The organism is Caballeronia jiangsuensis (assembly GCF_046030135.1).
Taxonomy (GTDB): Bacteria; Pseudomonadota; Gammaproteobacteria; order Burkholderiales; family Burkholderiaceae; genus Caballeronia; species Caballeronia jiangsuensis.
In genome coordinates, this window is the sequence record NZ_JAQQDB010000014.1 from 56,312 (window position 1) to 111,759 (window position 55,448).

At 61.5% G+C, this 55,448-nt stretch carries 54 protein-coding genes (2 of these 54 running past the window's edge); 30 read left to right on the forward strand and 24 right to left on the reverse strand.

The window, feature by feature from the left end; translation table 11 throughout:
• The 7 genes from PQR08_RS16660 to PQR08_RS16690 form a co-directional block, all read left to right on the forward strand.
• Positions 1–1,050, forward strand: the 3' portion of a protein-coding gene (locus PQR08_RS16660) for a tartrate dehydrogenase (RefSeq protein ID WP_035500507.1). 36 nt of this gene lie to the left of the window's left edge; only the last 1,050 of its 1,086 coding nucleotides appear in the window; its start codon lies beyond the left edge, outside the window; it ends in the stop codon at positions 1,048–1,050.
• Between the two features lie 15 nt (positions 1,051–1,065).
• Positions 1,066–2,484 carry a pyruvate kinase gene (gene pyk, locus PQR08_RS16665; protein ID WP_250486628.1) on the forward strand — a complete coding sequence of 473 codons (1,419 nt, stop codon included), beginning with the start codon at positions 1,066–1,068 and terminating at the stop codon, positions 2,482–2,484.
• An 81-nt stretch (positions 2,485–2,565) separates the two neighbouring features.
• Positions 2,566–3,480 (forward strand): LysR substrate-binding domain-containing protein, encoded by a 915-nt coding sequence (locus tag PQR08_RS16670; protein WP_250486629.1) that lies wholly within the window; start codon positions 2,566–2,568, stop codon positions 3,478–3,480.
• A 188-nt stretch (positions 3,481–3,668) separates the two neighbouring features.
• Positions 3,669–4,964 carry a dicarboxylate/amino acid:cation symporter gene (locus tag PQR08_RS16675; RefSeq protein WP_250486630.1) on the forward strand — a complete coding sequence of 432 codons (1,296 nt, stop codon included), beginning with the start codon at positions 3,669–3,671 and terminating at the stop codon, positions 4,962–4,964.
• Positions 4,961–6,418: a cysteate racemase gene (gene cuyB / locus PQR08_RS16680; RefSeq protein WP_250486631.1), complete on the forward strand. Its 1,458-nt coding sequence runs from the start codon at positions 4,961–4,963 to the stop codon at positions 6,416–6,418. The genes PQR08_RS16675 and cuyB overlap by 4 nt, the downstream gene beginning before the upstream one ends.
• Before the next feature lie 96 nt (positions 6,419–6,514).
• Positions 6,515–7,933 carry an aspartate ammonia-lyase gene (gene aspA, locus PQR08_RS16685; RefSeq protein WP_250486632.1) on the forward strand — a complete coding sequence of 473 codons (1,419 nt, stop codon included), beginning with the start codon at positions 6,515–6,517 and terminating at the stop codon, positions 7,931–7,933.
• 71 nt (positions 7,934–8,004) lie between these two features.
• Positions 8,005–8,169: a hypothetical protein gene (locus PQR08_RS16690; RefSeq protein ID WP_250486633.1), complete on the forward strand. Its 165-nt coding sequence runs from the start codon at positions 8,005–8,007 to the stop codon at positions 8,167–8,169.
• A 44-nt stretch (positions 8,170–8,213) separates the two neighbouring features.
• Here PQR08_RS16690 and PQR08_RS16695 read toward each other — a convergent pair whose 3' ends face one another.
• Complete coding sequence (locus tag PQR08_RS16695) at positions 8,214–9,413, reverse strand: T6SS phospholipase effector Tle1-like catalytic domain-containing protein (protein WP_250486634.1); 1,200 nt, start codon at positions 9,411–9,413, stop codon at positions 8,214–8,216.
• Positions 9,414–9,569: 156 nt separating this feature from the next.
• Complete coding sequence (gene dkgB / locus PQR08_RS16700) at positions 9,570–10,376, reverse strand: 2,5-didehydrogluconate reductase DkgB (protein ID WP_250486635.1); 807 nt, start codon at positions 10,374–10,376, stop codon at positions 9,570–9,572.
• A 103-nt stretch (positions 10,377–10,479) separates the two neighbouring features.
• On the opposite strand from dkgB, the gene PQR08_RS16705 reads away from it, so the two are divergent.
• Positions 10,480–11,394, forward strand: a complete 915-nt coding sequence (locus PQR08_RS16705) for a LysR family transcriptional regulator (RefSeq protein WP_187606768.1) — start codon at positions 10,480–10,482, stop codon at positions 11,392–11,394.
• Positions 11,395–11,398: 4 nt separating this feature from the next.
• On the opposite strand, the gene PQR08_RS16710 is transcribed toward PQR08_RS16705, so the two are convergent.
• Complete coding sequence (locus PQR08_RS16710) at positions 11,399–11,980, reverse strand: PPC domain-containing DNA-binding protein (protein ID WP_238212213.1); 582 nt, start codon at positions 11,978–11,980, stop codon at positions 11,399–11,401.
• Between the two features lie 116 nt (positions 11,981–12,096).
• Positions 12,097–13,041: a LysR substrate-binding domain-containing protein gene (locus tag PQR08_RS16715; RefSeq protein WP_187606766.1), complete on the reverse strand. Its 945-nt coding sequence runs from the start codon at positions 13,039–13,041 to the stop codon at positions 12,097–12,099.
• Between the two features lie 178 nt (positions 13,042–13,219).
• Here PQR08_RS16715 and gbd point away from each other — a divergent pair, with 178 nt between their 5' ends.
• The 7 genes from gbd to PQR08_RS16750 are packed head-to-tail and all read left to right on the forward strand — an operon-like array spanning position 13,220 to position 21,240.
• The gene (gene gbd / locus PQR08_RS16720; RefSeq protein ID WP_250486636.1) at positions 13,220–14,359 is read left to right on the forward strand and encodes a 4-hydroxybutyrate dehydrogenase; all 1,140 of its coding nucleotides are present in this window, start codon (positions 13,220–13,222) and stop codon (positions 14,357–14,359) included.
• Between the two features lie 12 nt (positions 14,360–14,371).
• Complete coding sequence (locus PQR08_RS16725; RefSeq protein ID WP_250486637.1) at positions 14,372–15,151, forward strand: enoyl-CoA hydratase-related protein; 780 nt, start codon at positions 14,372–14,374, stop codon at positions 15,149–15,151.
• Positions 15,152–15,170: 19 nt separating this feature from the next.
• A complete protein-coding gene (locus PQR08_RS16730; RefSeq protein ID WP_250486638.1) occupies positions 15,171–16,352 on the forward strand; it encodes a CaiB/BaiF CoA transferase family protein in 1,182 nt (393 codons plus the stop codon).
• Between the two features lie 41 nt (positions 16,353–16,393).
• The gene (locus tag PQR08_RS16735) at positions 16,394–17,425 is read left to right on the forward strand and encodes a TRAP transporter substrate-binding protein (protein ID WP_187606762.1); all 1,032 of its coding nucleotides are present in this window, start codon (positions 16,394–16,396) and stop codon (positions 17,423–17,425) included.
• Between the two features lie 14 nt (positions 17,426–17,439).
• On the forward strand, positions 17,440–19,338 hold the full coding sequence (locus tag PQR08_RS16740) for a TRAP transporter large permease (protein WP_250486639.1): 1,899 nt from the start codon (positions 17,440–17,442) through the stop codon (positions 19,336–19,338).
• A 14-nt stretch (positions 19,339–19,352) separates the two neighbouring features.
• On the forward strand, positions 19,353–20,279 hold the full coding sequence (locus PQR08_RS16745; RefSeq protein ID WP_250486640.1) for an amidohydrolase family protein: 927 nt from the start codon (positions 19,353–19,355) through the stop codon (positions 20,277–20,279).
• Between the two features lie 10 nt (positions 20,280–20,289).
• Positions 20,290–21,240 (forward strand): amidohydrolase family protein, encoded by a 951-nt coding sequence (locus tag PQR08_RS16750; RefSeq protein WP_250486641.1) that lies wholly within the window; start codon positions 20,290–20,292, stop codon positions 21,238–21,240.
• An 18-nt stretch (positions 21,241–21,258) separates the two neighbouring features.
• On the opposite strand, the gene PQR08_RS16755 is transcribed toward PQR08_RS16750, so the two are convergent.
• Positions 21,259–22,173 carry a LysR family transcriptional regulator gene (locus PQR08_RS16755; RefSeq protein WP_238212204.1) on the reverse strand — a complete coding sequence of 305 codons (915 nt, stop codon included), beginning with the start codon at positions 22,171–22,173 and terminating at the stop codon, positions 21,259–21,261.
• A gap of 232 nt (positions 22,174–22,405) precedes the next feature.
• Here PQR08_RS16755 and PQR08_RS16760 point away from each other — a divergent pair, with 232 nt between their 5' ends.
• On the forward strand, positions 22,406–23,545 hold the full coding sequence (locus tag PQR08_RS16760; protein ID WP_250486642.1) for an alkene reductase: 1,140 nt from the start codon (positions 22,406–22,408) through the stop codon (positions 23,543–23,545).
• Positions 23,546–23,584: 39 nt separating this feature from the next.
• On the forward strand, positions 23,585–24,232 hold the full coding sequence (locus PQR08_RS16765) for a peroxiredoxin-like family protein (RefSeq protein WP_250486643.1): 648 nt from the start codon (positions 23,585–23,587) through the stop codon (positions 24,230–24,232).
• On the opposite strand, the gene PQR08_RS16770 is transcribed toward PQR08_RS16765, so the two are convergent.
• The 4 genes from PQR08_RS16770 to PQR08_RS16785 all read right to left on the reverse strand — a co-directional run bounded on the left by PQR08_RS16770 (position 24,229) and on the right by PQR08_RS16785 (position 28,556).
• Positions 24,229–25,161: a LysR family transcriptional regulator gene (locus PQR08_RS16770; protein WP_250486644.1), complete on the reverse strand. Its 933-nt coding sequence runs from the start codon at positions 25,159–25,161 to the stop codon at positions 24,229–24,231. The genes PQR08_RS16765 and PQR08_RS16770 overlap by 4 nt on opposite strands.
• Positions 25,162–25,314: 153 nt before the next feature.
• The gene (locus tag PQR08_RS16775; RefSeq protein ID WP_250486645.1) at positions 25,315–25,866 is read right to left on the reverse strand and encodes a TetR/AcrR family transcriptional regulator; all 552 of its coding nucleotides are present in this window, start codon (positions 25,864–25,866) and stop codon (positions 25,315–25,317) included.
• 81 nt (positions 25,867–25,947) lie between these two features.
• Positions 25,948–26,970, reverse strand: coding sequence for an HlyD family secretion protein (locus PQR08_RS16780; protein ID WP_250486646.1), 1,023 nt, complete (start codon positions 26,968–26,970; stop codon positions 25,948–25,950).
• 35 nt (positions 26,971–27,005) lie between these two features.
• Entirely contained in the window at positions 27,006–28,556 is a 1,551-nt protein-coding gene (locus PQR08_RS16785; RefSeq protein WP_250486647.1) for an MFS transporter, read from the reverse strand.
• Between the two features lie 73 nt (positions 28,557–28,629).
• Between PQR08_RS16785 and PQR08_RS16790 the strand changes: the two genes are divergently transcribed.
• Positions 28,630–28,890, forward strand: coding sequence for a hypothetical protein (locus PQR08_RS16790; protein WP_250486648.1), 261 nt, complete (start codon positions 28,630–28,632; stop codon positions 28,888–28,890).
• On the opposite strand, the gene PQR08_RS16795 is transcribed toward PQR08_RS16790, so the two are convergent.
• Together PQR08_RS16795 and PQR08_RS16800 are read right to left on the reverse strand one after the other, a co-directional pair.
• A complete protein-coding gene (locus tag PQR08_RS16795) occupies positions 28,887–30,464 on the reverse strand; it encodes an efflux transporter outer membrane subunit (RefSeq protein ID WP_250486649.1) in 1,578 nt (525 codons plus the stop codon). The two genes, PQR08_RS16790 and PQR08_RS16795, sit on opposite strands and share 4 nt — an antisense overlap.
• 128 nt (positions 30,465–30,592) lie before the next feature.
• Positions 30,593–30,835, reverse strand: a complete 243-nt coding sequence (locus tag PQR08_RS16800; RefSeq protein WP_250486650.1) for a DUF4148 domain-containing protein — start codon at positions 30,833–30,835, stop codon at positions 30,593–30,595.
• Positions 30,836–31,396: 561 nt separating this feature from the next.
• On the opposite strand from PQR08_RS16800, the gene PQR08_RS16805 reads away from it, so the two are divergent.
• Entirely contained in the window at positions 31,397–32,329 is a 933-nt protein-coding gene (locus tag PQR08_RS16805) for a LysR family transcriptional regulator (protein ID WP_250486651.1), read from the forward strand.
• A gap of 76 nt (positions 32,330–32,405) precedes the next feature.
• Here PQR08_RS16805 and PQR08_RS16810 read toward each other — a convergent pair whose 3' ends face one another.
• Both PQR08_RS16810 and PQR08_RS16815 read right to left on the reverse strand, forming a co-directional pair.
• Positions 32,406–33,512 (reverse strand): porin, encoded by a 1,107-nt coding sequence (locus tag PQR08_RS16810; protein ID WP_250486652.1) that lies wholly within the window; start codon positions 33,510–33,512, stop codon positions 32,406–32,408.
• A 186-nt stretch (positions 33,513–33,698) separates the two neighbouring features.
• Entirely contained in the window at positions 33,699–34,910 is a 1,212-nt protein-coding gene (locus PQR08_RS16815; protein WP_250486653.1) for an FAD-dependent oxidoreductase, read from the reverse strand.
• Between the two features lie 447 nt (positions 34,911–35,357).
• On the opposite strand from PQR08_RS16815, the gene wrbA reads away from it, so the two are divergent.
• The 3 genes from wrbA to PQR08_RS16830 all read left to right on the forward strand — a co-directional run bounded on the left by wrbA (position 35,358) and on the right by PQR08_RS16830 (position 37,774).
• On the forward strand, positions 35,358–35,984 hold the full coding sequence (wrbA, locus tag PQR08_RS16820; RefSeq protein WP_238292297.1) for an NAD(P)H:quinone oxidoreductase: 627 nt from the start codon (positions 35,358–35,360) through the stop codon (positions 35,982–35,984).
• Positions 35,985–36,252: 268 nt separating this feature from the next.
• Positions 36,253–36,744: a cupin domain-containing protein gene (locus PQR08_RS16825; protein ID WP_250486654.1), complete on the forward strand. Its 492-nt coding sequence runs from the start codon at positions 36,253–36,255 to the stop codon at positions 36,742–36,744.
• Positions 36,745–36,778: 34 nt separating this feature from the next.
• On the forward strand, positions 36,779–37,774 hold the full coding sequence (locus PQR08_RS16830; protein ID WP_250486719.1) for a hydroxyquinol 1,2-dioxygenase: 996 nt from the start codon (positions 36,779–36,781) through the stop codon (positions 37,772–37,774).
• Positions 37,775–37,876: 102 nt separating this feature from the next.
• Here PQR08_RS16830 and PQR08_RS16835 read toward each other — a convergent pair whose 3' ends face one another.
• Together PQR08_RS16835 and PQR08_RS16840 are read right to left on the reverse strand one after the other, a co-directional pair.
• On the reverse strand, positions 37,877–39,196 hold the full coding sequence (locus PQR08_RS16835) for a PQQ-dependent sugar dehydrogenase (protein WP_250486655.1): 1,320 nt from the start codon (positions 39,194–39,196) through the stop codon (positions 37,877–37,879).
• Complete coding sequence (locus PQR08_RS16840; RefSeq protein ID WP_408161836.1) at positions 39,189–39,689, reverse strand: DUF2231 domain-containing protein; 501 nt, start codon at positions 39,687–39,689, stop codon at positions 39,189–39,191. The genes PQR08_RS16835 and PQR08_RS16840 overlap by 8 nt, the downstream gene beginning before the upstream one ends.
• Positions 39,690–39,814: 125 nt before the next feature.
• Between PQR08_RS16840 and PQR08_RS16845 the strand changes: the two genes are divergently transcribed.
• Together PQR08_RS16845 and PQR08_RS16850 are read left to right on the forward strand one after the other, a co-directional pair.
• Positions 39,815–40,078 (forward strand): hypothetical protein, encoded by a 264-nt coding sequence (locus PQR08_RS16845; RefSeq protein WP_187606744.1) that lies wholly within the window; start codon positions 39,815–39,817, stop codon positions 40,076–40,078.
• A gap of 169 nt (positions 40,079–40,247) precedes the next feature.
• The gene (locus PQR08_RS16850) at positions 40,248–40,592 is read left to right on the forward strand and encodes a response regulator (protein ID WP_238212185.1); all 345 of its coding nucleotides are present in this window, start codon (positions 40,248–40,250) and stop codon (positions 40,590–40,592) included.
• A 24-nt stretch (positions 40,593–40,616) separates the two neighbouring features.
• On the opposite strand, the gene hpxZ is transcribed toward PQR08_RS16850, so the two are convergent.
• From hpxZ to PQR08_RS16875, 5 genes are read right to left on the reverse strand one after another with little or no spacing between them, the layout of a single operon-like run.
• Positions 40,617–40,997: an oxalurate catabolism protein HpxZ gene (hpxZ, locus tag PQR08_RS16855; RefSeq protein WP_250486657.1), complete on the reverse strand. Its 381-nt coding sequence runs from the start codon at positions 40,995–40,997 to the stop codon at positions 40,617–40,619.
• On the reverse strand, positions 40,994–42,418 hold the full coding sequence (locus tag PQR08_RS16860) for an AtzE family amidohydrolase (RefSeq protein WP_408161838.1): 1,425 nt from the start codon (positions 42,416–42,418) through the stop codon (positions 40,994–40,996). Before PQR08_RS16860 ends, hpxZ begins: the two co-directional genes overlap by 4 nt.
• Positions 42,415–42,594 carry an AtzG-like protein gene (locus PQR08_RS16865; protein ID WP_250486659.1) on the reverse strand — a complete coding sequence of 60 codons (180 nt, stop codon included), beginning with the start codon at positions 42,592–42,594 and terminating at the stop codon, positions 42,415–42,417. The genes PQR08_RS16860 and PQR08_RS16865 overlap by 4 nt, the downstream gene beginning before the upstream one ends.
• 11 nt (positions 42,595–42,605) lie before the next feature.
• Complete coding sequence (locus PQR08_RS16870) at positions 42,606–43,757, reverse strand: amidase (RefSeq protein WP_250486660.1); 1,152 nt, start codon at positions 43,755–43,757, stop codon at positions 42,606–42,608.
• Positions 43,754–44,560 carry a cysteine hydrolase family protein gene (locus tag PQR08_RS16875; RefSeq protein ID WP_250486661.1) on the reverse strand — a complete coding sequence of 269 codons (807 nt, stop codon included), beginning with the start codon at positions 44,558–44,560 and terminating at the stop codon, positions 43,754–43,756. Before PQR08_RS16875 ends, PQR08_RS16870 begins: the two co-directional genes overlap by 4 nt.
• Before the next feature lie 197 nt (positions 44,561–44,757).
• Here PQR08_RS16875 and PQR08_RS16880 point away from each other — a divergent pair, with 197 nt between their 5' ends.
• The 5 genes from PQR08_RS16880 (at position 44,758) to PQR08_RS16900 (ending at position 50,138) form a co-directional block, all read left to right on the forward strand.
• Positions 44,758–45,783, forward strand: coding sequence for a BMP family protein (locus PQR08_RS16880; RefSeq protein WP_187606738.1), 1,026 nt, complete (start codon positions 44,758–44,760; stop codon positions 45,781–45,783).
• Positions 45,780–47,351 (forward strand): ABC transporter ATP-binding protein, encoded by a 1,572-nt coding sequence (locus PQR08_RS16885; RefSeq protein ID WP_250486662.1) that lies wholly within the window; start codon positions 45,780–45,782, stop codon positions 47,349–47,351. Before PQR08_RS16880 ends, PQR08_RS16885 begins: the two co-directional genes overlap by 4 nt.
• Positions 47,348–48,466 carry an ABC transporter permease gene (locus PQR08_RS16890; protein ID WP_250486663.1) on the forward strand — a complete coding sequence of 373 codons (1,119 nt, stop codon included), beginning with the start codon at positions 47,348–47,350 and terminating at the stop codon, positions 48,464–48,466. Before PQR08_RS16885 ends, PQR08_RS16890 begins: the two co-directional genes overlap by 4 nt.
• Entirely contained in the window at positions 48,463–49,380 is a 918-nt protein-coding gene (locus PQR08_RS16895; protein ID WP_250486664.1) for an ABC transporter permease, read from the forward strand. Before PQR08_RS16890 ends, PQR08_RS16895 begins: the two co-directional genes overlap by 4 nt.
• A 65-nt stretch (positions 49,381–49,445) precedes the next feature.
• Positions 49,446–50,138 carry a TetR family transcriptional regulator gene (locus tag PQR08_RS16900; RefSeq protein WP_250486665.1) on the forward strand — a complete coding sequence of 231 codons (693 nt, stop codon included), beginning with the start codon at positions 49,446–49,448 and terminating at the stop codon, positions 50,136–50,138.
• 5 nt (positions 50,139–50,143) lie between these two features.
• Here the strand turns inward: PQR08_RS16900 and PQR08_RS16905 are convergent, their stop codons facing one another.
• The 4 genes from PQR08_RS16905 to PQR08_RS16920 are packed head-to-tail and all read right to left on the reverse strand — an operon-like array spanning position 50,144 to position 54,355.
• Positions 50,144–51,040 carry an ABC transporter permease gene (locus PQR08_RS16905; RefSeq protein ID WP_187606733.1) on the reverse strand — a complete coding sequence of 299 codons (897 nt, stop codon included), beginning with the start codon at positions 51,038–51,040 and terminating at the stop codon, positions 50,144–50,146.
• Between the two features lies 1 nt (position 51,041).
• Positions 51,042–51,956 carry an ABC transporter permease gene (locus PQR08_RS16910; RefSeq protein ID WP_408161842.1) on the reverse strand — a complete coding sequence of 305 codons (915 nt, stop codon included), beginning with the start codon at positions 51,954–51,956 and terminating at the stop codon, positions 51,042–51,044.
• A gap of 16 nt (positions 51,957–51,972) precedes the next feature.
• Positions 51,973–53,262, reverse strand: coding sequence for an ABC transporter substrate-binding protein (locus tag PQR08_RS16915; RefSeq protein WP_238292272.1), 1,290 nt, complete (start codon positions 53,260–53,262; stop codon positions 51,973–51,975).
• 37 nt (positions 53,263–53,299) lie between these two features.
• A complete protein-coding gene (locus tag PQR08_RS16920) occupies positions 53,300–54,355 on the reverse strand; it encodes an ABC transporter ATP-binding protein (RefSeq protein ID WP_250486666.1) in 1,056 nt (351 codons plus the stop codon).
• A 269-nt stretch (positions 54,356–54,624) separates the two neighbouring features.
• Here PQR08_RS16920 and PQR08_RS16925 point away from each other — a divergent pair, with 269 nt between their 5' ends.
• Positions 54,625–55,448 carry the 5' portion of a polysaccharide deacetylase family protein gene (locus tag PQR08_RS16925; RefSeq protein WP_250486667.1) on the forward strand. 94 nt of this gene lie beyond the right edge of the window, so 824 of the gene's 918 nt are visible here — the first part of the coding sequence; the start codon lies at positions 54,625–54,627; its stop codon lies beyond the right edge, outside the window.

The following is a 55,448-nucleotide window of genomic DNA, read 5'->3' on the forward strand; positions in this document are numbered from 1 at the left end:
GGCATCGGCAAGGAAGTCGTTCCCGCAGGACAGCAAGTGCTCGAAGCGCTGGCACGCAACACGCAAAATTTTGAATTCCAGTTCGAGAATTTCGACTGGGGCGCCGACTATTACCGTGAGCACGGCGTGATGATGCCCGCCGATGGCCTCGACGCGATCCGCGACAAGGACGCGATTCTGTTCGGCTCGGCGGGCGATCCGGACGTCCCCGATCACATCACGCTGTGGGGCCTGCGTCTCAAGATCTGCCAGGGATTCGACCAGTACGCCAACGTGCGCCCGACGCGCATCCTGCCGGGCATTGACGCGCCGCTCAAGCGCTGCAAGCCGGAAGACCTGAACTGGGTGATCGTGCGCGAGAATTCGGAAGGCGAGTATTCGGGCGTCGGCGGCCGCGTGCATCAGGGCCATCCGATCGAAGCCGCGACCGATGTATCGATCCTCACGCGCGCCGGTGTCGAACGCATTATGCGTTTTGCATTCAAACTCGCGCAGTCGCGTCCCCGTAAGCTGCTGACGGTCATCACGAAGAGCAACGCGCAGCGTCACGCGATGGTAATGTGGGACGAAATCGCGCTGGAAATCTCGAAGGAATTTCCGGATGTGAAGTGGGACAAGGAACTCGTCGATGCATCGACCGCGCGCATGGTCAACCGTCCCGAGACGCTGGATACGATCGTCGCGACCAATCTGCACGCCGACATTCTCAGCGACCTCGCCGCCGCGCTCGCGGGCAGCCTCGGCATCGCGCCGACGGGCAATATCGATCCGGAGCACCGTTATCCGTCGATGTTCGAACCGATCCACGGCTCCGCGTTCGACATCATGGGCAAGGGTCTGGCGAATCCGGTCGGCACGTTCTGGTCGGTCGTGATGCTGCTCGAACATCTCGGCGAATTCGACGCCGCGAAACGCGTCATGCAGGCGATCGAAGCCGTGACCTCCGACAAGTCGCTGCACACGGGCGATCTCGGCGGCAAGGCGACCACCGCGCAAGTGACCGCTGCCGTGTGCGCGCTGATCGGCACGAAAGCCGCCCACGCCGCCTGAAAGGAGCTGAAAAGCATGCGCCGCACTCGAAATGCAAAGATCGTCGCTACGCTGGGACCCGCGAGCACCAGTCGCGAAACCATCGAAGCGCTGTACAAGGCGGGCGCGGACGTGTTCCGGCTGAACTTCAGCCACGGCACGCACGAGGACCATCAACGGCGGCTCGAAATCATTCGCGCCATCGAGAAGGATGCGGGCCGGCCCATCGGCGTATTGCTCGATCTGCAGGGCCCGAAACTGCGGATCGGCACCTTTGCGAATGGCCCGGTCACGCTGGAGAAAGGCGCGTCTTTTCGGCTCGATCTCGACGCGGCGACGCCCGGCGATCTCACGCGCGTCGCGCTTCCTCACCCTGAAATCTTCGCGGCGCTCGAAGCCCGCACGAACCTCTTGCTCGACGATGGCCGCGTGCAATTGCGCGTCGAGCGCTGCGGGCCCGACTTCGCGGAAACGACGGTCATCGTCGGCGGGCCGCTTTCCGAGCGCAAGGGCGTCAATGTCCCCGATGTCGTGCTGCCGCTATCGGCGATGACGGAGAAGGATCGACGCGATCTCGAATTCGGCATGACGCTCGGCATCGACTGGCTCGCGCTGTCTTTCGTGCAGCGCGTCGAGGACATTCGCGACGTGCGAAAGATCGTCGGGGATCGCGTGGGCATCGTCGCGAAGCTGGAGAAGCCCGCCGCGATCGGCAGTCTGGATGCGATCGTCGATGAAGCCGATGCCGTGATGGTCGCGCGCGGCGATCTCGGCGTCGAGATGCCCGCGGAACAGGTGCCCGCCATTCAGAAGCGCATCGTGCGTGCGTGCCGCAAGGCCGGCAAGCCGGTGATCGTCGCCACGCAGATGCTCGAATCGATGGTAAGCGCGCCGGTGCCCACGCGCGCCGAAGCATCGGACGTCGCGACCGCCATCTACGACGGCGCGGACGCGGTGATGCTGTCGGCGGAGTCGGCGAGCGGCAAGTATCCCGTGGAAGCCGTGCGCACGATGGACCTCATCATCGCGCAGACCGAACGTGATCCGTACTACCGCGAAGTGATCGCCGCGTCGCACGCCGCGCCGCGCGCGAATACATCGGATGCGATCGGCTATGCGATGCGCCACGTGTCGGGCCTGCTCGATGCAGCCGCTACCGTCGCCTATACGTGCTCCGGTTACTCGGCGCTGCGCATGGCGCGCGAGCGGCCGGGCGCGCCGATCGTCGGCATGACGCCGCACATCGGCACGGCGCGCCGTCTCGCGCTCGTCTGGGGCGTGCATCCGGTCGTGTGCAAGGAAGTGGTCGACGTGCTCGAAGTGAGCGAGCTTGCATGCGAAACCGTGCGCGCGGAAGGCTTCGGCACGACAGGCGATACGGTCGTGATTTCAGCGGGCATGCCGTTCGGCACGCCGGGCACGACCAATCTGCTGCGCATCGCGCAGATCGAATGACCGGATGACGCAAGGCCGAGCGTAGAATCTCCGGCGCGTGGCGGCGAGCCCATTCGTCGCCTGACCGGAGACGGATGGCTCATGGAAATCAAGTGGATCGAGGATTTCATCGCGCTCGCCCGCTATCAAAGCTTTTCGCGCGCGGCGGAGTTTCGCAACGTCACGCAGTCCGGATTCAGCAGGCGCATCCAGTCGCTCGAACAATGGGTCGGTGCCGATCTCGTCGATCGCAGCGGCTTTCCGCCGACGCTCACACCCGCAGGGCAACTCTTTCGCGACGCGGCCGAAGACATTCTCGACAAGCTCTTCGATACGCGCGCGATCATCCGCACCGAGCAGCGCATCGCGGGCAAGAGTCTGCAGATCGCAGCGGGCCATACCATCGCGCTCAACTTCTTGCCCGCGTGGCTGCGAACGCTGGCGAAGCATGTGGGCGAAGTGCGCGCGCGGGTGATTCCGGCGAACGTCCACGATTCGATTCTCATGCTCGTCAACGGCAATTGCGAGCTGATGTTCGCCTATCATCATCCGCAGTTGCCGCTGCATCTCGATCCGCAGAAGTACGAGTACGTGACCGTCGGCGTCGATACATTCATGCCGGTCTGCAAGCCCAATCAAAGGCTCGCGCCCACGCACCGCCTGCCCGGCGCGAAAGATCGTCCGATGCCGTATATCGCGTACACGGACACGAGTTACTTCGGACGCTGCTTCGCGTTGTTGATGGCGCAATCGAAAGCATCGCCCGCTTTACGTCTGCATTACGAGTCCGACATGGCCGAAGTCGTGAAGAAGCTCGTTCTCGAAGGCGAGGGCGTCGCGTGGCTGCCGAAGAGTTCTATCGCCGCCGAACTGGATGCCGGCGAACTCGTGGCCGCCGGCCAGTCCGAATGGCAACTGGCGCTGGAGTTGCGCGTGTATCGCGACCTCGCCAATCGCAGCGAATTGCTCGACACGCTCTGGCGTCATCTTCGCGCGTCGTTCGGACCTGCCGAGTAGTCTTCTTCGACGCTATGCGAAAATTGCATAGCCATATGCAGCACTAGCATTCACGTTTTTTCTGCCTTCCCTAAGATTCCGTCCTGACACAAGAAAGCGCGGCGCTTCGATCTTCGATGCGCCTGCCATTCCCCGAGCGCACGCCGGTCGCGACCGACCGTTCGTGCGTCATCCCAGGACGGAGACACATGAAGAATCGACTCACCCTCTATATCCTCGCCGGCATGGTGCTCGGCGTGGCTGTCGGCTATGTCTGTCATCGCATGGCGGCGGATGCCGAGCAAGCGAAGGTCATCGCCGGCTACTTTTCCATCGTCACGGATATCTTCCTGCGGCTCGTGAAGATGATCATCGCGCCGCTCGTCTTCGCGACGCTCGTGTCGGGGCTCGCCGGTATGGAAGGCACGAGCGATGTGCGCAGAATCGGCTTGCGCTCGATCGCGTGGTTCGTGTGCGCATCGCTCTTTTCGCTCGCGCTCGGACTCGTGCTCGCCAACCTGTTTCAACCGGGCGCGGGCCTGCACATGACGCAGACGAGCGCCGACGTCGCCACCGGCCTCAACACCGCCGGCCTGAACTTCAAGGACTTCGTGACGCACGCGTTTCCCACGAGCCTGCTCGATGCGATGGCGCGCAACGACATCCTCCAGATTCTCGTCTTCTCCGTGATGTTCGGGATCGTGCTCAGCGTGATCAAGTCGGACCCGCGCGTAACGCCGCTGATCGCCGGCGTAGAAGGTCTCGTGCCCGCGATGCTGAAGCTGACCGACTACGTGATGCGCCTCGCGCCCATCGGCGTGTTCGGCGCGCTCGCATCCGCGATCACGGTGCACGGGCTCGATGTGCTCACCACGTACGGCAAGCTCGTCGCGAGCTTCTACGCCGGGCTCGGGCTCTTGTGGGCGGCGCTGATCCTCGCCGGATACGCGTTTCTCGGCAAGCCGATCTGGGCCTTGCTCAAGGCGATCCGCGAGCCCGCGATGCTGGCCTTTTCCACCGCGAGCAGCGAGGCCGCGTATCCGCGTTTGACGGAGAAGCTGGAGGAATTCGGCGTCGATAAAAAAGTGGTCGGTTTCACGTTGCCGCTCGGTTACGCGTTCAATCTCGACGGCTCGATGATGTATCAGGCCTTCGCGGCGATCTTCATCGCGCAGGCGTTCGGCATCGACATGCCGATCGGCACGCAGATCGTGATGTTGCTCGTGCTCATGCTGAGCAGCAAGGGCATGGCCGGCGTCGCGCGCGGCTCGGTGGTGGTCGTCGCCGCCGTGGCGCCGATGTTTCATCTGCCGCCGTCGGGCGTCGTGCTGGTGCTCGCGATCGACCAGATTCTCGACATGGGGCGCACGGCAACCAACGTGATCGGCAACAGCATCGCGACGGCGGCCATCGCGAAGTGGGAAGGCAAACGCGTCGCACGGCAGGAACGCCGCGCGGCGATGAGCACGCCTTCGTTCGGCCAACTCGAAGGCGATACGAAATGAATGGCAAGGACACGGCGCCCGCTCGCAAGTTCGGCGTGGTCGGCGGGCTCGGTCCGCTCGCGAGCGCGGACGTCTTTTTCAAGCTGATCAAATCGACGCCCGCCACGCGCGACGCCGAGCACTTCGACGCGATCTTCGAGCAGCAGCCGTTTCGCAGCGCGGACGCGGACAGCGAGACGCTGACGCAGCGCAAGCTCTATATCTTCGATCTGATCGCGAGCTTCGAAAAGCGCGGCGTCACGACGGTCGTGCTGCCGTGCTTTCTGAGCCACACCTTCATCGACGAGTTGAAGGCCAATTCGCCGCTGCAGATCGTCGACATGATCGAAGCCGTGCGCAGCCATGTGCGCAGAAAGTTTCCGGCGGTTCGGCGTGTCGGCGTGCTCGCGTCGGCTCATACGCGGCGCAAGCAGTTGTTCGAGAAATATTTCGCCGCGCCCGAGTTCGAAGTGATTCATCCGCGCGCGAGCGAAGGCGTCGATCTCGTCACCGAGGCCATCTACGGCACGGACGGCGTGAAGAGCGGCAACCTGCGCGGCCGCCCGGTCGAGTTGCTGCGCGAGGCCTGCGAAGATCTCATCGCGCAGGGCGTCAACGTCATCGTGCCGGGCCTCACGGAGATCGCGCTCGTCGCAAAGGAGCTGGGCGCATTGCGTGTTCCGCTCGTCGATTCGAATCTCGCTTACGCGCAGTATGTCGTGTCGGGCCAGTACCATTCGCCCGAGACGATCTTCAAGGTCGGCGTAGTGGGCGGCGTCGGACCGGCGGCCACCGTCGATTTCATTCACAAGATCGTGCGCGCGACACCCGCGACGCGCGATCAGGACCATATCAAGCTGCTCGTCGAGCAGAATCCGCAGATTCCGGACCGCACGGAGAATCTGATCGGCGATGGACCCGATCCGACCATCTCGCTCTATGCGACCTGCAAGAAGCTGGAGACGGGCGGGGCCGATCTCATCGCGATTCCGTGCAACACGGCGCATGCGTTCGTCGAGCGCATTCAGCCTTATCTCGGCATACCCATCGTGAACATGCTGACAACGACCGTGCGCCATTTGCGCGAGGCGTTTCCGTCGGTGCGTTCCGTGGGCGTGCTCGCAACCTCCGGCACGATCGCGAGCGGCGTCTACGAGAAGGCGCTCGAATCGCAAGGCTTGCGGCAGATCGTGCCGGAACCCGCATTGCAGGCGCGCGTGATGGAAGCGATCTACGGCAAGGAAGGCGTGAAAGCCGGCTTCACGACCGGGCGATGTCAAGAGGACATCGCCGCCGCGATCGACGGGCTGATTGCCGCTGGCGTCGAGGTCGTCATCCTCGGCTGCACGGAATTGCCGCTTCTGTTGCGCGAGGCGCACGTCATCGGCACGAACGGCGCGCGCGTGAGCATCGTCGATCCGACCGACGTGCTCGCGAAGGAATGCGTCGCCCATGCGATGAAGCCGCCGCAATAACCCGAACCGCATCACTCATCCACGCGACGAACCCGCACACGACGTGTGCCGGATGACTTCGTTCGCCCGTCATTTTCAGAACCTGAAGAGGATCACATGCTTGCACCTACCGAACGCATCGAACACGACCTTCTCGGCGATCTCGCCGTGCCCGCCACCGCGTACTACGGCGTGCATACGCTGCGCGCGCTGGAAAACTTTCCCATCACCGGCATTCCGATCTCCGCATATCCGAATCTCGTCAATGCACTGGCGAGCGTCAAGGAAGCGGCGGCGCTCGCGAACCACGGCCTCGGCCTCCTGAACGAAGTGAAGACGCAGGCCATCGTGCAGGCATGCAGGCAAGTGCGCTCGGGCACGGCGCACGAGCATTTCGTCGTCGATGTGATTCAGGGCGGCGCGGGCACGTCGACGAACATGAACGCGAACGAGGTCATCGCCAATCTCGCGCTCGAACATCTCGGGCATCAGCGCGGCGAATACGGCGTGCTGCATCCGAACGAAGACGTGAATCTCGGCCAGAGCACCAACGATGCCTATCCGACCGCGCTGAAGATCGCCACGTACACGGGCATCATGCAGTTGATCGACGCGATGGGCGTGCTGCGCGCGTCGTTCGAACGCAAGGCGCTGGAGTTCGGCAACGATCTGAAGATGGGCCGCACGCAACTCCAGGACGCCGTGCCGATGACGCTCGGTCAGGAATTCAGCACGTTCGCTGTGATGCTCGGCGAGGACGAAGAGCGGCTCAGGGAAGCGGCCCGGCTGATCTGCGAGATCAACCTCGGCGCGACGGCTATCGGCACGGGCATCAACACGCATCCGGAATACGCGCAGCTCGCTTGCAGGCATCTGAGCGAGGTGACCGGCATCGCGCTCACGACATCGCCGAATCTCGTCGAGGCAACTCAGGATGTCGGCGCGTTCGTGCAGCTTTCCGGCGTGCTGAAGCGCGTCGCGGTCAAGCTCTCGAAGACCTGCAACGATCTCCGGCTGCTCTCGAGCGGGCCGCGCGCGGGCCTCGGCGAAATCAACCTGCCGCCGGTGCAGGCCGGTTCGAGCATCATGCCGGGCAAGGTGAATCCGGTGATTCCGGAGGTCGTCAATCAGATCGCGTTCGAGGTCATCGGCAATGACGTGACCGTGACCTTCGCCGCCGAGGCAGGCCAGCTTCAGCTCAACGCGTTCGAACCGATCATCGCGCATAGCCTGTTCAAGAGCGTCGCTCATTTGCGCGCGGGGTGCCTCACGCTCGCGTCGAAATGTGTCGATGGCATCACCGCGAATCGCGAGCGCCTGCGCATGATCGTCGAAAGTTCGATCGGCATCGTCACGGCGCTCAATCCGTATATCGGCTATACGCACTCGACGGAAGTCGCGAAGGAAGCGCTCGCGTCCGGCAAGAGCGTCGCGCAGATCGTCATCGAAAAGGGTCTGTTGAGCCAGTTGCAGCTCGACGAAATCCTGCAACCGGCGATGCTGACGCAGCCGAGACACACGGCATCGGCGGTATGAAAGGCCGTGCCGCGAAGCGCCAGCCGGAGTAGACTATTTTTGCGGTGTGCTAGCCGCGAAAGGAGGTTGCGATGAGATTCGCCGAAATGTTCAAGCGCCCGAAACGCGGCGCCACGGCTGCTCATGCCGGTGACACGGAGCCTCACAACGAGGAACACGCGAAGTCGGTGCAGAAGCAGGCGCGCAAGCTGTGGGACACGATCGGACGCAATCGCCACAAGAGCGCGAAGTGGTAGCAGCAACACGGGCCCGGGAACGAAAGTCCCGGGCCCGAATCGTTTCAGGACATGATCCAGTTGGTGTGCGTGGTGAAGGCCGGGCCGAGAACGGTCGGCAAATACGGATTGGGAACGGGCACCGGCCTTCCGTCCACGGTCACGAGGCCGAGTCGCTGGGCCACTGAAACATGCGCGCCGATATCCTGCGGAAAGGCGAACGGCCCGCGCGGGCCGGACGGGCGCAGCGAGAAGGGCGGCTCCTTCCACGGCGAATGCGCCGCGCCGAGAAAATCCGGCTGCAAGGTCCACGGTTGCGCCTTGAGACGCACGCCGATCGACGGATCGGCAAGACGGTTCAGCATCCATTCGCAGGCGATATCCGAGAGGCCCGATTCATCGTTCGAATAGCCGCCTCCGACATCGGCATGCGCGCCGGCGAACAGCACCTGGGTGACGCCCGCGCGGGTGTCCCAGAGCGTCGGGGTGAAATCGCCGCGCTGCTCGTCGAGACTGATCGCGTGAACGCCGAATTTCACCTTCGGGCTGAGCGCGGTGTCGGCGAAACGGAACAGATCGACCGTCGAGTCCTCGCTGTCGAGATAGAGCGGAATGCCGAGCGCGCCGACTGTGTCCCATACGCCGATAGCGCGGATTTCATCAACGGCAATCGTGTCGCCGGGCTGCAACCTCGTGAACGCGAGCGATGGCTCGAAGTTGACGATCTTCTCCAGCAGGCCCTTCAAGCCGCCGCCGCTCGCGCCTGCCGTCGGCCTCGACTCGCGATACTTGCGCCACGCGAGAATGCCCATGCGATACGCGAGCGCCTTGTCGTTGCTTTCGTATTTGCTGGTGTCGAGCAGGCCGACGTTCGCGATCATTCCGCCGAGCGCGCGCGCCGTGTACGCGCCGCGGCTGAAGCCCATCAGAACGATGTGATCGCCGGGTTTGTAGTTGCGCGATATGAAGGTATAGCCGCGCACGATGCGCGCGATGATGCCGTCGCCGAATGCTCCGCCCACCAGCTTCCTGATGACGTTGCGCGAATCGCCCACGCCATGCAGATACTTGGCGACCTGTCCGTCAGGTCCGGGCTCCGCGATCTCCTGTTCGGAGGCGAGAAGCGTCGAGGCGGGGTCCGGCTCGCCGGATAACAGAAGGAATGCCTTCAGTACGTTGGTGGTGTCCGGAATGCCGTCGTTGTCGTGGTCGGTGTTCGGACCGTTCCACGTTCCGTCCGCGCAGAAAACGATGTTCTTGCCCATGATGCACCCCTTCCGTCGTGACGCCGCAAGTGCTCGCTCAGTATGTCTTAGTTTCTTGCGGGTCACTCGGCAAGGCGCGCGTCTTATGCGAACGACGCTTTGGCCGAAAGTGCCTATTCGTCGAGGGCGCTTCGTTGCATCGCATCAAACCGCGCTTCAGTCCCAAATCGGCGCGAGGCCTTCCGGACTGACTTCACGGCCATTGCGTTCGAGTTCCGCGATCTGCGCCATGTCTTCGGCGGTCAGCCTGAGTTGCTGCGAGAGCAGATTGCTCGCGAGGTTCTCGCGCTTGGTCGATGACGGAATCACCGCATAGCCGAGTTGCAGCGCCCATGCGAGCGTGACTTGCGCGGGCGTCGCGTGATGCCGCTTCGCGATCTCGCCGATGACCGGATCCTTCAGCACCTTGCCGTAGGCGAGCGTCATATACGACGTGACCTGAATGCCTTGCTCGCGCAGGAACGCGACGAGCTTGCGGTTCTGCAGATACGGGCTCAGTTCGATCTGATTGGTCGCGATGTTCTCGCGGCCGACGACATCGATCGCCTGCTTCGTCAGTTCGATGTTGAAGTTGGAGATGCCGATCTGCTTCGTGAGGCCTTGCCTCTTCGCATCGGCGAGCGCGCTCATGAATTCTTCGAGCGGCGTGCCGTGCTCCGGCGCGGGCCAATGAATCAGCGTGAGATCCACTTCATCGACGCGCAGCTTCGTCAGGCTCTCTTTGAGGCTCGGAACGAGCTTGCCGCGCGAGGTGTTCTCGGTCCAGATTTTCGTGGTCAGAAAGATGTCGGAGCGGGGCACGCCCGATGCGGCGATCGCTTCGCCGACTTCGGCTTCGTTGCCGTAGATCTGCGCGGTATCGATGGCGCAGTAGCCGAGTTCGAGGCCGTTGCGTACCGAATCCATGACGACCTGATCTTTCAGGCGGAACGTGCCGAGGCCGAAAGCGGGAATGCGATTCATGGAACGTGTTCTCCAATGGCTGAGTGGACGAACACAGTATGCCGGCTTTACTCTTGCGCAAAAACCGGGCTATAAAGGAAATACTCTTGAATTAACGTCAACTATGAAAATCACTCTCGACGAGCTTCAGACTTTTGCGACGGTAGTCGACACGGGCTCCATCACCAAGGCGGCGGAACAACTGGACCAGACGGTGTCGGGCGCGAGCCGCACGCTCGGACGGCTCGAAGAGAAGCTGCAGACGACGCTGTTGCGCAGGACCACGCGGCGCCTGGAGCTGACGGAGGAGGGCAAGAGCTTTCTGCAGAACGCTCGCGAGATCATCGGCGCGGTGGAAAGCGCGGAGGAACAGATCGCCGCCCGGCGCGAGCGGCCTTCCGGGCTGTTGCGCGTGGATGCCGCGACGCCGTTCATGCTGCACGTGATCGTGCCGCTCGTCGCGGGATATCGGGAGCGCTATCCGCATGTCGAGCTCGAATTGAACAGCAATGAAGGCGTGATCGATCTGCTGGAACGCCGCACGGATGTCGCCATTCGCATCGGCAGGCTGAAGGATTCGACGCTGCACAGCCGCCCGATCGGCAGCAGCCGAATTCGCGTGCTCGCGACGCCGCAGTATCTCGAGACACACGGACTTCCGAAGCGCGTCGACGAACTCGCGAATCACTCGCTGCTCGGCTTCACGCAGCCGGAATCGCTCAATGTCTGGCCCCTTGCGGGGCGAGACGACGAGCCGTACCGGATCAAGCCGAGCATCGCTTCGTCGAGCGGCGAGACGCTGCGGCATCTCGCGCTGGAAAGCGCGGGCATCGTGTGCTTGTCCGATTTCATGACGCTACGCGATCGGCGCGAAGGCACGCTCGTGCAGATTCTTGCGCGTCACACGCAGGAAGTGCGGCAACCGATCAACGCCGTCTACTATCGCAACACGGCGATCTCCGCGCGCATCGCATCGTTCGTCGACTATCTTGCCGAAGCCGTGAAGTCCACTGAATTCGCGCTGACGGGCCGCCGATAAGGCGTCAGCCGATGCCCAAAACATTCGCGCCGATGCACGGATCGACCGCGCGTTCGAGCCGCTTCTGGTGAACGATCAGCGTGATTTCCATCGAACCGGTGCCCACTTCGAGATTCAATAGATGGCCGCCGTAAGCGTTGAAGTTGCTGTCGCCCGCCATGCCGTGCATATGGATCGACGGCTTGCCTTCTTTCCATGCCACCGATCCGGTCAGGCTGCCCATCTCGACATTGCGGAAGGTCTTCGCATCGAAGTCCTTCTTCGCGGCGTTCCAGAAGCCGAACGTCGGATGGCCGAAGCCGATGCCCGTCAGACTGACCGCGGGGATGTTTTCCGCCAGCGCGAACGTCGTCAGTTGCTCGAAGACGTTATCGCCCATGCGCAGAACCATAAAGTAACCCGTGGGCGTTCTGATGTATCTGCGCTGCACATCGGGGCCGCCTGCAGCGATCACGCCCGCTTCGCACTCGGCAGGCGATTGCGTCTGCGCCGACACGCCGCCTGGGATGATGGATGTCGCCAGCGCGCCGGCCGATAGCGCCGCGATGTTCTTGAAGAAGTGCCTGCGCAGATAAGTCTCGTCCATGAAGCTGTCTCCGTTGATGTTATCGGCCGTTCTATTCGGCTGCGGCGGAGTGTAGACAAGACGTTCCCGATGGAATACTGAGAGTTGCGACTACGCTTATAACCCGCGCTCATGGCTCACGATAAATCCTCGGCCTGATCGTGCTGTGCGAGCAGTTCTTCCATCAGGACGCGCGCGCCCGCGGACACCGGCGCGCCGCGCCGTGTGACGAGTTCATAAGGTTCGCTCTTCGATGACAGTTTGAGCGGAAGCATGCCCGTCATGCCATGTCGCGTGAAGAACTCGGCGACATCGATCGACACGAGCGCGACGAACGTCGGATTGCTTTGCAACAGCGAGAGCGTGGCAAACGCCGACGTGGTCTCGACGAGATGCCGTGGAAAGCGTATCTCGGCTTCGCGGAACTCGCGTTCGAGCAGCATGCGCATCGGCATGTTGGCGCGATAGACGACCCATCGCACATCCGCGAGATCTTTAAGCCGCAGCTTGCGTGCGTTCTGAAACGGATGACTCAGGTTCGCGATGACCGCAAGCGTCTCCTCCTGCAGATTGACGCTGTCGTAGAGAAACGGCGTCTGGCTGATCGTGGTTCTGCACACGGCGAGATCGAGACGTCCTGCGTCGATCAGGCTCAGCAACGCGGCGCTCGTATCTTCCACGATTTCTATCGACATCTCCGGATGCTTGGTGACGAGCGAAGAAATCGCCTCGATCACGCGCGGCACCGCGCCCATGATGACGCCCACCGACACGCGTCCTCCATGACCTCGCATGATGCCGACGATTTCCTCCCGCAAATGCGCGACGTCGGTATGAATGAGCCGCGCATAGCGAATCACGCAATGCCCGATGTCGTTCGGTTCGAGCCCCCGGCTCGTCCGGTTGAAAAGCGCCGTGCCGAAGGTCGTTTCGATTTCGTGCAACGCCTTGCTTGCGCCCGGCTGCGTGAGCGAAACCTGTTTGGCCGCACTGAGAAGCGAACCATGATCCGCGAGCGCGATGAGCAAACGCAACTGCTTCAGGTGCAGCCGGGAAATGATCGAGTTGAGAGAAGGAGTCATCGCGCGAGTTGAGGAATAGTTATACCCGTATTCATTATTGTCAATTCCGGCCGTTTCGGCCGCTGCCTATACTGCCCCATCAAACCCGCATTGCGCAAAGGTCCGGGCCTAACGTTAACCCGCAGCGATCAGGGTTCCTGCTGTTCGGGTTTTCATGAATCTATAACTGTCGATCAACATGGCTCTCATCAATTACATCACGCAGATACAGTTCGAGTTCGGCGCCTTGCGTTTGCTGAAGAGCGAATGCGAAAGGGTTGGAATCAAGCGGCCGCTCGTCGTGACGGATCGCGGCATCAAGGCGGCGGGCATCGTCGACAAGGTGCTTTCGGCATTGGGTGCGGACTACGACGTGCCGGTCTATGACGGCACGCCGCCCAATCCGAACGAAGCGGCGGTGCGCGATGCGGTCGCCATATTCGTCGATGAACGATGCGATGGAATCATCGCGGTGGGCGGAGGATCGTCGATCGATCTCGCGAAGGGTGTCGCGGTATGCGCGACGCACGACGGCCCGTTGCAGAGCTTCGCCGTGATCGAAGGCGGCGCGACGCGCATCACGTCGGCGACCGCGCCCGTCATCGCGATTCCGACGACGGCGGGCACCGGCAGCGAGGTCGGACGCGGCGCGATCCTGATTCTCGACGACGGCAGAAAGGTCGGCGTGATATCGCCCTACGTGGTGCCGAAGTCCGCGATCTGCGACCCCGAACTCACGCTGAAACTGCCCGCGACGATGACGGCTGCAACCGGCATGGACGCGATCGCGCACTGCATAGAAACGTTCATGGCGCCCGCGTTCAACCCCGCGGCCGACGGCATCGCGCTCGACGGCCTGTGGCGCGCGTGGCGTCACATCGAGCGCGCGACGGCACATCCCGACGACAAGACCGCGCGCCTGAACATGATGAGCGCATCGATGCAGGGCGCGCTTGCGTTTCAGAAGGGCCTGGGATGCGTGCACAGCCTCAGTCATTCGCTCGGCGGCATCAATCCGCGTCTGCATCACGGAACGCTCAACGCGATCTTTCTGCCCGCCGTGATCGCGTTCAACGAGGATGCGCCGACGGTTCGGGAAGAAGGCAAGCTCGCGCGGCTCGCGCAGGCGATGGGCCTCGAAAATCCCGCGAACGTCGGGCCTTCCATCAGAGAGATGACCCAGCGTCTGGGCCTTCCCGCGACGCTATCCGGCGTGGGCGTCACGCACGACATGTTCCCCGGCATCGTGAAGGGCGCGTTGAAGGACCACAGTCATAAAACCAATCCGCGCGACGCATCCGAAAGCGATTATCACGCGATGCTCGAAGCGTCGTTCTGAACTGAGGAAGACATGGGAGACAAGATCACGGTCGAGCGAAATGGCGATATCGCAATCGTCACGCTCGATAACCCCGAGAAGATGAACGCGCTCACGCTCTCGATGTGGCGCGATCTCGGCGATGCAATGACGCAGCTATCGGACGATGACGGCATTCGATGCGTGATCCTGCGTGGCGCGGGAACGAAGGCATTCGCAGCGGGTGCGGATATCGGCGAGTTCGCGGCGCTTCGATCGAATCGCGAGCAGGCGCGCGCTTATGCGGAGGTCACGACCAATGCGATGGAAGCTATCACGCATTGCCGTCATCCCGTAGTCGCGATGATTCACGGCGTATGCGTCGGCGGTGGGCTCGAAATCGCGTCGCTCTGCGATATCCGCATTTGCGGCGAATCGAGCCGCTTCGGCGCGCCCGTCGGTCAATTCGGTCTCACGATGTCCTACGCCGAACTCGGCGCGCTGATTCGTCTCGCGGGCCGTCCGGTGGCGATGGAGATCGTGCTCGAAGGACGCATCTTCGATGCACGGGAAGCGCTTGCGAAGGGACTTACGTCGCGCGTCGTCGCCGACGATGCCGTCGAGGAAGAAACCATCGCCACCGCGCGGCGCATCGCACGCGGCGCGCCGCTCGTCGCGCGCTGGCACAAGGCGGCGTCGAACAGGCTGACGCCATCGCCCGCGCTCAGCGACGCCGATATCGAATCCGCCTTCGATTGCTTCGACACCGAAGACTTTCGCGTCGGCGCCGCTGCATTCAATGCAAAACAGAAGCCAGTCTTCAAGGGAAAGTGAAATGGGTCCGCTGAGTGGAATGAAAGTGGTTGAACTGGCGCATATCATGTCCGGCCCGGTGTGCGGCATGATGCTCGCCGACATGGGCGCGGATGTCGTCAAGGTGGAGAAAGTGCCCGATGGCGACGATTCCCGCCGCTTTTCACCGATCCTGCCGAGCGGCGAATCCGCGTCGTTCATGATCGTCAATCGCAACAAGCGCGGCATCGGCCTCAATCTGAAGAGCGAAGGCGGCCGCGAAGTATTGAAGCGATTGTTATCCGATGCGGACGTCGTCACCGAAAACTATCGCGCCGGAACGATGGAGAAATTCGGTCTCGGCTATGACACGCTCAAGGAACTCAATCCGGGACTGATCTATTGCGCGATCTCGGGCTTCGGCCGCACGGGTCCGTTCGGCGAGAAGGGCGGTTTCGATCTTATCGCGCAAGGCATGAGCGGCATGATGAGCATGACGGGCGAAGAGGGACGCGAGCCCGTCAAGGCCGGTTCGCCCGTGGCCGACATCAACTCGGGCATTCTCGCGGCGCTCGGCATCGCGGCGGCGTATGTGCAGAAGCTGCGCACCGGACGCGGCCAGATGGTCGACACGTCGCTCTTCGAAGCGGGGCTTCAGCAGATGTTCTGGCCCGCCGCGAGTTATCTCGCCGACGGCACGATTCTGCCGAAGATGGGTTCCGCGAACTCGACGAGCGCGCCGTATCAGGTCTTCAAGACGAGCGATGGCTGGATCAACATCGGCGCTGCCAACCAGAGCAATTACGAGCGCCTGCTCGACGTGCTCGATGCGCCCCAACTCGCAAGCGACCCGCGCTTCACGACGAACGCGCTGCGGCTTCAACATCGCGAGGCGCTGGTTGCGATCCTCAATGAACTGCTCGTGCGCCGAAGCACGGATGAATGGATGGCGCAGTTCGACCGCATCGGTCTGCCCGCTGGCCCGGTGCTCGATATCGCAGCGGCGCTCGCGCATCCGCAGACGATCGCGCGCGAGATGGTCGTCGAAACCGATCATCCGCTGGCCGGCAAGGTCCGAGGCCTCGGTCTTCCGATTCATTTTTCCGATGCGAAGCGCTCCGGAAATCGTCCCGCGCCGTTGCTCGGCGAGCACACGAGAGAAGTGTTGATGGAGTCGGGCTATTCGGCAACGGATGTCGATCGGCTGATCGAAGAGAAGGCCGTAGTAGCGCTGGCGCAGTAAAGACGCGATCAATCGCGCATGACAGAGTTCAGGAGACAAACATGAGTGGAATCATCACGCGTCGGGACTTCCTGACGACGGCGGGACTCGCCGTAGCCGCGACCGCGACGGGCCTGAGCCTGTCGAAGCGCGCATTCGCGCAAACCGCGCCCATCGTCCTCAAATACGCGAGCAGCCTGCCGGACAGTCATCCGCTCAACGCGCATATGCGCGAGGCCTCGGCGTCAATCAAGAAGGAGACGAATGGCCGCGTCGATCTTCAGGTCTTCGCGAACGCGCAAATGGGCGGCGACACCGACATGCTCTCGCAGGTCCGCGCGGGCGGCGTCGATTTCATTCCGTTGCCGGGTGCGATCCTGTCGACGCTCGTGCCGGTTGCATCGATCGAAAGCGTGCCCTTCGCGTTCAAGAACTACGACGCGGTCTGGGCCGCGATGGATGGCGATCTCGGCAAGCACGTGCGCGAGCAGGCCGCGAAAGCCGGCCTCATCGCGATGGACAAGGTCTGGAACAACGGCTTCAGGCAGATCACGAGTTCGACGCGTCCCATCATGACGCCGGCCGATCTCAAGGGCTTCAAGATTCGCGTGCTGGTCAGTCCGCTATGGACATCGATGTTCAAGACCTTCGGCGCGGCGCCCACCGGCATCAGCATCAACGAGACGTACTCCGCGTTGCAGACGAAAGTCGTCGAAGGTCAGGAGAATCCGCTCGTCGTGGTGCAGTCGGCGCGCTTCTACGAGGTGCAGAAGTACTGCTCGCTGACGGGTCATATCTGGAATGGCTTCTGGCTGCTCGCGAGCGGCAAGACCTGGCCGAAGCTGCCGAAAGATGTGCAGGACATCGTCGCGCGCAACATCAACGAAGCGGCGCTGAAGCAGCGTGAGGAAGTTATCCGCCTGAACCAGAGTCTCGAACCGATGCTCACGGCCAAAGGCGTCACGTTCAACAAGGTGGATCAGCAGGCATTCCGCGCCGACCTGCAGCAAAAGGGCTTCTACGCCGAATGGAAGAAGAAGTACGGCGATGCGGCATGGGGACTTCTAGAGAAGTATTCCGGGCAGCTTTCGTGAGCAAGGAGCGGATCATGAGCACTGACGTTTCTCTCGGGACCATGCCCGTTGCGGTTGCGAGCAAGCCTTCCGGCCCGGTTGCGAAAGCGGGACATGTCCTCGATACGTGCATCCGCTGGTCGACTGAACTCTGCGCGGCGGCGCTGGTGGTCGCCGAAGTGGTCCTGCTGTTCGCCAACGTGTTCTTTCGATACGTGCTTCACGATCCGCTGATCTGGGGCGATGAACTGGCGACGCTGCTGTTCATCTGGCTCGCGATGCTCGGCGCAGTGATCGCGTTGCGACGCCACGAGCACATGAGGCTCACGACGTTCATCGCGCATCTGAATCCGTCGAGGCGTGCTTTTGTCGACACGTTCGGGGCCGTGATCGTCATCGCGTTCATCATGGTGCTGTTGTCGCCGGCGTGGGAGTATGTGTCGGAAGAGTGGGCCATCACGAGCGCGGCGCTGGAAATCTCCAATGGTTATCGCGTTGCCGCGCTCGCCGTCGGCCTTACGCTGATGCTCGCGATTTCCGTCGCGCGTCTCATGGAGCAGGCGCGTCCGATGCACTTCGTGATCTCGGCGGCGGTGGTCGGCGGCATCGCGGCCGTGCTGATGACGTTCAAGGTCGCGATGACCGCGCTCGGCAACTGGAACCTCGTGATCTTCTTCGTCGTTGCGGTCGTGTTCATGGTGGTGATCGGCGTGCCGATCATGGTCGCGTTCGGGCTCTCGACCGTCGCGTACCTGAGCACGGTGACGCTGACGCCGATGCTCGTCGTGCTGGGCCGTATCGACGAAGGCATGTCGAGTCTGATCCTGCTCGCGATTCCGTTGTTCGTGTTTCTCGGCGCGCTGATCGAAGCGATGGGCATGGCGCAGGCGATGATCCGCTTTCTCGCATCGCTGATCGGGCATTTCAAGGGCGGGCTGTCGTATGTGCTGATCGGCGCGATCTATCTCGTCAGCGGCATCTCGGGTTCCAAGGCCGCGGATATGGCCGCCGTCGCGCCGGCGCTCTTTCCGGAGATGAAGAAGCGCGGCGAGGACGAGAACGAGCTGGTCGCGATGTTGAGCGCATCGGGTGCGATGTCGGAGACTATTCCGCCGAGTCTCGTGCTGATCACCATCGGCTCGGTGACGGGCGTATCGATTTCCGCGTTGTTCACGGGCGGCTTCATGCCGGCGGTCGTGGGCGCGCTCGCGATGATCGCCGTCATCTGGGTAAAGAACCGCAAGCGCGAGCTGAAGGAAGTCGAACGCGCGAAGCCGCGTGAAGTCGGCAGGGCGTTTCTGTTCGCGCTGCCCGCGCTCGCGTTGCCGTTCGTGATTCGCGCGGCGGTCGTCGAAGGAATTGCGACGGCAACCGAAGTGGCATCGGTGGGCGTGGCTTATACATTCGTCGTCGGCCTCGTGTTTTATCGCTCGTTCAAATGGAATCGCCTTTATCCGATCATCGTCGGCACGGCTTCGCTGTCGGGGGCGATTCTGATCATCATCGGCTGCGCGACCGCGATGGCCTGGGCGTTGACGCAATCGGGCTTCTCGCGTCAGCTCGCGCAACTGATGTCGACGGCGCCCGGCGGCTCGATGGGCTTCCTGCTGATATCGGCGGCAGCGTTCGTGTTGCTCGGCAGCTTCCTGGAAGGCATTCCCGCGATCGTGCTGTTCGGCCCGCTGCTCTTTCCGGTGGCGCGTTCGCTCGGCATCAATGAAGTCCATTACGCGATGGTCGCCATCTTCGCGATGGGACTCGGCCTCTTCGCGCCGCCTTTCGGCGTGGGCTTTTATGCGGCGTGCGCGATTGCGAAGGTCGATCCGGATGGCGCGATGAAACGCGTGTGGCCGTATCTCGGCGCGCTCGTCGTTGCGTTGCTGGTGCTGGTCGCCGTGCCGTGGATTTCCACGGGCTTTCTTCCCGCGAATTGACTGGCGATCGACGTATGCACATGAAAGACATCGCGCCGGACGAGATTCCGATCATCGATGCGCATCATCATCTGTGGGATCTTTCAGCGGGGCGCTATCCGTGGTTGCAGGGCGACTATCACGAAGCATTTTTTCTTGGTGACTATCGAAGCATTTGCCGAGATTTTCTGCCCGAGGACTATCTTGCGACGGTCAGCGCGCAACCAATCATAGGCACCGTGCATGTCGAGGCGGAACGGGCGCGCGATGAGCAGGTCGCGGAGACGCGCTGGCTTCACGAAGTGCACGACAGATACGGTTTTCCGGGCGCCGTGATCGCCCACGCGTGGTTCGATCGTCCTGATACGGAGGAGATTCTTGCGCAACACGCCGCCTATCCGCTCGTGCGCGGCATTCGCTCGAAGCCGGTGACATCGCGCGGTCCACATGAGCCACTCGACGATCTTCGCGGAACGATGCAAGACCCGGCATGGCTGCGAGGATTCTCGCTGCTCGACAGATTCAACTTCTCGTGGGACTTGCGCGTGCCGCCGTGGCATCTCGCCGATGCGGCTGAAGTGGCGAACGCGTTTCCGAATACGAAGATCGCGTTGAATCACACGGGCTTTCCATGGGATCGCAGCGACGAGGGACTCGCGCGCTGGCGACGGGGAATGGAGTTGCTCGCAAGGCAGCCGAACGTGTTCGTGAAGCTATCGGAATTCGGCCTGAAGGATGCGCCCTGGAACTACGACGACAATCGACAGATCGTCCTCGATGCGGTGTCGATCTTCGGCGCGGACCGCTGCATGTTCGCGAGCAATTTTCCGGTGGCGGGTTTGAGAGTGAGCTATGACGTTCTCGTCGATAGCATGAGAAGGATGCTCGAACCGCTCGGGCGCGAAGGGTTGGAAAAGATCTTCTATCGCAACGCGTTGCAGTTTTATCGCATGACCGTTTAGAGACTCGCCTATGTCAGATGTTATGGAACTTCGCCGCCGATTCCTCGAAAGCGGTGCGGACGACGATTTGCCTATCGCCGATGCGCATCAGCATTTCTTCGATGTCGGGCGCAATTACTATCCCTGGCTTGCGGACAAGCCGGTGAAGAATTTTCGCTACGGCAATTACGACAACATCCGGCGCACGTTTCTGCCCGATGACTATTTTCGTGCGGCGGGGCATCACAAGGTCGTGAAGACGGTGCTTATCGAAGGCGAGTGGAATCCGGCCGATCCGCTGGGCGAATTGCGCTGGGTGGAATCGCTGCAGCGCGAACAGGGCTTTCCGCACGCGATGAGCGCTCAGGCGTGGCTCGATCGCGAAGACGTCGATGAAGTCCTCGCTGCCTATGGCCGTCATCCACTGGTCAGAGGCATCCGGCACAAGCCTGCCGCCGTGCCGCGCGCCGAGCATCGGGACGACTTCGTTGCGCCGGGATCGATGCGCGATCCGAAATGGCGCCATGGTTACGCGAAGCTGCGCGCTCATGGATTACTGTTCGAGTTGCAAGTGTTCTGGTGGCATTTGATCGAAGCCGCGGAGCTCGCGCGCGATTTTCCCGACACGCAGATCGTGATCAATCACACCGGGTTGCCGTCCGATAGATCGGAAGAGGGCTTGCACGCATGGCGCGAGGCGCTCGAATGTGTCGCGCGCGAGCCGAATGTGCATCTCAAGATTTCGGGAATCTGCATCCCGGGGAAGCGCTGGAGCGTCGAGTCGAATGGGGCCGTGGTGCGTACTGCCATCGACGTGTTAGGTGCGCAGCGTTGCTCGTTCGCCAGCAACTATCCGGTCGATGGTGTCGTGGATCGCATGACCGATATCTTCGATGGATTCAAGGCGATCGTGCGGGGGTATTCGGTCGAGGATCGGCTACGGCTTTTTTATGATAATACGGCGCGGGTTTATGGGATTTGAAGGGGCGCGGCTCGGCCTTCACGCGGAGAGAAGAGTCGGGGCGAATTCGGGCGAGAGACATTCCTCGACGAAAGTGGCGAACTGTCGTGCCTTGCTGCTCGCCATGCGCCCAGTCGGATAGAGCGCCGATAGCGCGATGCCCGGCAGGTTCCAGTCATCCATTACAGCGACGACAAGTCCCGACTTCAGTTCCGGCGCGAATGCCCATTCGGATGCAACGGCAAGCCCCATATCTGCGAACACCGCGGCGCGCAACCCTTCCGTTGCGGATATCTTCACGCGACTTTGCAGCTTGATCGATTGTTCGACAGTGTCCCTTCTGAACGTCCAGTCCTCGCCACCGCCCATGTCGCGTGAATAGACTATCGCGTGATGCTCGAGCAGGTCCACAGGTGTCGACGGTTTGCCGCATCTTGCAAAGTACGAGGGCGTCGCAAGCACACGACGCCGGGCCTCGCCGATGCGTTTCGCGGTCATATTGGAATCGGCCAGATTGCCCATACGCAGGGCAAGATCGACGCCTTCTTCGACCAGATCGATATTGCGATCATCAAGTACAAGGTCGACGTCGAGATCGGGATGCTGGGTCAAAAACTCGGGTAACTTCGGAACGATGTGCAGCCTTGCAAAACACACTGCAGCCGACACACGGAGCTTTCCTGTCAGAGCGGCGGCGGTGCCCCTTGCAGCGACCACGGCTTCTCCCGACTCCTCGACTGCGCGCTTCGCACGCGCGTAGAAATTCTGCCCCGCCTCGGTCGGCGTCAATGCGCGCGTTGAACGCAACAGTAATTTGACGCCGAGCCAATCCTCCAGTTGCGCCACCGCTTTGGACACGGCTGGCTGACCGATATCGAAGTGTCTTGCCGCCGCCGAAAACGAGCCTGCGTCGACGACGCGAATAAAGATTTCGAACGCTGCAAGGCGATCCATCGGCATTCTCCTGAGCCACACGAGCGTTGTGGTTTGGTCATAGCGTACCCCACATGTCGGGCGGCGTGCAGCGATCCCGCGCGGGTACTCACGCGGACTTATGCAGATCTGGAATAGGCCTCATCCTCGCAGGCGGCTATTTCACGCGCCCAGGATTCTCTACATTTCATCTCAACGCATCGCGTGACGCACCGCTTCCCACGGTGCTCAACTCACTCTCAAAGGTACCATCATGGCCAAGCTGTTCACTTCGACGAAAGTCGGCGCATTCGACCTCGAACATCGTGTCGTCCTTGCCCCGATGACGCGCCTGCGCACCATTCAGCCCGACGACATTCCGAGCCCGATGATGGCCGACTTTTACGGCCAGCGTGCTTCCGAAGGCGGTCTCGTAATTATCGAAGCCGCAAGCATTTCGACGCAGGCGCGCTCTTATCTCGGCGCCGCAAGCATCTATCACGATGGCCAGGACGCGGGCTGGAAGGCGATTGCAGACGCTGTGCATGCCAAGGGTGGCCGCGCGATCCTGCAACTCATCCACGGAGGCCGTCAGAGCCATGTCGAGGTCAATGACGGCGCGGACCCCGTCGCTCCGTCATTCGTGCCGTTCGACGGCGTCGCGCTGACGAGAGATGGCTTCGTGCCCGTATCGCCGCACCGTGCGCTGAAAATCGAAGAGATCGCGGGAATTGTCGAAGACTTCCGGCAGGCTGCGCAAAGGGCGAAGAAAGCGGGCTTTGATGGCGTCGAATTGCACGGCGCAAATGGCTATCTGGTCGACCAGTTCATTCAGGATGGCACGAACAGGCGCACGGACGAATACGGTGGCCCGATTGAAAACCGTGTGCGCTTCCTGCGCGAAACGCTCGAAGCGTTGATCTCCGTGTTCGGTGCGGATCGCGTCGGTGTGCGCATTTCGCCGTCGGGTGAATGGGGCGGCGTCTCGGACAGCAACCCCGAAGCGACGTTCAGTTACGTCGCGAAGGTGCTGGATTCGTACGGGATCGCTTATCTCCATGTCATCGAGCCGCGGGTCAAGGGTGACGACACGCTGCATCATGGTCATCCCGTCGTCGCCGCTGCCTATCTGCGCCCATACTTTTCCGGCCCGATCATCGTCGCAGGTGGATTTGATCGCGAGAGTGCAATCGATATCGTCGAGTCCGGCGTTGCCGATCTGGTTGCTTTCGGGCGCCACTTCTCGTCGAACCCCGACCTTCCGCACCGTCTTGCACACGATCTGCCGCTGACGCCTTATGTTCGTGCCGCATTCTGGGGTGGAAGCGAAGAGAACTACTCGGATTTCCCGACGTACGAAGTGCAGCAAGAAGCGTTTCGTGCCGTGCGAGACGAAAGCGCCGAGACGGCTTGACGAAGCGCTGCGACGTTTCGACCGCGAGGGATGTCGATCATGACGAACGACGCTGGCGTAGCAGGCACGCGTGTCGACGCGATGGCTGAACTCGCGATGGCATCGGTCTCGGTCGCCGTCACTCATGCGCTGCACGCGGGCGCTCTCGCGCCTTGGTTTGTGTTGCCCGACAGGAAGGGCAATCGCGTTGCGCTGGATGAGCTACTGCGTTCGGGTCCTGTCGTGCTCAATTTCTTGCGCGGCTCGTGGTGCTCGTTTGGTGAAGAGCGTCTCGCGCGCTTCTTTGCAATGCACGAGCGCATTGGCTCGGAGGGAGCGACGGCTGTTGCCGTTGCTCCACCCGACACATCGATGCATCAACATGACAGATTGCCGATGGCTGTGCTCGTTGACACGGACCTTCGGCTTGCAAGGGCATTCGGTCTGACGTTCGATCTGCCTGAGAGTCTTCGCGACCATTATCTCGAACTTGGCTACAAGCCGCCCAAGCCAAGGAAGTGCGGAGATTTTCTGGTCCCTGTTCCGGCGACCTATCTGATCGACAAGGACGGTATTGTCGTCTTCGCACATGTCGACTTCGACTATCGAAACGGGTTCGGAGAGGAATCGTTGTTGAAGGCGGTCCGGGCGCTGCACGGACGGCGTGACGGCTTCAGGATCGCATTTCCACGTCTCACTCCATACTAATTATGTGCCGCCAAAGCAGCTACGTCGGCTTCGAGAGTCGGTGGCATGTCTTCTCGCATAAAGTCGAGCCACATGCGAATCTTCGCATCAATGTATTGACGTGAAAGATATCGCGCATACACATTCAGGCTCTGAAGAGAAAATTGAGGTAGCACGCGGATCAACTCGCCGGATTGCAATCCAGGTAGCGCGGACGCCGCGGGTAACAATCCAATGCCCAGGCCCTGCCGGATGAGCACTTCCATAGCGTCCGAAAGATTGACAGAAAAAACCGAGGGACCGGGCGACACCGCTCTCGGACCATTGGGGCCGTCGAATATCCATTTGCCGTTTGGAAACACAGGATTCGTTAGCTGAAGGCAGGTATGCTTTCGCAGATCTTCGAGGTCGACTGGCGCGCCGAACTTTCGGATGTACGTTGGTGAGGCACACACGACACCTGCGACCGTGCCAAGGCGATGCGCAATCAGCCCTGAATCCGGAAGGCTCGGTGCAAGAATGAGAGATGCGTCATAACCGTCGTCGAGAAGGTCCGGTACGGATTGGGAAAACGTGAGGTCAACTTTCACCGAAGGGTAACGCGTATGGAAGCGCAGTAGCGACGGGACAATGTGATGCTGCCCGAAGTTGGACATCGAATGGATTTTCAGCGTTCCTGCGGGACTCACTTGCGCATCGCTTGCTTCGGCCTCTGCGAGATCGATCTGAGAAAGTATCTTGTGGCAATGATCGAGGTAACGTTCACCCGCCTCCGTTAGCGCAACCTTGCGCGTCGTCCTGTTCAGCAGGCGGGTGCGCAAATGGGTTTCCAGATGCGAAACAGCACGTGAGATCTGACCCGTCGTCATGTTCATCTGTCGTCCGGCGGCGGAAAAGCCGCCGTCTGTTACGACTCGCGCAAAGACGCGCATGCTTTCAAGCGTATCCATAACATCCTTGTCGTTCGATTCAACTGATCGGCCCGTCTGGACATGGGCCGCATGCCTCCGTTGCGTGTCTTATTTGAAGAGAGATGCCGGTTATTCCGCGCGAGGACGTGTTGTTTAACTCTCTCAATCGGATTGGACGAAAGCTCCTGCCGCTTAATTCGTCTTCCGTGGCACCTGTGCTGCCGCCATCAATCCGTTAAGCGCAATTCGGACGAGTGCGCCTCCCGTTGGTCCTGCGTGAAACTGAACGGCGGTGCCGTAAGTCAACTCCATCACCAACGCGCCGAGTTCAAGTGCCGTGGCGGGCGCGCGTCCCTTCGGAAAGGCTCGGAGGATCAACTTGCCCACGATCGTCCATTGCTTGCTGAAAAGCTCCGTGTGTCTTTTCGTGAGTGCCGCGTCTTGCTTCGCGTGCCGGATCAAATCGAGGACCAAGGGCCGCATATCCGGTTCGTGCGGATGAGTGTCAGCCCACGCGCAAACGGCTTCGATGATTTCCTCGGGGGTAGACACACCGGCAAGCGCCGCCTGGATCTTTTCTATGTTTTGTTGGGTGGTCGCTTCCACCAGTTGCAGAAAGATATCTTCTTTCGATTCGAAGTTTGAGTAGAACGCGCCTTTCGTGAAGCCCGCTTCGTCGGCGATCCGGTCGATGGACGCGCCGCCCAGTCCTTCACGCGCAAACACCTTGGCGGCAGCGAGCATCAGCTTCTCTCGCGTCTGTGTTCGGCTCTCTTCTCTCGTCAACCTGGGCATTCCGGGGATCCCTTCTGAAAATATGCAGCATTATGTCCGGGCGGCGCTGGCGGAATCGATATGCACGGTAGGAACGACAGACATTCCAACGCGAAGTCGGCTTGCGGCTGGCTGGCCCGGATCGATGGAGATCTTGACCGGGAGTCGCTGAACCACTTTCGTGAAGTTGCCTGTCGCGTTGTCAGGTGCAATCGGTGAGAACGCGATCCCGCTGGCAGGGGCAAGACTGTTGACGTGGCCGTGGATGACCGTTCCAGACAACATGTCGATCTTGATTGTAACTGCTTGCCCAGGCTGAACATGCCGCAGCTGGGTTTCACGGAAATTGGCCTCTACATAAGCTTGCTGCAATGGGACGACCGCGAGCAGCGGTGCGCCAACGTGCACGTACGCGCCGGTGCGGACGGTGCGTTGTCCCACGATGCCGTCGATTGGCGCGACGATCCGCGTATAGGACAGATTCAACTCTGCGGCATGCAGTGCTGCCTTCGCCTTCTCGACGTTCGCTGCAGCTTGCCGTTCCTGAGCAAGCAGAACGTTCAGCTGATGTTGGGCCGCGTCGCGTGCGGCGATATCTTGTGACTGGCGAGCGCTCGCGATCTGCAAGGCGGATTCGGCTTGCTGCTGCTCCTGAATCGTGCCCGAGCCGTCTTTCGCAAGATTCAAGTAGCGGCGGGAATTCGCGGCAGCGAAATTCACGGAGGCAACGTCGCCGACGATCGCAGCGTTAGCCTGCTGGATCAGGCTATGCTGCTGAATGGCGCTTGCCTCGAGCCTGGCTACGTCCGCCTGCGCGTTTTCAACGTCGGCCTTTGCGCTGGCCAAGGCCACCGCGAAGTCGCGGTCGTCGATCACGGCAAGTAACTGTCCTTTGTGCACAGTCTCGTTGTCCTCCACGAGGACGCTCGCGATATTGCCGGCGACTTTCGGTGCAACGAAGGTGGAGTCGGTCGTTACGTAGGCGTCAGTCGTGGTCTGCTCCGACGATCGCCCTTCGTCGTGGTTGTACAGATACAGGCTAGCTGCGGCGGCGGACGCGAGCATGATTGCCATGGCGATTTTTGCTGGTCGTGGAAGAGACATAACGGTCACTTGGAAGGATTGTTCAATATGGGCGGCTTGATGTACTGGAGCCTCAAGACAAATGGAATCAGCAACACAGAGAGTGTCCCCAGAATCAGGTAAGCGTCGGCGATCGTCAGAACGAACGATTGCCGTGAAATGCGTTCCGCAAGATCGCCGAGCGCTTCGGTAGCGGTAGTGTGATGTCCCAACCTGATCATTCCGTTCCCGGCCGCGTAATCCAGAATGATGTTGGCGTGCATCTTTTCCCGAAGGGTAAAGACGCGTTCAAGCAAGGCATCTCCCAGCAATGTTCCGAAGGCGCGAAACATATTGATAATCCCCGATACGACCGGACCTTCCATCGGTTGAACGACGCTGGTCGCAAGGAAAAGCAAGGAGATGACGGCCATCGGCTGTCCCACTGCCTGTAGCGCTTGGCCGATCAGGAACTCGTGCACGATCCATTCTGATGTCACATGCGCGTTCACCAGACATGACGCCGCGAGACATGCGAGGCCGAGCGCAAAGACGTGCCGCGCATCGATCCATCGCTTGTAGAGAAGATATGAGACGGAAGGGCCGCAGAAGATCTGCGGCAGTCCTACCGACAGTCCGATCCCTGCGATGTACGGTGTCCGAAACCCGTGCACCTCCGCCAGATATTGAGCCGGCAGGAGCGAGCCGGATAGCAGGACAACAACCAGCCCGATAAAGATCGTGAAACCGAGGCCGAGGTTTCGGCGATGAAGCAATTGGAGCTTGATGAATGGAAGAGGATGAAACCACTCGGCAAGCACGAATACAACGAGCAAGAGCGCGCCGACGCAAAAGAGCCAGCTAATGAGTGCGTCATTGAACCAGTCGTAGCGTTCGCCCTGCGTCAATCCAAGGCCGATACACACGAGACCACAGACGCCGCTGATCAAGCCAATCCAGTCCAGGTTCTTGAGTCGCTCCAGGCGGACAGGATCCTGCGGGATTCCCCACGCAACGGCCCAGCCCGAAAAGAGTGCAAGCGGAACGATTTGCCAGAATGTCAGATGCCAGTTGGACAACGTGTCGGTGTACGTCGCGGAGAGCCAGGTGGCGACGTTCGGGGAGAAAGTCGCGGTCATTGCATACAGCGCCAGTCCGTACAGCCTTAGCGAAAGAGGGAAGAAGCGCAGCGCGGCCGCCATCAGCACAGGAATGAGCAATCCGCCGAAGAACCCTTGCATGCATCGCAGCGCCAACAGTGCTTCGAAGCTGGGCGCAAGCGGTGTCAGCAGCCCAAACACGCTGAAGGCAGTAACGACGGACACGTGAAACCGTCTGAACGAAAACGTTACAGCGAACCAGGTCGCGAAGGGCATGGCCGCAAGCTCGAAAGCCGAGTACAGACTGCCGATCCAGCTGCCTTCGTCGGAGCCGACACCAAATGCTGTTTTGACGTCGACGAGAGACAAGCCGCCGATTCGACTGTTCAAACCCGACATCATTGCAGCGGCAAAGACTCCCAGGACGCCCATCAAGATCCGGCCGTCGAATGGGTGCGGTGCGGCCGGTGTTGGTTGCGACGGGGCGACATGCTGCATCGACCTGTTTGCTATCGGATTTCGCATACTATAAAGTATCATAATACTATGTCGTATTTCAAAGGACGAACACATGAATACTTCCGTGTCCGAATGGCATGAAGTTATCGAATCAGAGTCGGTTGCGTGGGTGCGTGATCTCGATGCAAACCTGTTCAGCGTCGGCCATCGCAGGCTATATGTCTGGCAGGACGAGCTGGATGGTCAATGGCGCTGGGAAATCGAGACATTCAGCGGAACAGGGGAGGCGGGATCAGGTGCGGCCGATAGCCTTGCAGAAGCTCGACTCGCTGCGGACCTTGCCGCTGAGAAGCTCTCGAGATCGATTGGCTAACCTCCTGCCGCCCGCCTGACGGACACCGGACGTTCGATTGTCGCGCGGGCGTATGAGCCGCTGCCGCCTTCGGGCGCGTCCCAGCCACCGCCAAGGGCCTTATAGAGCTTTACGAGCGAGACCGAAACGTTCGTCTGGCTTTGCGAAAGTGCGGTTTCGCTGGCTAGCAGGTCACGCTGAGCGATGAGCACGGACAGGAAAGTCGATGCGCCCTGACCGTAGCGATTCTTCGCCGTTTCGAATGCGATACGGTTTTCATCGACGGCGATGCTGAGTTGCATATTTCGAAGCTGGTCGCTGCGATACGCGGTGATGGCGTCGTCTACTTCATGCCACGCACCGAGCACCGTGCGTTGATACTGGATTGCGGCTTCTTGCTGCCTTGCTTTGGTCAACGCGAGCGTCCCCACGAGGCGGCCGCCTTCAAAAATTGGAAGATGCAAGACCGGACCGAACGCGAATTGTCGCGCGCTCCAGTCGCCTGCTTCGCTGAACTTCAAAGCCTGAATGCCGAAACTGCCCGTCAAACTGACGGTCGGATAGAAGTTCGCTTTGGCCGCGCCGATGTCCGCAGTTGCAGCGTGCAACTCCGCCTCGGCGCGCAGGATATCCGGTCGGCGATGCGCTAGTTCGGAAGGGAGTCCAACAGGCACGCTATCGGGTGGGGCTGGAACGTCCGCCGTCTTCGCGAGTTCGTCATCGAGCGCATGGGGAGCCTCGTCTACGAGAAGCGCCAACGCATTCATGAGCGCAGACACCTGCCGTTCGAGTTCTGGTATCGAAGCACTGACCGTTGCCATTTGCGCAGCGGCGCTCGCACTATCGTAGTGCGTTGCAACGCCTTCGTCCTCGCGGTGTTTTGCAAGACGAAGACTGGCACGAGCGATATCCTGATTTTTACGTGCGATGCCGAGCGTGCTCTGGACACCGCGAAGTTCGAGATACGTCCGTGCGACTTCCGCAGAAACAGACACTCTCACGCCTTCGGCTTCCAGCTCTGTGGCCTCTGCGGTGGCCAGCGCGGATTCTCGTGTTCGGCGTACTCGGCCCCAGAGGTCTAGCTCCCAGCTCGCGTCGAAACCGTACTGCCAGAGGTTGTAGGGCGCAGCGCCACCGCTTCCGCTCAAAGAACTCGTTCCGTAAGGGTCCGCGCCGTTTGCCGCTGTGGCGCTGACCGGGCTCGATGGTCCACTCAACTTCAATATTCCGTTTGGGCTGGCTCGCTCGCGCAGTTCAGATGCGTTGGCGCTGATTGTCGGGTAAAGGTCCGCGCCCGCGATGCGCAGCCGGGCCCGGCTTTGACCTATCCGCGCCTGTGCAGACCGCAAGTCCAGGTTTTGTGCCGCCGCACGGGCTTCGAGCGACGTTAGCAGCGGGTCGTTGAGCAGCGTCCACCACGCCGGATTCAGGCGCTGATCTGTCAGGCGGCTGGGGACATCGTTCGCGCTCATGGAAAGCGATCGAGGTGGCGGCGTCACTTCCGGCGATCGGAAATCCGGTCCCACGCTGCACGCGGCCAGGCCCAAAAGTGCGATTACGGATAGCGAAGCTCGCACTGTACGTTTCAAACACATCTCGATCTTCCAGCATGTTTTAGGGGACGCCGCGAGCGTTGAACGAACGCTCGAAATTTGGACTCGAAATCAGGTCGCAGCACTTTAAATGCACTACTAAGCTTCTTGTGCCGCGTTTTTTGATTAACTCATTCCGCTCGCGACGCTTGAACCGGCTTCGGTTGGTTCGCTGTCTGCGTTCGACGATCTTCCGCGATGCGCAAACTTTGCGGGTAGTGGACCCAATCGCCGGGGTTGTAACCCTGCTGCTCGAGTTCTGCAAGTTCTGCGCGCGCCTGCACACGATTGAATGTGTCAGTGCTCTGCGCAGTCGCAGAAAGGGGGATCACAGAGAAAACTAACGAGAGGTAGAGCGCGAAACGAAATTTCATGGCTGGCGACTCCCAAATTTGGTGGGGGAAATACTGATCAGCCACTAAGATACCATAAAGTATTCGAATACGTTTAAGTATCTAAGGAAAATTTCCACGGAGATGGGAGGAGGCCGCGAGGGAGAAAATCGATGATCCGAGATCGAGCGGATAGAACCGGCTAGAGCGACAGACCGTCCTTGACCACCGAGATCAAGGCTTCAGCGAGATGCTCTGCGGCGAGTACGCCGGCCGACAGTCACCACCTGCGCGTCGGAATGCGGGGTGGCCGGGACCGTTGAATCAAGCGTGACCAACAGGATCTTTGGAAGCAATGCGAAGTGGTTTGCCAATCCAGAACAGTCTGATCTGGTTTTGATATCTGTGGCCTGTTGGAGGCTACCCGCAGCGTTGCATCATAGGTTCGGGTTACGGGAATTCCACCCTAGTTCCTGAAAATCCGAGGTGGTATTGTTTCGAACCCATCTTGTGCGTTACCTTCGCGCTGGCCGACCTGACAGCGTAGCAACGCAGGATGGCCGAAGCGCACGCAACGAGTGCACAAGAAGCCGGAGACGTCTCGTGGATATTTACCTAAGCATAGAAGCATTCGTACGCGTCGCGGAGTCCGGTAGCTTTGCGGCCGCAGCGAGGCAGATCGGTGTCGCCAAATCCGTCATCAGCACGCGGGTTCAGCAACTTGAGGAGCATCTCGAGGTATCTCTGTTTCATCGCTCGAGCAGGGCGGTGAAATTGTCGGAGTTCGGCGCTTCGTACTACTCCGAGTGTCATGATCTTATCGGCCGTATGCAAGCCCTTTCGCAGCGCTCCCGCGATACAACGACTGCGCTAACCGGCACTCTGAGAATCGCGGCCTTGAACGGATTTGCGCTGGAGCATCTCCCGGACGTGATTGCGACCTTTCGAAAGAACTATCCGCATATCGATTTCGACGTCTTTGCCAACGACCAGGTCGTAGATCCTGTTCAGGAAGGATACGATGTTGTACTGCAGATCTTTCCGCCCGCGTCGGAATCTCTGATTGAGCGTCGCCTATTCCGAATGCGCGGCGTGTTCGTGGCTACCCCGGGATATCTCAAAGAGAAGTCACCTATTTCCACTCCGGATGATCTTTGCGGCCACGATTTCGCCTGTTACCGATACTACCCGTGGCGTAACCGTTGGTCGCTCGATAACGGCTCACAGCACAGCGAGATTTCGCTGGTTCCCACGCTGCGTTCCAACAGCGTACATCTGATTCAGGAGTTTGCTCGTAGAGAGGTGGGGATCGCCTATTTGCCAACTATGGTGGTCTACCGTGATCTTTTGGAAGGGCATCTCGTTCGCGTTCTTCCCGATTTCGAGACCGATGTACCTTATTTTTCTGCGGTCTATCCAACTTCACATCGCACTACGGCTAAGGTCAAACTGTTCCTTGATCTTCTCTCTTCGACGTTTTCGATGGAACCGGAATGGGACAGGTTGCTCGGCTTGTCCCAAGAAAAAAGCGAGTGATCGTGCCGGACAGGCTAATTGGTTCGATGTCCGTCCTGTGGCCTGCCGCATCGTTCGTTTGACGGGCAGGCCTTGATTAAAAGCGCGTTTGAATCCCTACGCGCCCTATACATTGAGAACGGCTGCTCGAAGGTCCGAAGGTTCCGTTGATAGATGCCGTCGCACCGGAGTTTGCGATCTGATAGACAACGTCGACATACGTCGTTGTCCGCTTGGACAGAATATATTGAGCAACGGCCGTCACCTGGTGCGCATGGTTTCGATCGACTACCTCATTCCCCCACATGTACATGTAGTCCGCGCCGAACGCAATTGAAGACGTGAATCGATAAAGGCCGCCCGCCTGCACCATATTGACTGTTGCTCCATTGGCGGTATTCCGGGTGTTCGTGAAGAGAGCAGATATCTGACTGGATCCAATCTTATATCGCACCCCGGCACCGATGTTCTGGATGGCTCCGCCTCCCAGCTCCGCATATCGTACGGACGTATAGGCGGCGCCAATGGCGAACGGACCCGCGGCAAAACTTCCACCCGCGCTCGATGCGCTATTTTGTCTGAAGTTGCCGGCTGTATTTCCGAACGCGAAAAGATAGCCTACCGACATCCCAGCGAATGTCGGAGACTTGTACTTTATCGAATTCGATAACGGCTGACTTCCACTCATGTGATCGAAGTCATATGCCTCGCCGGGAGGTGAATCCGGGAGTGCGAGTTTGGCGAACGGGCCATCACGAAAGTTGTAGAAGCCGCCCACGTAGGCGGCAGCGTCCGCATCGACATCGCCGAGGAGCGTGTCGACCATGAAGTCTTGCTGGCGACCGAAGGTCAAGGTGCCGAGATGATCGTCCGCCAGGCCGACAAAGGCTTCTCGAGAAAACAGCAGGCCGCTTGCCTGATCCGCATTACTCTTGAATCCAACGATCGAACCCGTGCCGAGCATATACTGCGCGACGAGTCTAAACACGGCTTTGGTGCTCGCGTCGATATCCTCGCTGCCTTGCAATCCAAAGAGATTAGGGACGCCGATTCCATCGTCCATCTTCCACGACGACGAACCCCCGCGATTGCTTATGTATGAAATACCCGCATCGACGAGTCCAAACATGACGACGCTATTTTGAGCGTGGACGCACGGCGCGACCGTGAACAAGCTCGCTGCGATAAAACCAGCTTTTTTCATCTTTCCCTTCCGTTCAATTCTGAAAAGCGGAGGCGCAGACGATCTCCGATGCCGCGAGAAGTTCTGATTCTCGCGTCATGCGGTTCGGCCTGATCGGATCGATACTCGTTTTAAGGACGTCTTCGACATCTACCGAAGAGCGGTCTGACAGTGGGTGTCTCTGTCAGACCGTCGGATGTCGTGATGTCATGCAGCGAGGAGTTGCGGCTCGATAAACCTTCGTCCGTTCAGCTTTTCGAAATCGAGGAGGATCTTGCGCATGACGGCTCGATCGGTGCCGGCGTGTTCGAGCATGGCGGTGTCGCGCGCGCGTTGTGCCGGGTCGCTCTCCTTCATCCAGGTGAAGTTGGCCGTAGCCGTGGGAGAGGTGAATTCGAGAAAGACCTTGCGGCGATCGATCGCATATTCATCGAGCAGCTTGAGCGACGCGCCCTCCTTGATCACCGAGATCAAGGCCTCGGCGAGATGCTCCGCGTCGAGTACGCCGCCCGACAGTCCAAGGCCACCCATTGGATTGGTTGCGTGAGCGGCATCACCTGCCAGGATCACACGGCCACGACGGAACTCGGGCGCGCATCGCTGGTGAACGCGATATGGGTTGAGATGGTCAACCCGGTATTGGTCAGGCGTCGGCGCTCCAGGCAGCAGACGTTTGAAGCGCTCGGGCAGGCGCTGACGGACTTCGGCCTCTGATATCGACGGATCTTCTCCGTAGCAGACCCGCCACAAGCCACTTTGATCGAGCTGGACGACGACCGCCCAGTCGACGGGATCGTGGACGAAATTGGCGCGTGAATAGCCGTGCAGCGAGAAATCATAGAAGACGTTGGTGGCCACGAGGCGCTCGGCCCACGTAATGCCGTCGAAGGTAAGGCCGACCTTCTCGCGCACCGTGCTGCGTGCGCCATCGGTTGCGGCGACCCAGCGCGTGCGCAACCGTGTCGTGCCACCGGGGCCACGGGTCTGAAGCGTGACCCACGAAGCATCCTGATCGATGGCCTCGACGCGATGATTCCAGCGGATATCCACATTGGGCAGGGTGCGCAAGTGCTGCACGATGACGTTGGACACGTGGTTTTGTCCAAGCAGCAGCATGTATGGGTAGTCCGTGTCGTGAGCGAGGACGCTCCAGTCCATTGTCGCGATGAGCGAGCCGTCACCGTGCCGATAGGCGAAGTCCGGACACCACACTGCACGTTTGCGGATGTCATCGAGCAGGCCGAAGCGATCCAGCGCGGCGGCGGTGGGTGGCATATAGGCTACGGCTCGCGGTGAGGGCGAAACAGCTGGCTCCGCCTCGAGCACGATAACCCGCACGCCTGCCTTGCCGAGCTTCAGGGCGGTGAGCAGTCCGACGGGACCGCCACCGATGACCACCACGCCGTCTAACGTTTCCATGTCTTGTCTCCTATTGATGTGCTTATGCGGGGAATGTCCCGCCACCTGCGCGTCGGACTGCGGGTGGCCGGAACAGTTGAATCAAGCGTAACCAACAGGATTTATGGAAGCAATGCGAAGTGGTTTGCCAATCCAGAACAGTCTGATCTGGTTTTTGTGCCGTCATTCTGGTGAATCGAGAGGGTAATTCCGGTTGACACGATTTTAATGTCGACGCCTTGGCGTCTGACGCCCTTCGATGTTCGACGGAACGCACCGTGCGGATATGCCAATCGGATCGTTCGTGAAAGCCGAACAGTGACGCGGTTGTCTTGTTTAATGGTCCTGCTTATGCTGAAAGTGGCAGACGGATCGTGAGCCGGATAGGTTGCAATCCGCCACAGGACTATGGAGTGCATTCCATCGGTCATATTGCCTTCGGGCACAGACACTAACTCAGGAAGAGACATGACGACCAAAATTCAGATCGTTTTCTATAGCTCGTATGGCCATATCTACAAGATGGCCGAGGCGATTGCGGCCGGTGCGCGGGCAGTCGGAGACACCGAAGTCACGCTATTGCAGGTGCCCGAACTGGTACCCGAAGATGTTTTGGTCAAAAGCGGAGTCAAAGGCTATCGCGCCGCGTTCGGCAGCATTCCTTTCGCGACGCCGGAGGTGCTGGCGGAAGCGGACGCGATCATCTTCGGTACACCGACGCGGTTCGGCAACATGTGCGCGCAGATGCGTAATTTTCTCGATCAAACAGGCGGGCTATGGATGTCGGGCGGACTGATCGGGAAGGTCGGCAGCGTCTTCACGAGCACTGCGTCGCAACACGGTGGCCAGGAAACGACGATCACCAGCTTTCACACGACCCTTCTTCATCACGGGATGGTGATCGTCGGCGTTCCGTACTCGGAGCAACGTCTCGTCAACATGAGCGAAGTATCGGGCGGAACGCCGTATGGAGCGTCGACCCTGGCGGGAGCGGATGGTTCGCGTCAGCCCAGCGACAACGAGCTTCAGATCGCCCGGTTCCAGGGAGAACACGTCGCGACGATTGCCAAGCGATTGACTGGCAATTCGAAATGACATGCTTCGCGTGAGCGGAGTTGGAATTGGAATTGGAAGCCTTTAGTGTCGCATGGCATGGCGATTTCGTATCGCCATGCTGCTTCGCGCTGTCACACAGACGGCATCTAGCGCATTCCTTTAACGGCATGATGCTAGGTAGAAATCCCGACATCTTATCCGAAGACTCGATGTTCGCGATTCCAGAACGTTCCGCGCATTGATGAACGCATAACCTCCGTCTAATCTTCAGTCACGCAACAGTTCACGGAATCAAACGGAGGCAGAAATGCAAAAGACGTTGTTTGGAAGCTTGAATAGCTTTAAGAAGGGATCCATCGAGATCATTAGCGGCAAGGCTGAGCATTACGCGATGTCGAATGTTTTCGAGGTTGCTGGCGCTGCAAAGCCATACGAAAAAATTGTCGTTGGAAAGAATCTCAAGTATGTGATCGAAACCATTCGTGCGGAGGGCGCTTCGCCCTGGTTCTGTGCGTCGCACGATGAATTCGTCGTAGCGATCGATGGCGAAATCGATGTGCATTTCGTCAAGCCATCAGACGGGCCGCTCGTCGACCCGGCGGTTGAAGGCAGCGTTCTTCTCGATAAGGATCCTGCTGGGCAGAGCATGGGACGCGTACGGTTGCGCCGGGGCCACCAGGCACTGTTGCCCGCTTGCGCCGCATATCGTTTCGACGCGGTGACCACGGGGGTACTTCTTCTTCAAACTATTCGTGGTCAGCATTCGGTCGAAAAGTGGGCCGACATCTGTGTGCGTTGATTCACCTTTACGACAAGCCAGTTTCGGAGTTCATATGGAAAACAGAAGCAATCAGAAATCTGTCTCCGCGAGTGATGCGGACGCAGTAACCGGATATCGTGCATTCCGGCTTGGCGATTTCGAATTCAGTCGGGACTCGTATTTCGCGACGGTGAAGTGGCCGTCGAAAGGGCAAACCCGTACGCATCAGATTCCGGTCGACGACTTTCTGCGCGCCATGATGCGCGATGTCGCGTGGGGATTCTTCTACGGCTGGGTCAACTTCGATCACGTGCTTGGTACCCGCAACCATTACGGCAAGGTCGATCTGTATGCTGGCACGTACAACGCGAGCTTCAAGGAAGCGGGGATCGATTACGTGCAGCAGTTCGACACGCCGCTAATCATGGCGACGTTCAAGGAGATCCTCAAGGATTGGGTCAATGAAGGCTTCGACCCGTTCGCGGCGCCCGGGGAAACCGGTTCTGCTTTTGGCGATAAGAATGGCGATAACCTCGAGGCAATAGAGCGCTTTCGCATTGCGACGAAGCGCATGCCAGGCATTGAGGGCGATTCACCATTGCGCGACGACCTTCCGGTTAATCGCCACTTTGCGGATGTCGAGCAGGACGAGCCAGAGATTCACGCCGAGCCTGGCTTCGAACAGGAGTTGCACGCATTCAGCCTGTTCAAGTATCTGTCGCGTTCGGACGTGACATGGAATCCGTCGGTTACCTCGGTGTGTCAGCAAAGTCTCTTTTGCCCGACCACGGAGGAATTCATGTTGCCGGTGTTTCACGGCAATGACCGCGTCGAATGGTTTCTGCAGCTCTCGGACAAGATCATCTGGGACATTGCTGACAAGGATAGCGGCGAGCCGCGCGCGCGCATCACGATGAACGCGGGCGACATCGCGGCGATGCCAGCCGACATCCGTCACAAAGGTTATTCGCAGAAGCGTTCGATGCTGCTGGTGTGGGAGAACGCCACGCCTGATCTGCCGAAGCGCTATGAAAGCGGCGAATTGCTGCCGTATCCAATCCAGCTGTAGCGCTTTCGCTTTTCTCGCGACCACACATGCGGCCGCGCCAAACGGTTGACGTCGCGAGAAAGCGCAAACCCAGTTCTTTCAGCGGAGCGGGGCTAGTACGCATTACCCGCCCGCGCCCGTAACGCGCCACACCGCGTTGCCGACATCATCGGCGATCAACAGACCACCTTCGCGGTCCTGCGCGACGCCCACAGGCGCGCCATACAGTTCCTTCTGATCCGCCGATGTAAAGCCCGTGACGACATCCTTTGGCGCACCGACTGGCTTGCCGTTCTCGAATGCCACGTAGGAGACCACATAGCCGCTCAACGGCGAGCGATCCCAGCTGCCGTGCTCACCAATGAACGCACCGCCGCGATACTGCGCCGGAAGACTGTCGCCGGTATAGAACATCAGTCCCAGCGGCGCGACATGCGAACCTATCGCGAAGTCTGGAGGAATCGCCTTGACGACGAGGTCGGGACGTTGCGGCTGTGCGCGCGGATCGACATGCTGGCCGTAGTAGCTATAGGGCCACCCATAGAAGGCATTCTCCTTCACCGAGGTCAGATAGTCGGGCACAAGGTCCGCACCGATTTCGTCGCGCTCGTTCGCGACTGCCCACAACTGGCCTGTCTTCGGTTCCCATTGCAACCCGGTGGGATTACGAATGCCTGCGGCGTAAATGCGGCTTGCGCCCGTGGCCGCATCGACTTCGAGCACGTCCGCGCGCCGATACTCGACGTCCAGGCCGTTCTCGCCGACATTGCTGTTCGAGCCGACGCCCACATAGAGCTTCTTGCCGTCACGACTCGCCAGCAACGATTTGGTCCAGTGATGGTTGATCGTATCGGGGAGATCGGCGAGCTCGACGCCGCGCTCGTTGATGCTCGTTTCGCCCGTCTTATAGGGAAACTTCAGGATCGCATCGGTATCGGCGACATAGAGGGTATCTCCGATAAGCTGCATGCCGAATGGGGAATGCAGATTGTCGATGAACACATGCCGCTCCCATTCACCGCTGCCGTCGGCTGACTTTCTCAGCAGCGTGATGCGATTTGCGCCCTTGGCCTTCTTTCCGGACTTGCTCTCGATCAGTCCCGCGATAAGCTGCTTCGGCGTAGTCACGGCCTCTTCGTCCGGGCTATTCGATTCAGCCACGAGAACGTCACCATTGGGAAGGGCATAGACCTGTCGAGGATGCACGAGTCCCGATGCGATCTTTTCGATCTTCAGACCGTCGGCGACCTTGGGCGCGGCGCCGTCCTTCCACCCCACATGTTTCGGCACCTGCATTGGCGGCGCGAAGAAGTTGCGCGCCTCGGGCATTGGCGGATTGGCTCCCGCCTGATGCGCCGCGTCGTACTGCGCATGTTCGTTGCATCCACTCATTAGCCCCGAAACGGCGATGACGAGCATGTATGCCGCGGTGTGCTTATTCATGAGCCGCCTCCGCGAAATCGAGCCGGTTCATCGCCATGGCGATATGCGCTGTGCTCAGCAGCACGACGGTGATGACAGAGAGAACGACGTTCTCCGGCACCATCGCATAAGCATCGCGGCTATGTACGAATGCATTGACGATCGCCGCGACGATGGCAAGCAAATTGAGCCAGAAGTCCATCCTCTCGATTCGCGATACCGCGCGCCGCCGTTGCATCCATACGTGCCCGAGGTTGAGCAGACGGGGAATGACGGCGACGATCAGCCCTGCCGTGACGAGCCACGCGGCGCCCTTGCCCCAGAACACGTTAGGCGTGGTCATATACGTGATGTCGAAGATCAGCGCGCCGACAAAGAGTCCATAAGGGATGGGATTCATGAGTTCGAAGATGGCCGGAGCGATCCTCGATGGATGTCTGGTGGCGGCGTGCGTGGCGGACATGGCTTTGTCTCTGAAAGTCGTAACCGATGCGGTCGTCTCTGCATCGTCCATGCCTGAGTCCTTCGTTTGCCTGACGGCGCGCGCAGCGGCAAAGCGTCGGGATGCAAGGGGCCAGTACGCTACTAAAAGTTTTGTGTTGCAATGCACCATGACGCCCATCACGACGAGGGGAATTCATGAAGACGCAATCCGTGATTGCTGTCGTGCGATTTGCCGCTCGCGAGGTTTCGGCAGAATTTCAGCCGTCGACGGGACGCTTGCTTGTGATGGAGGGTAGCGAGGTCATCGATGCGTTGCACCCGCCGGATTCCTGGATGGCGCTCGCTTCGCTGAATCACGGCGACGGATGGGGAACACGTCCGACGCCCGCCGACCTTCATCACTTTCTGGAACGCTACATAGCGGCCACGCCGCGATTCGGCCTGTCGTCGGCTGAATAAAAATCGGGAAGCGATCGGCGCGAACATCCTGCCAAAGAATGGGGCGGTAATGAGCCCTTTCGAGGTTGGCCTGCATCTTGCTCAATAGACAACAGCTTCAGGACGGTCTGATCTCAAAAGCCCTTGAGTCGACCTGAGGCATGACGAACAACGCCTCGGTGACTCAACTATGCGCGTCCTCTTTGTAGAAAATGATATGCGCCTCTGCGAGGCGTTCCGAGATCTGGCGAGGTCTCTAGGGCACGACGCGGATGTCGCCTATGACGGGCATCAGGCGATGCTGCTCACGCGCGAGACCCGATACGACACGATCTTTCTGGACATCGGCTTGCCGGATGTGGACGGCCGCGATCTGTGCAGGCGCTTGCGGGCAGCGGGGCCGAGCAAGCTCGCATGTGTCGTCGCGGTAACAGGTGACGCGCGTCACGTGGACGAGCTGTCGGATCATTTTGACGGGGCATATCTCAAGCCGCTTACAGAAGATGGATTCAAGGCTGCGCTGGATGCGTGCTGAGCGAATTGTCGAACCGCACAGCGTCTACGCGCCCATCCAGCTCACATGCGCGCTCACCACGCGCCAGCCGTCGGGCATCTTCACCCACGTCTGACTCTGTCTGCCGATGCGCGGCTCGCCATCGCGCCGAAACTCGATATTGGCGACGGCGAATGCGTCGCCATATGTCGTCACGACGCGCGCCGTGATCTCCCGCGCGAGGCCTTGGCCCGGCCGCGCAGCGCGAAACGCGCGGATCGCATCGTAGCCGTAGAGGTTTTCGGTCGCGCCATAGCGCAGGGTATGCGGCGAGTCGAAGAACAGCGTGTCGAGCATGGCGACGTCATTCGTGACGAGCGCATGCTCGTATGCATCGAAAGCCGCATCGACTTCGGCGAGCACGTCGGGCCGATTGATCTCGTTCATGCGTTAGCTCCCGGCAAAAGAAGCGCCTCGTCGAACACGGGCGGCGGCGGGCAATGCGCGACCTGCGCCGTCTCCAGCCTGCGCGCCGCTTCGAACGCGAGATCCTCGCGCCACGGCGGTGCGATCAGTTGCACGGCGATCGGCAATCCGCTTCTCGTGCGCATCGGCGCGGCGACGACCGGCAGTCCGAGGCACGACACCGGCTGCGTCAAGAGACCCAGATTTGGCCGCACGGCGAGCCGCTCGCCGTTGATGTCCATGAACTCGTCGCCGATGCGCGGCGCGACCATCGGCGTCGCCGGCGCGACGAGCACGTCGTAGCGTTCGAACAATTCGAGCACGCGGGTTCTCAACGCCGCGCGCACGCGCTGCGCCTGCACCACCCACGCCGCGGGCAGGAGCGCGCCCGCGATCAGACGATCGCGCGACAACGGTTCGCGCTCGTCGTATCGCGCACGCAGGTTCGCCATGTGCAACTGACCGCCCTCGGCCGCCGTGATGAGAAACGCCGCGCCGCGAGCGGCATCGGCACCGGGATACTCGACGGTCTCCGATGCGCCCAGCGCCTCCGCCGCCGCATGCGATGCATGGCGCGCGTCGTCGTTCGCGTGTTCATCGAAATAGCCGCCTAGCCGCGCCACTCGCAATCCGCCGTGCTTCGCATTCGCCGATTCGAAGGCCCGCTGCGCGCACGCGGGATCGAGCGGATCGGCGAACTGCAATGCGTCGTAGGTGGCTGCGAGGTCATCGACGCTGCGCGCGAAAGCGCCCATGTGATCCAGGCTCGCGACGAACGGATAGGTGCCGTGGCGCGACAGGCGTCCATAAGTCGGCTTCACGCCGAACACGCCGCACAGCGACGCGGGCACGCGCACCGAGCCGTTCGTGTCCGTACCGAGCGTGATGGGAACGAAGCCCGCCGCGACCGCGGCCGCACTGCCGCCCGACGATCCGCCCGCCGAGCGCGTCAGATCGTGCGGATTGCGGCACGGCCCCGCATGATGATTCTCGGTCGTGAAGCCATAGGCGAACTCGTCCATGTTGAGCGCGCCGATCATGATCGCGCCCTGACCGGTGAGACGCGTCACGAGCGCTGCATCGCAGGCGGCGGCCGGCGCGTTCCCGAGCACGCGCGAACCGGCCAACGTCGCGATGCCCTCGATATCGAAGAGATTCTTCGCGGCGAACGGCACGCCCGCGAGCGGCGGCAACGTGTCGCCACGCGCGCGGCGGGCATCGAGCGCGTCCGCTTCGACGAGCGCGCGTTCGCGTGTGATGGCAGTGAATGCATTGACCTGTGCGTCGTATGCGTCGATGCGCGCAAGCGTCGCCTCGATCAGTTCGCGCGCGCTGAAGTCGCCGTTGGCATAAGCGCGCGCGATGGCGAGCGCGCCATACGGGAAATGGTTCGATGTCGTCATGGGCGATATACCGGCGCGGGTTCGTCGTCGGCATCGACGTGATACGCGAGCACGGGCGCGGCGAGTTGCGCGATGCGAACGAATTGCGCTTTCACGCGCGCGGCGGCTTCGTCGGAAAGCGCCGGAAAATGCAACGCGAGCGCGGCTTCGACATAGGCGTCGATGGAAGAGGACATGGGGTTCATGCTCACGAAACAGTGGGAAAGAGTTGGCGCACGCGGGCGATCAGCGCGCGATCGCTGCCGCGCGGACCGATGAACGACAGCGCGAGCGGCCTGTCGGGTCCGTTCACGACCGGCACGGTGACTTGCGGCAAGCCGCCGAACGCGGCGACCGCGTTCATCGTGAGCGCATCGCGATAGAACGCGCCGATGTCGTCAGGCGGCTCGTTCCTGTCGAGCAGCGCGCGTGGCGTCGTCGGCAGCACGATCAGCGCTTTCGCCACGATGTTGTCGACGTGCGCGGCGAGCGTCGTACGCATCGCGCGGCAGCGTTCGACTTCGGCGTCGTCGAGCGACTTCATCCGCGCAAAGCGCGTGGCGATGTCCGCGCCGAAGCGCGGCGCATGCGCATCGATCCACGCGCCGAGCGACGCGCGAATGGCATCGTCCTGCAAGTGCTGATACACGTGCAGCCAGCGTGCGCGATCGCCTGCGAAGATCTCGATCTCGTCGTGCGCCATCGACAGTTCGCGCAGGCGTTGCGCATCGTCCGGCTCGCGCTCGGCGCGCGTATCGAACGCTTCGTTGAAGAGCACGAACGATGCGGGCGCGTCGAGTGCGGTGACGTCATCGAGCATGACGTCGGCGACGCGCGCGAGCAATTCGCCCGAACGCGCGAACCAGCCCACCGTATCGAAGCAGGGCGCGAAGGGCAGCACGCCGTCGAGCGCGGCGTCGTCGTGCGTCGGGCGAATGCCCCACAGGCCGCAGAACGCGGCGGGCACGCGTACGGAGCCGCCGGTATCGGTGCCGAGCGCGAAGTCGACATCGCCATTCGCAACCGCCGATGCCGAGCCGCTCGACGATCCGCCCGGCAACGCGTGCGGCCAGCGCGGATTGACCGGCGTGCCGTAATGCGCGTTCACGCCTTCGAGGCTGTAGGCGAGTTCATCGGTGATGGTCTTGCCGTCCACGCTCGCGCCGGCGGCCAGCAGTTTCGCGACACAAGGCGCATGGCGCGCGGCGGGTTCATGCGTTGCGAGCCAGTCGGGATTGCCGCCGCCCGTCGTGACGCCCGCCACGTCGATCAGATCCTTGACGGCGAAGCGCAGACCATCGAGCGGGCCGCCCGAGGTTGCGGCGACATGTACGCGCGGGCCGGGAACGAAGGCGCTCATTGATTCGCTCCCCTCAACGCATCGGCGAACTGAAGCGAGTCCGCGACGAAGCCATAGCACTTCTTCACGTTCCAGATGCTCGCCTCGGTGCAGAACGCGGGCGATGACGTCGCGCAGCAGTCGGTCAGCATCACGCAGCCGTAGCCGAGGAAGTTGGCGTCGGTGAGTGTGTGCATCACGCATTGATCCGTGTTCACGCCCGCGAAGAAGAGCGTGCGCGCGCCGAGATTGCGCAGGATGCTATCGAGCGGCGTGTCCCAGAAGCCGCTGATGCGGTACTTGTCCACGCGAATGTCCTGCGGCTCGATCATCAGTTCATCGACGACGGCGGCCGCCCACGAGTCCTTTTCCAGCACGCGCGCGCCGTGTTCGGGCAGCGGCTCGCCGAGTCCGATGCCCGTGCCCTTCGGCTTGTACAGATGAAGCTGGTTCGGCGGCATGTTGGCGAGATCCGGCCGGTTGCCCCAGTTGACCCAGATCACCGGCACGCCGCTCTTGCGCGCAATCGGCAGCAGGCGCTGCAGTGGTGCAATCGGCGCGCGGTCCGCACCGTAATCGCCCCCGATATGGTCCACCCACCCGCCTTTGGTGCAGAAGTCGTTCTGCATGTCGATGATGACGAGCGCCGTTTTTTCGATGTCGAAGCGCACTTTCTGAGGCTCGGAATCGAGTATCGCGATGCGCGGCGCGGGCGCTTGCACGGCCATGTCGACGAGCGCATCCGTGGCGTGCCAGCGGGTCTGCGCAAAGGCGCCGAGCGGGCCGCCGGGCATTGTCCGGTCTGGGTTTGAAGCGTGGTCCATCGGGTTCTCCGAAGCGTTGGATCAATGGAGTACGAGTGCATCGGAGACGCGGCGCAAGCGCGTCATCCGTGGGCGTTCTGCGTGGCATCGAGGAAGCGGTTCTTCATCGCACTGAAGGCGCATTGGCATCGAAGTTGCAATGAGCGTTTCAGTCATGAATAACCTACTTACCGAAAGTCAACGCAAAAGGAGTGCCAGTGATGTCGAGCTTGCAACAGGCTTCTCGCGAAAAATTGCGCCGTCGTCTCGTGTCGCGCCTCGTCGTGACGGCCGGTGTCGTCGCGCTCGCCGCGCCCGCGTTCTTTCTCTCCGATGCGCACGCCGCCGATGACGCGATGCGCGTCGGCGTGCTGATTCCCGGCTCGAAGACCGACAAGGGCTGGATGGAATCGGGCTACGACGGCGTGCTTGCGGCGCAGAAGGAGTTCGGGCCGAAGCTCAAGACGCAGATCATCGAGAACATCAACTACGCGGACATGGAGCAGGCGCTCACGAATCTCGCGACGAAGAATCAGCTCGTGATCGGCATCGGCGGACAGACGCAGGCGGCCGTGCTCAAGATCGCGAAGCGCTTTCCGAACGTGAAGTTCTCCGTCGTCGGTGGCAACAAGGGCGAGAACATGCCGGCCAATGTTGCGGGCTACGACGTGAAGCAGGCCGAGATCGCGTTCGTCGCGGGCGCGGCGGCCGCGATGCTGTCGAAGAACGGCGCGGTGAGTTATGTCGGCGGCATGGAGATTCCATCGATCGTCAACGCGGGCAAGGAGTTCGGCAACGGCGCGCGTTACGTGAATCCGAAGATCAAATACTTCGAGAGCTATACCGGCGACTTCGACAACGTCGCGAAGTCGCGCGAAGCGACGGCGGCGGCCATCGCGCAAGGCGCCGACGTGCACTATCACATCCTGAACCTCGGCTTGCGCGGACTCGAACAGGCCGCCAAGGAGAAGGACACGCATATCATCGGCAGCTATACGGACCGCTGCGGAAGCGATCCGCTCTATATCGCGTACAGCATCACGGGCGTCGGCTATCAGGCGCAATACGCGATCGAGCAACTGGAGAAAGGGCAGTGGCAGCCCGGCTACAAGGCGTTCGGCCTCGCGATGGGGCCGAAGGCGTCGGGCATGGTCGTCTGCAAGTCGACGCCCGCGATGGACGCGAAGCTCAAGCAGATCGAAGACGACATCCTGAGCGGCAAGATCAAGGTGTCCGAGGGATGAGCACGCTGCCTTCTCCTTCGGTCGATGCCGCGCCGATCCTCGCGCTTACGGACATCGGCAAGCGCTTCGGCACGTTCACCGCGCTCGAAGGCGTCTCGCTCGACCTGATGCCGGGCGATGTGCATTGCCTGCTCGGCGAAAACGGCGCGGGCAAATCGACGCTGTGCAACGTCATCTTCGGCGTGCATCAGCCGGATTCGGGCGCCATGCGCGTGAACGGCGCGCCGTATCGTCCGCGCAATCCGCGCGAGGCGCTCGCGCACGGCATCGCGATGGTGCATCAGCATTTCAGTCTCGTCGACGATGCCAGCGTGCTCGACAATCTGCTGCTCGGACAGGCGCGCGGATGGCTTCATCGGCAACGCGAAGCCGAACGCGTGCGCGCCGTGCTCGCAAGCGTCGGCCTCGAATTGGCGCTCGAAGCGAAGGTGGCGGATCTATCGGTCGGCGAGCGGCAGCGCGTGGAGATCGTGAAGTGCCTGATGCGCGAGCCGCGTCTCCTGCTGCTCGACGAACCGACGGCCGTGCTCCTGCCCGCCGAGATCGACGCTTTGCTCGACACCTGCGAGCGCGTGGCCGCGCGCGGCTGTGCGGTGGTGCTCGTCACGCACAAGCTGAAGGAGATCAGCCGCATCGCCACGCATGCGACCGTGCTGCAATCGGGCCGCGTGGTGGCGCGCTCGGCATCGCCCGCGACGGAGATCGACCGGCTCGTGCACGCGATGATCCATCGCGAAGGCGACGACACCCCCGACGATCTCGCCGGGCGTCTGTCGCTCGTGAAAAGCGCCTCGCCATACTCGCGCCCGTTGCAGGACGAAGTGCTGCAGATCGATGGACTCAGCGCGCGCGATGCCGAGGGCGTCGCGCGCTTGAGCGACTGCACGCTCGTCGTGAATCGCGGCGAGATCGTCGGCATTGCGGGTGTGGAGGGCAATGGTCAGAGCGAACTCGGCGCAGTGCTCGCGGGCATGTCGGGCGCATCGGCGGGGCGCTTTTTCATCGCGGGGCGCGACATGACTCAGGCGAGCCCGCGCGAACTCACGCAAGCGGGCGTGGGCATCGTGCCGGAAGACCGGCACGCGGTCGGCTGCGTCACCGGCATGAGCCTCGCCGACAATCTGCTGCTCAATCATCTCGACCGCTACACGCGCGGCGGCTTTCTTAAGCGCCGTGCGATGCGCGCCGCGGCGCTCGAACTGATGCAGCGTTTCGACGTGCGCGCGAGCGGTCCCGATGCGCTCTTCGGCGGGCTGTCGGGCGGCAATCAGCAAAAGGCCGTGCTCGCACGCGAACTGACGCTCGATCCGCTGATTTTTCTGCTCGCCACGCAGCCGACGCGCGGTCTCGATGTCGGCGCGGTCGCCGCCGTGTATTCGCACATCCGCGCGGCGCGCGATCGCGGCGTGGGCGTGCTGCTTGTTTCATCCGAACTCGACGAGCTGATGAGCGTCGCCGATCGCATCGTCGTGCTGTATCGCGGACGCATCATGGGCACGTGCACGCCCGATGCGAGCAATCGCGGACGCATCGGCGCGTGGATGGCGGGCGCGGGAGAGACTGCATGAATCGGCACATGAAGCTGCAAACACCGCTCGCGTCCGCGCCCGGTACGCAAAGCTGGCGCGCGCGCTGGCCGCACCTGCGCGTGGCATGCGTGATCGCGGCGGCCGTCGCGTTCGCGATGCTCGCCGCGCTCGCGTTGATCGCGCTGATGCACGTTTCCATCGCCGAGGCGCTCGCCGCATTCGCCGATGGCGCGTGGGGCTCGCCTTATGCGATCGGTGCGTCGATCAATCGCAGTCTCGCGTTCGCGCTCGTCGGCACGGGCTTCGTCATCGCGAACCGCGCGAAGCTCACGAACGTCGGCGGAGAAGGGCAGCTCGCGATCGGCGGCATCGTCGCGACCGCGATGAGTCTCTATGGCGGCTGCGCGCATCTGCCCTTCGGTCTCTCGTTCATCGTGCCGATGCTGTGCGCGGCCGCGGCCGGCGCGGTGTGGGGCGGCGTGCCCGGCGTGCTGAAGGCGAAGGCCGGCACCAACGAAGTGATCAGCACGTTGCTGCTCTCGTTCATCGCGGTATGGCTGCTCTACTGGTGCGTGCAGAGCGAAGCGCTGCTGCGCCAGCCGATGACGAACGGCGCCACGTTGCCCGAATCGCTCGAAATTCCCGATCCGACCAAGCTTCCCGCGATCCTCGCCGCGAGCGGCATGAACCTGAACATCGGCTTGCCGGTGACGATCGTGCTCGCCGTCGCATCCGCGATCCTGCTCGCGCGCACGCGCTTCGGTCTCGCGTTGCGCGCCGCCGGGCTCAACGCCATCGCGGCGAAACGCGCGGGCTTGCCGATCACGTCATCGCTGGTCGGCGCGCTCGCGCTCGCGGGCGCGTTCAGCGGACTCGCCGGCGCGCTGATGCTGCAAGGCGATCAATACTCGCTCAAGGCGGGCTTTTCGTCGGGCTATGGTTTCGATGGGCTCGTGGTCGGCCTGCTCGCGCGCGGCTCGATCACCGGCGTGTTCGCGGCGGCGCTGCTGTTCGGCTTTCTGCGCTCGGGCGGCATCAACATGGAGATGGTCGCGCAGGTGCCTTCGGCGCTCGTGCTGATCGTGCAGGGCATCGTCACGATCGCGCTCGCGGGCGGCGCGTTGTGGCTCGACAAGGGAGAGGCACGTCGATGAATCTCGAACTTCTCGCGGTCTTCGCGGGCGCATCCATTCGCCTTTCCGCACCGATGATGCTCGCCGCAACCGGCGAACTCGTGAGCGAGCGCGCGGGCGTGCTCAACATGAGCGTTGAAGGCATGATGCTCACCGGCGCGTTTCTCGGCGCGACGTTTTCATGGCTCACCGGCAATCCGTCGATCGGTCTCTTGTGCGGCATGCTCGGCGTGATTCCGCTCGCGCTGCTGCAGGCGTTCCTGAGCGTGACCTTGCGTGCGAACCAGATCGTGACGGGCATCGGCATCAACATTCTCGCGCTCGGCGGCACGACGCTCGCTTATCGCGAGATCTTCGGCGAACGGTCGAGCGCCGCGATTCCGGGACTCGCGCACTGGTCGCCGCCCGTGCTCGGAAAATTGCCGCTGATCGGCGAACCCGTGTTCGGGCAAGTGTGGCTGCTCTATGCGGGGCTCGCGGTGCTGCTCGCGACTTCGGTCATCATGCGCCGCACGGCGCTCGGCGTCGCGCTGCATGCAACAGGCGTCGCGCCGCGCGCGGTCGATCAGTCGGGCCTGCCTGTCGCGCGCATCCGCTACGGCGCGGTGCTGTTCTCCGGCGTGATGTCGGCGGCGGCGGGATGCTTCATCTCCATCGGCGATATTCACACGTTCACCGAAGGCATGACCAACGGCACGGGTTATCTCGCGATTGCGGCGATCATCTTCGGCAACTGGAAGATCGGCCGCACGGCGCTCGCGTGCCTGCTGTTCGGCGCGGCCACTGCCATGCAGTTTCAGTTGCCGATGTTCGGCCTGCACGTGCCGACGGCGCTGCTCATCATGCTGCCGTACCTGCTCGCGCTGGTCGCGGTAGCAGGGCTGATCGGCCGGCAGACCGCGCCGCCCGCGCTCACGCAGCCGTTCAAACGCTAGCGGCGGCGGTGCGACGGAGTACCATCGTGTTTCGTCGCGCCGTGTTCAACTCATCGATCGAATTCATGCCACGTACCGCTGTTCCCGCGAAGAACAAGAAAGACGAGCCCACACGCCGCCAGCAGCTCGCCGCCAAAACGCGCGAGCGCATCTTCAGGATCGCCATCAGGGAGTTCGCCGACAAGGGCTTCAGCGGCGCGCGCGTCGAGACGATCGCGAGCCGCGCGAAGGTGAACATCCGCATGATTTATCACTACTTCGGCGGCAAGGAAGCGCTGTATGTGGAAGTGCTGGAACATGTGCTCGCGCGGCTGCGCGAAGCGGAACTCGCGGTGACGCTCGACGTGCGGAGCGTCGATCCCGCGGGCGGCATTCTCCAGCTCTACGATTTCACCGAAGGCCATTTCGCGGCGCATCCGGAATTGCTGTGCCTGCTGTCGTGGGAGAACCTGAATCGCGCACGTTTCCTGAAGCGCTCGAAAGTGATTCAGGCGATGTCATCGCCCGTGCTCGACAAGCTGCGCACGCTCATCCGGCGCGGCGAAACCGCGGGCACCTTGCGTCGCGGCATCGATCCGCTGCATCTGTACGTGACGCTCGTGAGCCTCGCTTATTTTCACAAGTCGAACGCGTACACGATCTCGCGGATGTTCGATACCGACATGCTCGCGCCTTCATGGCAGGCCGCGCACAAGGCGCAGGCGCATGAACTGGTGCGCGCGTTCCTTGCCGGAGAGCGTGTGCTGGAACTGACATAAGCCCTTCAGTTGACGAGCTTTCGGCGCCTGGCAATCGATCTCACGATCAACAGGCCGCCGACCATCACCGCAAGCGACATCAGCGTCGTCACCGTGCCGAGCGCGTAGATGACGGGCGTCGTCACCGATGTCGTCAAGCCCTGCAATTCGAGCGGCAGCGTGTTCTGATCGCCTATCGCTTGCGAGGTTCGCGCGATTTCATCCCACGAGAGCGTGAAGCCGAACATGCCGACGCCGATCACGGAAGGCCCGATGATCGGCAGCACCACATGTTTGAACGACTGCCACGGCGAAGCGCCGAGATCGCGCGCCGCTTCCTCATACGCCGGATTGAATCGGTTGAACACGGCGAACATCACGAGCAGGCCGAACGGCAGCGTCCACGTGAGATGCGCGCCGAGCGCCGAGGTGAAGAGACCCATCGAGGTGGTCCAGCCATCCGCGAACGACTGGAAGCCCCATTCGTTCGCCAGATATTTGATGAGCGTGTCGAGCAGGCGAAACGTGAGGCCGATACCGAGCGACACGATGATCGACGGCATGATGAGGCTCGCCACGGAAACATAGAACACCGCGGTATCGCCGCGAAAGCGCCGCCGGAACGCAAGGCCCGCGCTCAGTGAGAACAGCACGGTCAGGACCGTCACCGCGAGCGCGAGTTTCACGGAGCGTCCGAACGCGGCCCAGATGTCGATATCGCCGACGCCGTCGCGCAATGCGGCGAACCAGTGCAGCGAGACGCCGCGCATCGGGAAGGTGAGACCGCCTTCCGGACCCTGGAAGGACAGAATGAAGATCGTGATGACCGGCCCGTACAGGAACAGCACGAATAGCCCGAAGAGGAGCGCGAGCCAGTAGAAGCTCGCGGGCCGATGTTCCCGATGCGCGATTGCACCCGCCATGTCACAGCTCCTTTCTGATATCGACGACGCGCGTCAGCGCCCATACGATCATCAGCACGACGGCGAGCAGGATGATCGCGTTGGCCGCCGCGGCGGGAAACTGCAGATAGCCGGTCTGCACCTGGATGATCTTGCCCACCGACGCGATTTGCTGTCCGCCCATCACGCCCACGGTAAGGAAATCGCCCATCACGATCGTGACGACGAAGATCGAGCCGATCACGATGCCGGATTTCGACAGCGGCAGCACCACGTCGCGGATGACCTGCCAGCCGCTTGCGCCGGCGTCGCGCGCCGCTTCGAGCAGCGCACGGTCGATGCGCATCATCGCGTTGAAGATCGGCACGATCATGAAGAACGTGTAGAGATGCACGAACGCGAGCACGACCGAGAAGTTCGAGTACAGCAGCCATTCGATGGGCCGGTCGACGAGATGCGCCGACATCAGCGCCTGATTCACGAGCCCGTTGCGCCCGAGAAGCGGAATCCACGAGATCATGCGGATCACGTTCGAGGTCCAGAACGGAATGGTGCAGACGAGAAACAGCACGGTCTGCATCGCGGTGGTGCGCACGTGAAAGGCGAGGAAGTACGCGATCGCGAAGCCGAGCACGAGCGTCACCGCCCACACGATCGCGCAGAACCTGAGCGTCGACCAGTACGTCTTGAAGGTCACGCAGACGTCCGTGAACGAACCGCAGCCATCGAATATCGCCGCGTAGTTCTTCAGCGTGAAGGCGGGGATGATCTGATATTCGTTGAAGTCCCAGAAGCTCACGATCAGCGTGATCACGAGCGGCACGATGAAGAACAGCAGAAAGGTCAGCGTGAGCGGCGTCGCTTGCAGCCACGCGCTCACGCGCCGGTGACGCACCGGCGTCTGCTTTGCCTGCTGAAGATATTCGACCGAAGCCATCGTGAGCGGCGCTCCCTTATGCGGCGATGAACTCGTTCCATTTCTGGACCATGTAGATGTTCTCGTCCATCACCGCGTTCCAGCAGGCGATCGCGCCCATGCGCTGGGTGTACGAGCCGCCGTCGCGCACGGTGCCGGCCTTCTCCAGCAACTGGCCGTCGGGCGCCTTGATGTCCTGCGCGGCGGGCTTGCCTTCCATCCAGTAGTCCCACTCGTAGGCCTGCATGTGCGACTTGGCCGTTTCGGTCACGCCGGGGTAATAACCCTGGCGCATCAGATACGCGCCCGCCCAGCCGTCCTGGAACCAGTTGACGAATTCATACGCGGCATCGAGTTTCTTGCCCTGCAGCGAGCGCGGAAAGCCGAAGCCCGAGGCCCACGAGCGATAGCCTTCCTTGAGCGGCTGGAACTTGCACGCGATGCCCATCGTGCGGACCTTGGTGACGGCGGGCGACCACATCGACTGGATCACCACTTCACCCGAGGCCATCAGGTTTACGCTCTCGTTGAAGTCGCGCCAGAACGCGCGGAACTGTCCGGCGCGCTTCGCTTCGATCAGCACCTTGATGGTCTGGTCTATCTCCGCCTTCGTCATGTTGCCCTTGTCGCCGTACTTGACGTGACCCGTCGCCTCGATCGCCATGGCCGCATCCATGATGCCGATGGCCGGAATGTTGAGCAGCGCCGCTTTCCCCTTGAACTGCGGATCGAGCAGGTCGGCCCATGTCGTCACGGGCCGCGAAATGAGGTCCGGGCGGATGCCGAGCGTGTCCGCGTTGTACGTCGTGGGGATGAGCGTCATCCATTCGGTGGGCGTCGCGCTGAACTCCGTCGAACGCGCGCCCTTGAGGAACATCACCTTCTTCGGCGCCGTGCCCTGATCGCCGATCTTCTTGCCGTTCACCTCGCCCTTGGTCAATACGGGCGTGATCTTGTCCGCGAGCTTGATGCGCTTCGCATCCATGCCCGCGAGCGTGCCGGCGGGAATCAGCTTCTTTAGCGAGAAGTATTCGGTATCGACGATATCGAACGAATTCGGTTGCGTGATGATGCGCTTGGTCACATCGTCGGTCGTGACGGGAATGTACTGAATCTCGATGCCCGTATCTTCCTTGAACTTCTTCGCGATCTCCGCGCTCTGGTTCACCGCGGTGCCGAGATAGCGCAATGTGATCTTCTCCTGCGCGTGCACATACGGAAACCCGGCGATGCCCGCCGCCGCCACCGCGCCCTTGATGAACGTGCGGCGTGAAATCCCTGCGTTCGTGGTGTCTGCTTCGCGTGCGTTGGCTTGTTCGTCGTTCATGGACTCTCCTCGAATTTGAAGTTGTGATTGCCTGATCTCACGCGGCGAGCGGATGCGCGTTCTGTTCGTCCCACCACACCGTCACGCGCGCGCCGGGGCCGGCGCGTTGCGCGTCGTAGTCGGCGTCGCTGATCATCGAGACGAGCTCGGGAGAGCCGTCGAGCGGATCGAGCGTCATGCGCAGATGCGTGCCCTGATACTCGGCTTCGCGCACCGTGCACGCGAGTCCGCCGATGCGCAGAAGACCGCTGTCGCCCGCGCTCGTGCCGGGCGCGACGCCGTGCGGCGCGATGCGCAGATGATCGGCGCGCACCGTGAATAGCCGCCCGTTCGAACCGAGCACGTTATGACCGCCCAGAAAGCGCGCGACGAATTCCGTGCGCGGCCGGTTGAATACGTCGAAAGGCGTGCCGCTCTGCTCGATATGACCGTGACTCATCACGACGACGAGATCGGCGAGGGCCATCGCTTCTTCCTGCGAATGCGTGACGTGCACGAAGGTGATGCCGAGTTCCTTCTGCCAGCGCTTGAGTTCGGCGCGCATCTGCACGCGCAGGAAGGGATCGAGTGCGGAGAGCGGCTCGTCGAGCAGCAGGCAGCGCGGCTCGTTGAGGAGCGCGCGCGCAAGCGCAACGCGCTGCTGCTGTCCGCCCGAGAGTTGCGCAGGCTTGCGGTTCGCGTAGGCCGACATCGCGACGAGTTCCAGCAGTTCGCCCGCGCGCTTCCTGCGCGCTTCCTTCGCGACGCCGCGCACCTTGAGGCTGAACGCGACGTTGTCGAGCGCAGAGAGATGCGGGAAGAGCGCATAGCTCTGAAACACCATCGCCGTGCCGCGCGCGACCGGCTGCTCGCGCGTGACGTTGCGCCCGCCGATCAGCACATCGCCTTCGGACACCCACTCGTGGCCCGCGATCATGCGCAGCGTCGACGTCTTGCCGCAACCGGACGGACCGAGCAGACAGCAATATGCCCCGCCGGGAATGCGCAGATCGATGGCGTCGACGGCGAGCGCATCGCCATAGCGCTTCGAAACATGCACGAGCTCGATATCGGCCGGGCTCGCGCGAACCACCGTGGATGCCGGTTGAACCATGAAGGCTTGTCCTGTTGAAGACGCTGATGGAATACAGCGGGCAAGCCATTGCAAGACATATGCCATTCGTGTCCGGCCGCACGGTCGCGTTGCACGTCCAGAACGCTCCACATACGCTGACAGCAGGTGTCGACGAATTGGCGCGCATATTGCACACGATCGCGGACCCCGATCGTCGGCATCCGCAGACGCCTGACGTGTGCGATCGAGGTGCGGATCACGTCCGCTATGGGGCATGACCTAACCAAACCGGTTCATCACATTCGACAATGAACGACTTCGCTCCGTTGAAGACGCATGGACGCTTCGACTATCGGCCGATCCACGAAAGCGATGGTTATCGCTGGCCGAACGGCGCGGGCCTCGCGGTCTATCTCGGCTTCAACCTCGAACACTTCGCGTTCGGCGAGGGGCTTGGCGCGGCGCTCGGGCCGCTGTCGCCGCAGCCCGATGTGCTCAATTACAGTTGGCGCGAGTACGGCAACCGTGTGGGCGCGTGGCGCTGCATCGAACTGTTCGATGCGCTCGATTTGCCCGCGGGCACGCTCATCAATACGTCGCTCTATGATCACTGTCCCGCGCTCCTCGAAGCATGCGCCGCGCGTGGCGACGAACTCATCGCGCACGGTCACACGAACGCGCAGCGCCAGAGCGATCTCGACGAAGACGGCGAACGCGCGCTGCTCGCGCACTGCCGCGCGCGCATCCTCGAATGTTCGGGCGCAGCGCCTTCGGGATGGCTCTCGCCGTGGATCTCCGAATCGCATCGCACGCCGGACCTGCTTGCCGAGACGGGCTTCCGCTACACGCTCAACTGGTGTCACGACGACCGGCCCGTGCGCATGAACACGCGCGGCGGCCCGCTCTGGTCGATTCCGTATCCTCAGGAGCTGAACGATCTGCCGATGATCATGGCGCGTCACATGGACATGCGCGACTTCGCGGACATGATCATCGACCAGTTCGACGAGATGCTCGAACAGACGCTGCGCGCGCGCTCGCCGCAGGCGCTCGTGATGGGCGTCGCGCTGCATCCGTATATCGTCGGGCAGCCGTACCGGTTGCGGCATTTGCGGCGTGCGCTGGCGCATAT

Bases quoted from the DNA above. Each gene is read 5' to 3' on its own strand.
- PQR08_RS16725 (WP_250486637.1), top strand. From the start codon at position 14,372: ATGGGAGACAAGATCACGGTCGAGCGAAATGGCGATATCGCAATCGTC.
- PQR08_RS16815 (WP_250486653.1), bottom strand. From the start codon at position 34,910: ATGGAAACGTTAGACGGCGTGGTGGTCATCGGTGGCGGTCCCGTCGGA.
- PQR08_RS16860 (WP_408161838.1), bottom strand. From the start codon at position 42,418: ATGACGACATCGAACCATTTCCCGTATGGCGCGCTCGCCATCGCGCGC.
- PQR08_RS16695 (WP_250486634.1), bottom strand. From the start codon at position 9,413: ATGGGCAAGAACATCGTTTTCTGCGCGGACGGAACGTGGAACGGTCCG.
- PQR08_RS16865 (WP_250486659.1), bottom strand. From the start codon at position 42,594: ATGTCCTCTTCCATCGACGCCTATGTCGAAGCCGCGCTCGCGTTGCAT.
- PQR08_RS16870 (WP_250486660.1), bottom strand. From the start codon at position 43,757: ATGAGCGCCTTCGTTCCCGGCCCGCGCGTACATGTCGCCGCAACCTCG.
- dkgB (WP_250486635.1), bottom strand. From the start codon at position 10,376: ATGAATCGCATTCCCGCTTTCGGCCTCGGCACGTTCCGCCTGAAAGAT.
- PQR08_RS16885 (WP_250486662.1), top strand. From the start codon at position 45,780: ATGAGCACGCTGCCTTCTCCTTCGGTCGATGCCGCGCCGATCCTCGCG.
- PQR08_RS16670 (WP_250486629.1), top strand. From the start codon at position 2,566: ATGGAAATCAAGTGGATCGAGGATTTCATCGCGCTCGCCCGCTATCAA.
- PQR08_RS16750 (WP_250486641.1), top strand. From the start codon at position 20,290: ATGTCAGATGTTATGGAACTTCGCCGCCGATTCCTCGAAAGCGGTGCG.
- PQR08_RS16895 (WP_250486664.1), top strand. From the start codon at position 48,463: ATGAATCTCGAACTTCTCGCGGTCTTCGCGGGCGCATCCATTCGCCTT.
- cuyB (WP_250486631.1), top strand. From the start codon at position 4,961: ATGAATGGCAAGGACACGGCGCCCGCTCGCAAGTTCGGCGTGGTCGGC.
- PQR08_RS16920 (WP_250486666.1), bottom strand. From the start codon at position 54,355: ATGGTTCAACCGGCATCCACGGTGGTTCGCGCGAGCCCGGCCGATATC.
- PQR08_RS16730 (WP_250486638.1), top strand. From the start codon at position 15,171: ATGAAAGTGGTTGAACTGGCGCATATCATGTCCGGCCCGGTGTGCGGC.
- gbd (WP_250486636.1), top strand. From the start codon at position 13,220: ATGGCTCTCATCAATTACATCACGCAGATACAGTTCGAGTTCGGCGCC.
- pyk (WP_250486628.1), top strand. From the start codon at position 1,066: ATGCGCCGCACTCGAAATGCAAAGATCGTCGCTACGCTGGGACCCGCG.
- PQR08_RS16845 (WP_187606744.1), top strand. From the start codon at position 39,815: ATGAAGACGCAATCCGTGATTGCTGTCGTGCGATTTGCCGCTCGCGAG.
- PQR08_RS16825 (WP_250486654.1), top strand. From the start codon at position 36,253: ATGCAAAAGACGTTGTTTGGAAGCTTGAATAGCTTTAAGAAGGGATCC.
- PQR08_RS16690 (WP_250486633.1), top strand. From the start codon at position 8,005: ATGAGATTCGCCGAAATGTTCAAGCGCCCGAAACGCGGCGCCACGGCT.
- PQR08_RS16800 (WP_250486650.1), bottom strand. From the start codon at position 30,835: ATGAAATTTCGTTTCGCGCTCTACCTCTCGTTAGTTTTCTCTGTGATC.
- PQR08_RS16915 (WP_238292272.1), bottom strand. From the start codon at position 53,262: ATGAACGACGAACAAGCCAACGCACGCGAAGCAGACACCACGAACGCA.
- PQR08_RS16740 (WP_250486639.1), top strand. From the start codon at position 17,440: ATGAGCACTGACGTTTCTCTCGGGACCATGCCCGTTGCGGTTGCGAGC.
- PQR08_RS16735 (WP_187606762.1), top strand. From the start codon at position 16,394: ATGAGTGGAATCATCACGCGTCGGGACTTCCTGACGACGGCGGGACTC.
- PQR08_RS16890 (WP_250486663.1), top strand. From the start codon at position 47,348: ATGAATCGGCACATGAAGCTGCAAACACCGCTCGCGTCCGCGCCCGGT.
- PQR08_RS16840 (WP_408161836.1), bottom strand. From the start codon at position 39,689: ATGGACGATGCAGAGACGACCGCATCGGTTACGACTTTCAGAGACAAA.
- PQR08_RS16900 (WP_250486665.1), top strand. From the start codon at position 49,446: ATGCCACGTACCGCTGTTCCCGCGAAGAACAAGAAAGACGAGCCCACA.
- PQR08_RS16795 (WP_250486649.1), bottom strand. From the start codon at position 30,464: ATGTGTTTGAAACGTACAGTGCGAGCTTCGCTATCCGTAATCGCACTT.
- PQR08_RS16790 (WP_250486648.1), top strand. From the start codon at position 28,630: ATGAATACTTCCGTGTCCGAATGGCATGAAGTTATCGAATCAGAGTCG.
- PQR08_RS16770 (WP_250486644.1), bottom strand. From the start codon at position 25,161: ATGGATACGCTTGAAAGCATGCGCGTCTTTGCGCGAGTCGTAACAGAC.
- PQR08_RS16785 (WP_250486647.1), bottom strand. From the start codon at position 28,556: ATGCAGCATGTCGCCCCGTCGCAACCAACACCGGCCGCACCGCACCCA.
- PQR08_RS16745 (WP_250486640.1), top strand. From the start codon at position 19,353: ATGCACATGAAAGACATCGCGCCGGACGAGATTCCGATCATCGATGCG.
- aspA (WP_250486632.1), top strand. From the start codon at position 6,515: ATGCTTGCACCTACCGAACGCATCGAACACGACCTTCTCGGCGATCTC.
- PQR08_RS16765 (WP_250486643.1), top strand. From the start codon at position 23,585: ATGACGAACGACGCTGGCGTAGCAGGCACGCGTGTCGACGCGATGGCT.
- PQR08_RS16715 (WP_187606766.1), bottom strand. From the start codon at position 13,041: ATGACTCCTTCTCTCAACTCGATCATTTCCCGGCTGCACCTGAAGCAG.
- PQR08_RS16675 (WP_250486630.1), top strand. From the start codon at position 3,669: ATGAAGAATCGACTCACCCTCTATATCCTCGCCGGCATGGTGCTCGGC.
- PQR08_RS16875 (WP_250486661.1), bottom strand. From the start codon at position 44,560: ATGGACCACGCTTCAAACCCAGACCGGACAATGCCCGGCGGCCCGCTC.
- PQR08_RS16835 (WP_250486655.1), bottom strand. From the start codon at position 39,196: ATGAATAAGCACACCGCGGCATACATGCTCGTCATCGCCGTTTCGGGG.
- PQR08_RS16710 (WP_238212213.1), bottom strand. From the start codon at position 11,980: ATGGACGAGACTTATCTGCGCAGGCACTTCTTCAAGAACATCGCGGCG.
- PQR08_RS16705 (WP_187606768.1), top strand. From the start codon at position 10,480: ATGAAAATCACTCTCGACGAGCTTCAGACTTTTGCGACGGTAGTCGAC.
- PQR08_RS16910 (WP_408161842.1), bottom strand. From the start codon at position 51,956: ATGGCTTCGGTCGAATATCTTCAGCAGGCAAAGCAGACGCCGGTGCGT.
- PQR08_RS16760 (WP_250486642.1), top strand. From the start codon at position 22,406: ATGGCCAAGCTGTTCACTTCGACGAAAGTCGGCGCATTCGACCTCGAA.
- PQR08_RS16775 (WP_250486645.1), bottom strand. From the start codon at position 25,866: ATGCTCGCTGCCGCCAAGGTGTTTGCGCGTGAAGGACTGGGCGGCGCG.
- hpxZ (WP_250486657.1), bottom strand. From the start codon at position 40,997: ATGAACGAGATCAATCGGCCCGACGTGCTCGCCGAAGTCGATGCGGCT.
- wrbA (WP_238292297.1), top strand. From the start codon at position 35,358: ATGACGACCAAAATTCAGATCGTTTTCTATAGCTCGTATGGCCATATC.
- PQR08_RS16850 (WP_238212185.1), top strand. From the start codon at position 40,248: ATGCGCGTCCTCTTTGTAGAAAATGATATGCGCCTCTGCGAGGCGTTC.
- PQR08_RS16780 (WP_250486646.1), bottom strand. From the start codon at position 26,970: ATGGCAATCATGCTCGCGTCCGCCGCCGCAGCTAGCCTGTATCTGTAC.
- PQR08_RS16830 (WP_250486719.1), top strand. From the start codon at position 36,779: ATGGAAAACAGAAGCAATCAGAAATCTGTCTCCGCGAGTGATGCGGAC.
- PQR08_RS16755 (WP_238212204.1), bottom strand. From the start codon at position 22,173: ATGGATCGCCTTGCAGCGTTCGAAATCTTTATTCGCGTCGTCGACGCA.
- PQR08_RS16905 (WP_187606733.1), bottom strand. From the start codon at position 51,040: ATGGCGGGTGCAATCGCGCATCGGGAACATCGGCCCGCGAGCTTCTAC.
- PQR08_RS16810 (WP_250486652.1), bottom strand. From the start codon at position 33,512: ATGAAAAAAGCTGGTTTTATCGCAGCGAGCTTGTTCACGGTCGCGCCG.